The organism is Tropicimonas sp. TH_r6, assembly GCF_033101155.1.
In the GTDB taxonomy this organism is placed as follows: domain Bacteria; phylum Pseudomonadota; class Alphaproteobacteria; order Rhodobacterales; family Rhodobacteraceae; genus Tropicimonas.
The window spans coordinates 57,023-112,317 of the sequence record NZ_JAWMPX010000017.1 but is presented as its reverse complement, the minus strand read 5'-3'; the positions used below and the strand labels follow the sequence as shown (position 1 = coordinate 112,317).

General features: G+C 62.2%; 57 protein-coding genes, 1 tRNA gene and 1 pseudogene (2 of these 59 running past the window's edge). 29 read left to right on the top strand and 30 right to left on the bottom strand.

The features are described from left to right. The 6 genes from R3X27_RS16445 to R3X27_RS16420 all read right to left on the bottom strand — a co-directional run. A protein-coding gene (locus tag R3X27_RS16445; protein WP_317709967.1) for a c-type cytochrome crosses the window boundary here: on the bottom strand, positions 1–135 show its start. The gene continues 360 nt to the left of window position 1, outside the view; 135 of the gene's 495 nt are visible here — the first part of the coding sequence; its start codon is at positions 133–135; its stop codon lies beyond the left edge, outside the window. Beyond that, positions 95–1,318 carry a surface lipoprotein assembly modifier gene (locus R3X27_RS16440; RefSeq protein ID WP_317709966.1) on the bottom strand — a complete coding sequence of 408 codons (1,224 nt, stop codon included), beginning with the start codon at positions 1,316–1,318 and terminating at the stop codon, positions 95–97. Before R3X27_RS16440 ends, R3X27_RS16445 begins: the two co-directional genes overlap by 41 nt. Positions 1,319–1,497: 179 nt before the next feature. Further along, the gene (locus tag R3X27_RS16435) at positions 1,498–2,097 is read right to left on the bottom strand and encodes a cytochrome c3 family protein (RefSeq protein WP_317709965.1); all 600 of its coding nucleotides are present in this window, start codon (positions 2,095–2,097) and stop codon (positions 1,498–1,500) included. Between the two features lie 391 nt (positions 2,098–2,488). Continuing rightward, on the bottom strand, positions 2,489–3,097 hold the full coding sequence (locus R3X27_RS16430; RefSeq protein ID WP_317709964.1) for an HdeD family acid-resistance protein: 609 nt from the start codon (positions 3,095–3,097) through the stop codon (positions 2,489–2,491). A 39-nt stretch (positions 3,098–3,136) separates the two neighbouring features. Continuing rightward, entirely contained in the window at positions 3,137–3,547 is a 411-nt protein-coding gene (locus tag R3X27_RS16425) for a cytochrome c (RefSeq protein WP_317709963.1), read from the bottom strand. Positions 3,548–3,758: 211 nt separating this feature from the next. Beyond that, complete coding sequence (locus R3X27_RS16420) at positions 3,759–4,397, bottom strand: SGNH/GDSL hydrolase family protein (RefSeq protein ID WP_317709962.1); 639 nt, start codon at positions 4,395–4,397, stop codon at positions 3,759–3,761. Positions 4,398–4,498: 101 nt separating this feature from the next. Between R3X27_RS16420 and R3X27_RS16415 the strand changes: the two genes are divergently transcribed. After that, entirely contained in the window at positions 4,499–5,227 is a 729-nt protein-coding gene (locus R3X27_RS16415; RefSeq protein ID WP_317709961.1) for an STAS/SEC14 domain-containing protein, read from the top strand. A 104-nt stretch (positions 5,228–5,331) separates the two neighbouring features. On the opposite strand, the gene R3X27_RS16410 is transcribed toward R3X27_RS16415, so the two are convergent. Beyond that, positions 5,332–5,553, bottom strand: a complete 222-nt coding sequence (locus R3X27_RS16410; RefSeq protein WP_317709960.1) for a DUF1127 domain-containing protein — start codon at positions 5,551–5,553, stop codon at positions 5,332–5,334. Between the two features lie 228 nt (positions 5,554–5,781). Here R3X27_RS16410 and R3X27_RS25670 point away from each other — a divergent pair, with 228 nt between their 5' ends. From R3X27_RS25670 to tspO, 3 genes are read left to right on the top strand one after another with little or no spacing between them, the layout of a single operon-like run. Then, complete coding sequence (locus R3X27_RS25670) at positions 5,782–6,849, top strand: flavin monoamine oxidase family protein (RefSeq protein ID WP_411572506.1); 1,068 nt, start codon at positions 5,782–5,784, stop codon at positions 6,847–6,849. A gap of 35 nt (positions 6,850–6,884) precedes the next feature. Further along, positions 6,885–7,532: a CIA30 family protein gene (locus R3X27_RS16400; protein WP_317709958.1), complete on the top strand. Its 648-nt coding sequence runs from the start codon at positions 6,885–6,887 to the stop codon at positions 7,530–7,532. Positions 7,533–7,556: 24 nt separating this feature from the next. Next, the gene (gene tspO, locus R3X27_RS16395; RefSeq protein WP_317709957.1) at positions 7,557–8,054 is read left to right on the top strand and encodes a tryptophan-rich sensory protein TspO; all 498 of its coding nucleotides are present in this window, start codon (positions 7,557–7,559) and stop codon (positions 8,052–8,054) included. Positions 8,055–8,092: 38 nt separating this feature from the next. On the opposite strand, the gene R3X27_RS16390 is transcribed toward tspO, so the two are convergent. Further along, complete coding sequence (locus R3X27_RS16390; protein ID WP_317709956.1) at positions 8,093–8,767, bottom strand: hypothetical protein; 675 nt, start codon at positions 8,765–8,767, stop codon at positions 8,093–8,095. 202 nt (positions 8,768–8,969) lie between these two features. Between R3X27_RS16390 and R3X27_RS16385 the strand changes: the two genes are divergently transcribed. From R3X27_RS16385 to focA, 6 genes are all read left to right on the top strand, one after another. Further along, positions 8,970–9,212, top strand: a complete 243-nt coding sequence (locus R3X27_RS16385) for a hypothetical protein (RefSeq protein WP_317709955.1) — start codon at positions 8,970–8,972, stop codon at positions 9,210–9,212. A 131-nt stretch (positions 9,213–9,343) separates the two neighbouring features. After that, a complete protein-coding gene (locus R3X27_RS16380; protein WP_317709954.1) occupies positions 9,344–9,511 on the top strand; it encodes a hypothetical protein in 168 nt (55 codons plus the stop codon). A 174-nt stretch (positions 9,512–9,685) separates the two neighbouring features. After that, positions 9,686–9,759: transfer RNA gene (locus tag R3X27_RS16375), tRNA-Gly, on the top strand. Positions 9,760–10,444: 685 nt separating this feature from the next. After that, positions 10,445–12,700 (top strand): formate C-acetyltransferase, encoded by a 2,256-nt coding sequence (gene pflB / locus R3X27_RS16370; protein ID WP_411572505.1) that lies wholly within the window; start codon positions 10,445–10,447, stop codon positions 12,698–12,700. A gap of 57 nt (positions 12,701–12,757) precedes the next feature. Next, positions 12,758–13,537: a pyruvate formate-lyase-activating protein gene (gene pflA / locus R3X27_RS16365; protein ID WP_317709952.1), complete on the top strand. Its 780-nt coding sequence runs from the start codon at positions 12,758–12,760 to the stop codon at positions 13,535–13,537. A 56-nt stretch (positions 13,538–13,593) separates the two neighbouring features. After that, positions 13,594–14,454 carry a formate transporter FocA gene (focA, locus tag R3X27_RS16360; RefSeq protein WP_317709951.1) on the top strand — a complete coding sequence of 287 codons (861 nt, stop codon included), beginning with the start codon at positions 13,594–13,596 and terminating at the stop codon, positions 14,452–14,454. A 79-nt stretch (positions 14,455–14,533) separates the two neighbouring features. Here focA and R3X27_RS16355 read toward each other — a convergent pair whose 3' ends face one another. Then, positions 14,534–14,695 (bottom strand): hypothetical protein, encoded by a 162-nt coding sequence (locus R3X27_RS16355; protein WP_317709950.1) that lies wholly within the window; start codon positions 14,693–14,695, stop codon positions 14,534–14,536. 150 nt (positions 14,696–14,845) lie between these two features. Here R3X27_RS16355 and R3X27_RS16350 point away from each other — a divergent pair, with 150 nt between their 5' ends. Further along, positions 14,846–16,411 (top strand): 2-isopropylmalate synthase, encoded by a 1,566-nt coding sequence (locus R3X27_RS16350; RefSeq protein WP_317709949.1) that lies wholly within the window; start codon positions 14,846–14,848, stop codon positions 16,409–16,411. A gap of 71 nt (positions 16,412–16,482) precedes the next feature. Here R3X27_RS16350 and R3X27_RS16345 read toward each other — a convergent pair whose 3' ends face one another. Further along, the gene (locus tag R3X27_RS16345) at positions 16,483–17,925 is read right to left on the bottom strand and encodes a mechanosensitive ion channel family protein (RefSeq protein ID WP_317709948.1); all 1,443 of its coding nucleotides are present in this window, start codon (positions 17,923–17,925) and stop codon (positions 16,483–16,485) included. A gap of 242 nt (positions 17,926–18,167) precedes the next feature. Here R3X27_RS16345 and R3X27_RS16340 point away from each other — a divergent pair, with 242 nt between their 5' ends. The 7 genes from R3X27_RS16340 to R3X27_RS16310 all read left to right on the top strand — a co-directional run bounded on the left by R3X27_RS16340 (position 18,168) and on the right by R3X27_RS16310 (position 25,906). Then, positions 18,168–19,205 (top strand): rod shape-determining protein, encoded by a 1,038-nt coding sequence (locus R3X27_RS16340; protein ID WP_317709947.1) that lies wholly within the window; start codon positions 18,168–18,170, stop codon positions 19,203–19,205. Between the two features lie 43 nt (positions 19,206–19,248). After that, the gene (gene mreC, locus R3X27_RS16335; protein ID WP_317709946.1) at positions 19,249–20,181 is read left to right on the top strand and encodes a rod shape-determining protein MreC; all 933 of its coding nucleotides are present in this window, start codon (positions 19,249–19,251) and stop codon (positions 20,179–20,181) included. Then, positions 20,174–20,713, top strand: coding sequence for a rod shape-determining protein MreD (locus tag R3X27_RS16330; RefSeq protein WP_317709945.1), 540 nt, complete (start codon positions 20,174–20,176; stop codon positions 20,711–20,713). Before mreC ends, R3X27_RS16330 begins: the two co-directional genes overlap by 8 nt. Beyond that, positions 20,710–22,629 carry a penicillin-binding protein 2 gene (gene mrdA / locus R3X27_RS16325; protein WP_317709944.1) on the top strand — a complete coding sequence of 640 codons (1,920 nt, stop codon included), beginning with the start codon at positions 20,710–20,712 and terminating at the stop codon, positions 22,627–22,629. The genes R3X27_RS16330 and mrdA overlap by 4 nt, the downstream gene beginning before the upstream one ends. A 12-nt stretch (positions 22,630–22,641) precedes the next feature. Next, the gene (gene rodA / locus R3X27_RS16320) at positions 22,642–23,790 is read left to right on the top strand and encodes a rod shape-determining protein RodA (protein ID WP_317709943.1); all 1,149 of its coding nucleotides are present in this window, start codon (positions 22,642–22,644) and stop codon (positions 23,788–23,790) included. Continuing rightward, positions 23,787–24,722, top strand: coding sequence for a glyoxylate/hydroxypyruvate reductase A (locus R3X27_RS16315; RefSeq protein ID WP_317709942.1), 936 nt, complete (start codon positions 23,787–23,789; stop codon positions 24,720–24,722). The genes rodA and R3X27_RS16315 overlap by 4 nt, the downstream gene beginning before the upstream one ends. A gap of 86 nt (positions 24,723–24,808) precedes the next feature. Then, on the top strand, positions 24,809–25,906 hold the full coding sequence (locus tag R3X27_RS16310; protein WP_317709941.1) for a class I SAM-dependent methyltransferase: 1,098 nt from the start codon (positions 24,809–24,811) through the stop codon (positions 25,904–25,906). 30 nt (positions 25,907–25,936) lie between these two features. Here the strand turns inward: R3X27_RS16310 and R3X27_RS16305 are convergent, their stop codons facing one another. After that, complete coding sequence (locus tag R3X27_RS16305; RefSeq protein WP_317709940.1) at positions 25,937–29,089, bottom strand: PAS domain-containing protein; 3,153 nt, start codon at positions 29,087–29,089, stop codon at positions 25,937–25,939. Between the two features lie 254 nt (positions 29,090–29,343). Here R3X27_RS16305 and R3X27_RS16300 point away from each other — a divergent pair, with 254 nt between their 5' ends. Next, positions 29,344–29,736, top strand: a complete 393-nt coding sequence (locus R3X27_RS16300; protein WP_317709939.1) for a response regulator — start codon at positions 29,344–29,346, stop codon at positions 29,734–29,736. A 15-nt stretch (positions 29,737–29,751) separates the two neighbouring features. On the opposite strand, the gene R3X27_RS16295 is transcribed toward R3X27_RS16300, so the two are convergent. Then, a complete protein-coding gene (locus R3X27_RS16295; RefSeq protein WP_317709938.1) occupies positions 29,752–30,657 on the bottom strand; it encodes a GntR family transcriptional regulator in 906 nt (301 codons plus the stop codon). 70 nt (positions 30,658–30,727) lie between these two features. Further along, positions 30,728–31,732 carry a LacI family DNA-binding transcriptional regulator gene (locus tag R3X27_RS16290; protein WP_317709937.1) on the bottom strand — a complete coding sequence of 335 codons (1,005 nt, stop codon included), beginning with the start codon at positions 31,730–31,732 and terminating at the stop codon, positions 30,728–30,730. Between the two features lie 198 nt (positions 31,733–31,930). Here R3X27_RS16290 and R3X27_RS16285 point away from each other — a divergent pair, with 198 nt between their 5' ends. The 5 genes from R3X27_RS16285 to R3X27_RS16265 all read left to right on the top strand — a co-directional run bounded on the left by R3X27_RS16285 (position 31,931) and on the right by R3X27_RS16265 (position 36,869). After that, positions 31,931–33,181, top strand: a complete 1,251-nt coding sequence (locus R3X27_RS16285; RefSeq protein ID WP_317709936.1) for an ABC transporter substrate-binding protein — start codon at positions 31,931–31,933, stop codon at positions 33,179–33,181. Between the two features lie 103 nt (positions 33,182–33,284). Beyond that, complete coding sequence (locus R3X27_RS16280) at positions 33,285–34,163, top strand: sugar ABC transporter permease (RefSeq protein WP_317709935.1); 879 nt, start codon at positions 33,285–33,287, stop codon at positions 34,161–34,163. Beyond that, positions 34,160–35,041 carry a carbohydrate ABC transporter permease gene (locus R3X27_RS16275; RefSeq protein ID WP_317709934.1) on the top strand — a complete coding sequence of 294 codons (882 nt, stop codon included), beginning with the start codon at positions 34,160–34,162 and terminating at the stop codon, positions 35,039–35,041. Before R3X27_RS16280 ends, R3X27_RS16275 begins: the two co-directional genes overlap by 4 nt. A gap of 4 nt (positions 35,042–35,045) precedes the next feature. Then, entirely contained in the window at positions 35,046–36,158 is a 1,113-nt protein-coding gene (locus R3X27_RS16270) for a sn-glycerol-3-phosphate ABC transporter ATP-binding protein UgpC (protein WP_317709933.1), read from the top strand. Positions 36,159–36,182: 24 nt separating this feature from the next. Then, on the top strand, positions 36,183–36,869 hold the full coding sequence (locus R3X27_RS16265; protein ID WP_317709932.1) for a D-lyxose/D-mannose family sugar isomerase: 687 nt from the start codon (positions 36,183–36,185) through the stop codon (positions 36,867–36,869). Between the two features lie 163 nt (positions 36,870–37,032). Here R3X27_RS16265 and R3X27_RS16260 read toward each other — a convergent pair whose 3' ends face one another. From R3X27_RS16260 to R3X27_RS16240, 5 genes are all read right to left on the bottom strand, one after another. Then, positions 37,033–38,031 carry a GGDEF domain-containing protein gene (locus R3X27_RS16260; protein ID WP_317709931.1) on the bottom strand — a complete coding sequence of 333 codons (999 nt, stop codon included), beginning with the start codon at positions 38,029–38,031 and terminating at the stop codon, positions 37,033–37,035. A gap of 77 nt (positions 38,032–38,108) precedes the next feature. Continuing rightward, positions 38,109–38,717, bottom strand: coding sequence for a heme NO-binding domain-containing protein (locus tag R3X27_RS16255; protein ID WP_317709930.1), 609 nt, complete (start codon positions 38,715–38,717; stop codon positions 38,109–38,111). A gap of 77 nt (positions 38,718–38,794) precedes the next feature. Beyond that, entirely contained in the window at positions 38,795–40,375 is a 1,581-nt protein-coding gene (locus tag R3X27_RS16250; RefSeq protein WP_317709929.1) for a trimethylamine methyltransferase family protein, read from the bottom strand. Between the two features lie 97 nt (positions 40,376–40,472). Then, on the bottom strand, positions 40,473–41,168 hold the full coding sequence (locus tag R3X27_RS16245; protein WP_317709928.1) for an HAD family hydrolase: 696 nt from the start codon (positions 41,166–41,168) through the stop codon (positions 40,473–40,475). Positions 41,169–41,183: 15 nt separating this feature from the next. Next, the gene (locus R3X27_RS16240) at positions 41,184–41,462 is read right to left on the bottom strand and encodes a DUF3572 domain-containing protein (protein WP_317709927.1); all 279 of its coding nucleotides are present in this window, start codon (positions 41,460–41,462) and stop codon (positions 41,184–41,186) included. 100 nt (positions 41,463–41,562) lie between these two features. Here R3X27_RS16240 and R3X27_RS16235 point away from each other — a divergent pair, with 100 nt between their 5' ends. After that, entirely contained in the window at positions 41,563–42,975 is a 1,413-nt protein-coding gene (locus R3X27_RS16235; protein ID WP_317709926.1) for a diguanylate cyclase, read from the top strand. Between the two features lie 35 nt (positions 42,976–43,010). Here the strand turns inward: R3X27_RS16235 and R3X27_RS16230 are convergent, their stop codons facing one another. From R3X27_RS16230 to R3X27_RS16215, 4 genes are all read right to left on the bottom strand, one after another. After that, on the bottom strand, positions 43,011–43,580 hold the full coding sequence (locus tag R3X27_RS16230; RefSeq protein WP_317709925.1) for a periplasmic heavy metal sensor: 570 nt from the start codon (positions 43,578–43,580) through the stop codon (positions 43,011–43,013). A gap of 12 nt (positions 43,581–43,592) precedes the next feature. Then, the gene (locus R3X27_RS16225; protein WP_317709924.1) at positions 43,593–43,997 is read right to left on the bottom strand and encodes a dihydroorotate dehydrogenase; all 405 of its coding nucleotides are present in this window, start codon (positions 43,995–43,997) and stop codon (positions 43,593–43,595) included. After that, complete coding sequence (locus R3X27_RS16220) at positions 43,987–44,586, bottom strand: RNA polymerase sigma factor (RefSeq protein ID WP_317709923.1); 600 nt, start codon at positions 44,584–44,586, stop codon at positions 43,987–43,989. The genes R3X27_RS16225 and R3X27_RS16220 overlap by 11 nt, the downstream gene beginning before the upstream one ends. Positions 44,587–44,688: 102 nt before the next feature. Beyond that, the gene (locus R3X27_RS16215; protein WP_317709922.1) at positions 44,689–45,291 is read right to left on the bottom strand and encodes an EF-hand domain-containing protein; all 603 of its coding nucleotides are present in this window, start codon (positions 45,289–45,291) and stop codon (positions 44,689–44,691) included. A gap of 405 nt (positions 45,292–45,696) precedes the next feature. Here R3X27_RS16215 and R3X27_RS16210 point away from each other — a divergent pair, with 405 nt between their 5' ends. Next, positions 45,697–46,113, top strand: a complete 417-nt coding sequence (locus R3X27_RS16210; protein WP_317709921.1) for a DUF983 domain-containing protein — start codon at positions 45,697–45,699, stop codon at positions 46,111–46,113. Then, a complete protein-coding gene (locus R3X27_RS16205) occupies positions 46,113–46,796 on the top strand; it encodes an NUDIX domain-containing protein (protein ID WP_317709920.1) in 684 nt (227 codons plus the stop codon). Before R3X27_RS16210 ends, R3X27_RS16205 begins: the two co-directional genes overlap by 1 nt. 3 nt (positions 46,797–46,799) lie before the next feature. Here the strand turns inward: R3X27_RS16205 and R3X27_RS16200 are convergent, their stop codons facing one another. From R3X27_RS16200 to R3X27_RS16190, 3 genes are read right to left on the bottom strand one after another with little or no spacing between them, the layout of a single operon-like run. Continuing rightward, on the bottom strand, positions 46,800–47,723 hold the full coding sequence (locus R3X27_RS16200) for a DMT family transporter (RefSeq protein ID WP_317709919.1): 924 nt from the start codon (positions 47,721–47,723) through the stop codon (positions 46,800–46,802). Continuing rightward, complete coding sequence (locus R3X27_RS16195) at positions 47,720–48,058, bottom strand: hypothetical protein (RefSeq protein ID WP_317709918.1); 339 nt, start codon at positions 48,056–48,058, stop codon at positions 47,720–47,722. The genes R3X27_RS16200 and R3X27_RS16195 overlap by 4 nt, the downstream gene beginning before the upstream one ends. A 15-nt stretch (positions 48,059–48,073) precedes the next feature. After that, positions 48,074–49,117, bottom strand: a complete 1,044-nt coding sequence (locus R3X27_RS16190; protein ID WP_317709917.1) for an aldo/keto reductase — start codon at positions 49,115–49,117, stop codon at positions 48,074–48,076. Between the two features lie 175 nt (positions 49,118–49,292). Between R3X27_RS16190 and fahA the strand changes: the two genes are divergently transcribed. Both fahA and R3X27_RS16180 read left to right on the top strand, forming a co-directional pair. Continuing rightward, on the top strand, positions 49,293–50,540 hold the full coding sequence (gene fahA, locus R3X27_RS16185) for a fumarylacetoacetase (RefSeq protein WP_317709916.1): 1,248 nt from the start codon (positions 49,293–49,295) through the stop codon (positions 50,538–50,540). A gap of 95 nt (positions 50,541–50,635) precedes the next feature. Continuing rightward, positions 50,636–51,004 (top strand): DUF1636 domain-containing protein, encoded by a 369-nt coding sequence (locus R3X27_RS16180; protein ID WP_317709915.1) that lies wholly within the window; start codon positions 50,636–50,638, stop codon positions 51,002–51,004. A 3-nt stretch (positions 51,005–51,007) separates the two neighbouring features. Here R3X27_RS16180 and R3X27_RS16175 read toward each other — a convergent pair whose 3' ends face one another. The 5 genes and pseudogenes from R3X27_RS16175 to cobN form a co-directional block, all read right to left on the bottom strand. Further along, on the bottom strand, positions 51,008–52,456 hold the full coding sequence (locus R3X27_RS16175) for a cobyric acid synthase (RefSeq protein WP_317709914.1): 1,449 nt from the start codon (positions 52,454–52,456) through the stop codon (positions 51,008–51,010). 3 nt (positions 52,457–52,459) lie between these two features. Next, the gene (locus R3X27_RS16170; protein WP_317709913.1) at positions 52,460–52,720 is read right to left on the bottom strand and encodes a YrhK family protein; all 261 of its coding nucleotides are present in this window, start codon (positions 52,718–52,720) and stop codon (positions 52,460–52,462) included. Beyond that, a complete protein-coding gene (gene cobO / locus R3X27_RS16165; RefSeq protein ID WP_317709912.1) occupies positions 52,720–53,328 on the bottom strand; it encodes a cob(I)yrinic acid a,c-diamide adenosyltransferase in 609 nt (202 codons plus the stop codon). The genes R3X27_RS16170 and cobO overlap by 1 nt, the downstream gene beginning before the upstream one ends. Next, positions 53,325–53,960 (bottom strand): nucleotidyltransferase family protein, encoded by a 636-nt coding sequence (locus tag R3X27_RS16160; RefSeq protein WP_317709911.1) that lies wholly within the window; start codon positions 53,958–53,960, stop codon positions 53,325–53,327. The genes cobO and R3X27_RS16160 overlap by 4 nt, the downstream gene beginning before the upstream one ends. Further along, positions 53,957–55,295: pseudogene (cobN, locus tag R3X27_RS16155) on the bottom strand (cobaltochelatase subunit CobN); it runs 2,394 nt beyond the window's last position. The gene R3X27_RS16160 and the pseudogene cobN overlap by 4 nt, the downstream one beginning before the upstream one ends.

Here is a 55,295-nt window from a genome sequence, read left to right as displayed (position 1 = left end):
CGCGGCTGCGATGGCCGCAGCCATGGTGCGTCCCGCCCAACAGGTTGTCTTGTGCGAGGTTCGCATGCAGGAGGGAACGGAGGCGTCTCCAATTTCAGAAGCGTTTTTCGAGAATTGCACCACAATACGTTTCATTTCTGTTCTCCCTTTCTATATTCGAGGTTGTTTTGGTGTAATGACAACTCACACGGAGGAAGGCCGCGTCGATATCCAGGTCGTTGAAGAGGACTGAAGCGCCCACATCCCAGACATTGTCCATTCGGACGATTCCGCTGTCCTGATCCTCCGCGTCATAATTTCGGATTCCGAACTCGGTCGACAGCTGCCCCATGATGCCTTGAGAAAGCGGCCAATCCATCATGGCAAAGGCTGACGGAGCGAAATACCGCTCGCTTGCCTGTCGGGGATTGTTCCTGTCGGTCAGCGCCACACCGAAGCCGTATCTGCCGTCTGTCCCCCGACTTCGCGAGTAGGCAAAGGAACCGCCGAAATCGGGGGTCCGGAACTCTGACTCATCCTCATAGAGACGTCGTCTCAGCCGGATGCAGGTTGACAGTGTTTCACTCTCAGACAGACGGTGGTGATAGTTGAGCCCCAGCCCCTGCGCGACGTGATCGTGGTGGTCTTCCGCCCCCGATCCGTCATAGGCGGCCCGATGCAGCACGGCTGAGACGCGCAGATTGCCAGAGTCGGCCCGATGCTGGAACGCCGCGCGAAGGCTCGCGCTCGTGCGGCCGAGATCTTCTTCAGGAAACCGGTCCCGATTCAGCGCGAAACCCAGAATGACGCGATCCTGCTCGCCCATATCGAAGCTGTAATCGCCGCGGAGCCCGACATGGGCCCGTGTCCCGGCTGAGTCGCCGGTGTCTTCGTCATTCGTGTGCCGCCAGAATCGGGTCCCGCACAGCCCTGCGGAGTGGCTGGTCGAACCGTGGAACAGCGCGGATGTCCTGTGGCTGTCGATATTCGAACTTGCCAGAACGCCAGCGGTGATCCTGAAAGACCACGGATCTTTTGGAGAGGTGGGGGAACCGGTTTCCCCGTCTTCCCTGTGACGTTCGAAATAGTCCTGCAGATCGACCGTCCCCAAACGCAAGGCTCTGCGTTGTTGTTGTTGTTGCTGTTGTTGGATTTGCTGCTGCTCCTGGGTCCTTTTCTGGTCCTGCGTCTGCGCTTGTTGTGTTTCGGCTTTCTGGTTTTGCCGTCCCATGGGCGTGGCAACGGCGAGCGTCGTCTGGGGCGCATCTCCGCCATGACAGGCCATACATTGCTGGTCCGTCAGTCCGGAGATCAGAGGATGGGCGGCCGGAAGGGTCATGTCCGCCGCGTGGCAAGCCGTACAATTCCCACCCATTGCCGGCATGGCCTCGGTCGCATTCGATGCCAGCAAACTTGCGAGTGCAGCGCAAATGGCAAGAATCGGAAGCTTAGGCGGAGGGGTGTTCAAACGCCCGGTGGGGCCAGACCCCGGCTCCGCTTCGGCATGTCCGCGACGGCCTACTCTTGGAAGAACGCGAAGTCGTGGCAGGTCGAACAGACATCGATCGGTTCCGAATGCTGGAAATGGCATAGAGAGCACTCCTCGAACATTTCGTCATGGGGAGAAATATGCGGATTTACGGGAAAGGAATCGCGCGTACGGGCGGCAAGTGCCTCTTGCGGTCCGTGGCACTGTGTACAGATCTGAATGGAGGTATCGATCATGGGAACGCCGTCGCCGTGGCATTGCTGGCAGCCGAGCCCGGCCAGAGCGTGGATATGATCGAGCGGCAAAATGCCTTTGATCGAAGATGCGGTCCGTCCTTCGGCATGGCATGTTCGACAATGAGCCAAATGCACATCGCCGGTCGGGGCGTGAGCGTCCGGCAGAACCCTTCGATCGAGATGGCAAACGGAACAAGGCGCAAGTACCGAGCTCTGAGTTCCGTCGTGGCCCGAAATCCGACCGCGCCCGAGACGAAGTTGCTTCTGTGCCCGTTCCTGATCACCTTCGGCGACGCCGTCAGGTGCACCCGCGAGAAGTAAAAGAAAGACCGTCAGCGATACACCTATCGCTCTCCAGCGGATCCGGATGTTCCCCGAGCCTTCCAAAACCAAGCACCCCGGCTGCCGGTTTGGGCAATTTACTTTGTGTGATCCACTCAATGAGGGGAAGAAAGACCGTGGTCTCGCCAGTCGATCCTGACAGGGTTGGATCGACTGATCGGAAGACCAGGTTCAGCCTCTCTTCTCGTTCACATCACGGATTCGGCAAATAAACCGTCCGGTCAGCAACCTTCAGACTCCCCTTGTCATAACTCCGACCATACATCGGATTACAGACCAAACAAGTTTGGATGTGCTTGCTGCTCAATCATTCACCAACTGTGTCCCAATGGACGAAACTGCCTTGAAGTTTCGCCCTTTGGGAGGCCGCAGCCCAGTCCGCAAGACCCGGCATGCTTCGTCTGGAAACTGATCCGGGCGGTGGTACTCCGCCGCGCCGCAGCTATCGGTTGACCTCACGCATCTGCAGCCGTTCATTTGCCCGCTTGAACCGCGTTGCCAGCCAGAACATCACAATGGCGATGGCAAGCGCGGCAAAAGCAATGGCCCAGCCGAGAGCGACGAGCCCCGATCCCGGCCAGAAGACAAGCACCAGTCCGATGAGCGAGGCCAGGATCGCGACACCGAGAGCCGTTGAACGTTCAGGGTCCCATTTGGGCATTTGTTGCCATGTGATCAGAGACCCGACGCCGATGATCAACGCCCAGGCGCCAAGAAGGACAAAGGTGATCCGCGCGGCGCCTTCGGGCCAGATCAGAAGCACCAGGCCAATCAGGATCGCGCCAATTCCGACGCCACCCGCGGCGCCTTTCCGTCCCAGGCCGAAGAGCGTCAACCCACCATCCAGAAGCAACAGCAATCCAACCAGTTGCAGCAGCAGAGAGATACTGCCGGTGGGCCAGAACAGCGCGGCAATCCCGACGGTTCCTGCCAGAATGCCGCGCAGGACAAACGTCCACCACAAGCCGGCGAGCCTGTCGCTCAGTGCTTCGCGGGTACGGGTCTGGCCCTCATCGACAATCTCTGCGTCAAACTGTTCCGGCGGTCTCATGGGGGGGGCTCCTCAAGGCAGATTATCGGCGCAACGTGTTCATTGCGCCTGCAAGGTCTCCAGATAGTCGACCAGATCGGCGAGCGTCTGACTCATCATGATCGGTTGCCCGCTCGGCATTCGCATCGTCACGTTCCTGCCGGCATCAAAAAACGCGCCGAAGAGCGGCATGTCTCCGCCATGCGCGAGGATCTGTGTCCGACCGTCGATCTTCATGGCAACGGTCGCGGTCGGAAAAACGCCCTCGTTTTGCGCGGCAAGGCCGGTCAGGTCCGGTGTTTCGACGGCAAGGATTTCCGCCATTGGTCCGGCGCCCTTTGCCTCGAAGCCATGACATTGCACGCAATAGGACATGTAGATGTCCCGTCCGGCGTCCGGATCCGTACCCTGTGCCGAGACGGCGCTTGCGCCAGCAGTCAACGAGACGATCAAGAGCGCTCGAATGTCCATTTGGACCACCTCCGATGATGGAATGGTAGCAATCTTGGCCTATGTCCGCACCACTTGCTTTGCGCGGCTGAAAACAAATCGTTGCACGATTCAGGACGGGTCGATTTGGGTCATCAGAAATCGTCCAGGCGCAACTCCTCAAGGTTCATGTGTCGCCAGGACTCCTGCTGCCCAATCCTGCAAGACGATGATCTCGTCGCCCTCGCTCAGGTCAAAAGGCCCTGACAGCATTGGCAACCGCTCTGCCGAGCAGGACATGCCCATCCGGGGCATAGTGGACGCCATCCACCGGACTGACTTCCAGGACGCGCCCGGCGTCGAGGAAACCGATTCCCCTGGCCCTAGCCAGGTTTTCATATAGCGGAGGAAGCGCGCCCGACACGGCTTCGCCGCCGTAGAATTCTCCGGCGAACGGTCCGCTTTCCTGCACGGGTGGAGGGCAAATGAGCAGAACCTTGAAGCCGTTGTGGCGGGTCTGCATGTCATCGCCAAGCGCAATATCCAGAAGACCTGCGATCCCGGCTGTCACTTTTTCAGCGGTCGCACCAAAGCGCGTCTTCACGTCATTCGTTCCAAGCATGAGCGTCATAACATCGATGGGGCCGTGGCTCTGCAAGGCGATCCTCAGCCCCGGTCGGCCGTCCATGAACGCCCCCATGATCGGATCTTCGAACTGGGCCGTTCGCCCGGGCAGCCCTTCCTCCACGAGGTTCCAGTCTTCTCCGAGGGCTGCGCTGGTCAGCTGTGGCCAACGGATCGACATGTCGTAGCGGGCATAGGTTCCCGGAGTCGTGATGGGCGGGGTGCCATGCGTGTTGCTATCACCGAAGCAAAGAAGGGTTTGTGACATGATCGTTCCGTTTCGCTTGTTTCTGCGGCACGTTGGGACTCAATGAAGGTGGGCGCAAGCCGTGACAGGCGCGACCAAAAAGGCAAAGGGAGTTCTCGACCATGATTACGATTGAAACGGGAATGAATGGCGCACTGATCGAAGCGACCATGTCCGGCAAGATTGTCAGCGCCGACTATAAAGGCGCGTTGGAGCCGGCAATTGAAGCCGCGCTGTCCGAGCATGACAGTATTCGCATGCTGGTTGTCGCCGGCGAGGACTTCGAGGGCTACGATCTTGGCGCCGCCTGGGCCGACACGAAACTCGGCCTGTCTCATTGGCGGGGATTTGATCGCATCGCCGTCGTCACCGACATTGGCTGGATGCGGACATCGGTTCGACTGGCCTCCCCGGTGCTTCCATGCCCCGTACAGGTGTTCCCGCTCGCAGAGGTTCAGCAGGCCCGCCTTTGGCTGCGGGAGTCCCTGGGCGCCATTCATATTGTCGACCTTGGTGGGCCGTGCGTGGAGGTGCGTTTGCTTGGCGACATTGATCCGGACGCCTACAGGCAGGCTGAGGGAGATCTCGATGCGCGGATCCGCGAGCGTGATGGCTTCCGTCTGTTGCTCGATCTGACCGAGTTCACCGGATGGCAAGGCATCTCCGCCCTCGCCGCGCATTTCAGCCTCGTTCGGGAACATGCGTCGCTGCCGGATCGCGTCGCCGTTATTGGCAACAAGGCCTGGCAACACATGGCGCAACGCTTCATGGGACAGTTTCTGAAAGCAGAGAGCCGTTTCTTTGACGAGGCCGACGCTGCGCAGGCGAAGGAATGGCTTACCTCACCCTGATCGGGGCGACCCAGCCGTAAAAAAGGCGGCGACACCAGGGAGGGGGTGTCGCCGCCTGTTCCGGAGACCCTGGGAGGAGGGTGGGTCTCGGAGGGAAGTGTTTGTCAATGCACGCGGAGAGCCGCCTCATGTGCCACATCACGGATGCTCAAACCGCTGAGGTTGATATCGGCCAGTTCGCGCTCGGACATCATCGACAGTTCGTCATAGGTTTGGCGGTAGGCGCGTGCGCGCTCGACCCGAAGCTTGAAGCTTTCGATCAGGTTGCTGAACCAGCTTGTGTTGACGGTGATCTCGACGCGGGGGGTGGCGGAAGCATAGGCCATTTTCAGTATCCTCAGTTTGTCCGGAGCCCTCTCCGGATCAGCGGTTCAAAGCGCTTCGGGTCGTGATGTTAGCGCTCTCGTTGGTCATTAATTTAGGGTCAAAACGGTTTTGAACAACTGGGAGAAACTTCAGACCCGATATGCATTTCCTGCAGGGTGCTTTGCCGGTAGCCTGCGAAAGGCGTCCGGTTCCCGGCGTTGACCTTACCTGAAAGCGGGATAGAGCAAGTGACGGAATGTGTTGTCGTCGGGGCTGGTATCGCGGGGCTGACCGCCGCCTTGTGTCTGCAACGCGCCGGAAAGCAGGTCTTGATCCTCGAAGGATCGCGGCGGACCGGTGGACGGGTTCGCTCGGTTTCGGAGCCGGGCTCCGAGAGCGTCCGTTTCGACACCGGGCCAACATGGGTCTGGCCGAGATGGCAACCACATGTTCAGCGATGGATGAATGACCTCTCTGTCCGGTCGTTCCCGCAATTTGAACTTGGCGAGGCCGTGCTGGATGGATTCGGATCTCAAGTGATCACGCAGCCGCTTCCCTCTCAGGACGGGATAACCCGATTGGTTGGTGGGCCGGGCTCGATCGCCGAAGCGCTCGAGGAAAGACTTGATCCCGGCACGGTCAGGCTTGGCGCCGAGGTCACCGCGATCGATGTCGATGGAGCGTCCTTGCGCCTTCTCATGCGCGACGGAACAACCACCACCTGTTCGGCGACAATTCTTGCGGCACCATTGCGGATCGTCGGAGAGCGGATCGGGATCGGCGCGCTTGATCCAGACATGTCCGGGATAATGCGACGGATACCGACATGGATGGGGCAGCAGGCGAAAGCGGTGATCCTCTACGACCAGCCGTTCTGGCGGGATCAGGGGCTGTCCGGACGGGTGGCCAGCCGGGTCGGTCCGCTTGTCGAGATTCATGATCATTCGCCGGAAGGTGCCGAGATGGGGGCCTTGTTCGGGTTCGTCGGGTGGCCTGCCGAGGATCGACGACGAGATGCCGAGGGATTGCGCGCAGCCATACTGGAGCAACTGGTGCGCTGTTTTGGTCTGGATGCTGCACAGCCACGAGACCTGATCTTGCAGGATTGGGCGAGAGAACCACTCATTTGCAGCGAGATCGATAGGGCGACGCCACCCGAGCATCCGGTTGTTGGCCCAGACGTGCTCCGAGACTGCCATCTCGACAATCGCTTGTGGTTCGCGGGTTCCGAGACGTCCAATATCAGCCCGGGACTGATTGAAGGTGCCCTCGTCGCGGGGGAAACAACGGCACGACGCGTCCTGAGCACCCTTTAGGACGTGGTGAGGCGTCCGAATATGGAGTGTCTGACGTGAGCGTCTTGTGGATCCGCCAGGTCCGCGTGAAGGCCAATGTGCCATTTTTTTCGACCGGGCTATGTTATCCTTTGGAATGGAGAAGAAGGTCTTGGTCTATGATCAGAAGCACGGTTCTGGCGGCGATTCTGGTGGTCTCCGCGACTGCAGGATTGGGTGACAGCGCAATGACCCCAAAGATGAAACCGGCCACCAAACTCACATGGAGCTATGTTGCGGACACTGTCATGGGGGGCGTCTCCAAGGGGCAATCCGATCTCGGCAGCGAAAATGGCCGGGACTTCATTCGCTTGACGGGAGAGGTCAGCACTGAAAATCGAGGTGGGTTCATTCAAGTCCGGACCATGATCGAGTCCCTCGGACAGGAGGATCAGGGGCTGGTCCTGAAGGTGCGCGGCAATGGCGAGCGCTATTTCATTCACCTTCGAACCCGCGCCACCCGCTTTCCGTGGCAGTATTACCAGGCAGTGTTCGAGACAGAGCCGGTCTGGCGCGAGGTTTCGTTGCCCTGGTCGGCCTTCAAACCATCGGGGAAATTGCTCCCGAAACGTGTGTCGCCTGAGACAGTCCGTTCGATTGGCCTCGTTGCCTTCGGCAGGGATCATAGTGCGGATGTTTCACTGGCCGAAATTGGCGTTTATTGAGCCGTCCCGATGCCCAGGCATTGGATGCCGCTGACTGAAGAGTGGGAATTCATGACGTTCATTCTGTTTCTTGTCTTTCTGGCAACATGCGTCGCGGCAGGATCGACGGGGGCGCTTTTCGCACCGGGCACCTGGTATCGCGATCTGAGGAAACCGGCGTGGACGCCGCCGGGTTGGGTGTTCTCTGTCGCCTGGACCTCTCTTTACCTCTTGATGTCCTGGGCGGCCGCGCGCGTTGCCGTCGTCGAAGGAAGCGGGCTCGCATTGGCGCTATGGGCGCTCCAGATTGCGCTCAACACCCTTTGGACGCCCGTCTTCTTTGGCCTGCACCAAATGCGCACCGGATTGGTTGTTATCAGTCTGCTTTGGGTTTCGGCGGCAGCAGCGATGCTGGCATTCTTTCAGGTCGACACTTTGGCCGGTGCGTTGCTGATTCCATATGTCGGCTGGGTATCAATCGCCCTTTGCCTCAACGTCTCGATCCTGCGGTTGAACCCGGAGCAGGGTGCCGATCCGAATTGATCGCTGCCTTTTGATGCTCGATTGGCGCTTGTGGGCGATCAGACCGGCGGTCTCTTCGCGGAACCAACGGTAGATCTCGACCGTTTGACGACCCATCCGACGCCACTCAATGCCGTCAGAATCGCAAGAGCAATGCCGCCGTAGAGCACGTAGAATTCCGCTCGCGCCGGCCATTCCATGTTGTTGAGGAATGGATAGGGCAGGCCAGATGTCACGCTTCCAACAGGTGTGTCGTTCAAAGGCTGGACGAACATCTCTGCCCAGAGCACGTAAATCGGCACCATGAGAAGCAGAACCGCCGCCCCACGCCAGATCCGTCGAAAGACCTGTCCGATGAACACCGCATCGATCAATTGCAAGGCGGGTCCAAGCCCGTGCAGGTAGTATTCCTGATGCCAGATGATCGGTCCGTTTCCATTCACCAGATCAGGGTTGATCAGAAACAGCTTCCAATAGAGGTAGACGACCATGATGTTGAACACGGATGCCGTCATCGCCGGAACTTCATAGGGATGATCCGATTTCCCCAGGCTGATCGACAGCATCCTCCAGGCGGAATATGCAGAAAGCACCAAAGCCCAGATCGTGAGAAATCTCAAAGGGCCGCCGGGGTTTGACCAGTCACCGGTCCCGAACTGGTACGCGACATAGCCAATCGCGAGCAGGAACGTGATCCACCGGTAAGTGATGACTGGTACGGAAACGCGGGACATGGCTTCTCCGATTGAACTCCCCATCCCGAAACATGTGGACCGGGACCAGAGCGTTATGGCGCAATCCGAGCTTTGCACTCAAGGGAGAGTTTCGTCCCGCGATTGCGTGACTCAAACTGGCGGGCTGTCCGACCCACATGCGAAGAGTTCCTGCTGCCACATAGATCGATGTCGATCAGATGTGAGAAAACACGAGATGCAGATGAAGTTGGAAATCTCCTGGCACGACGGGCATAGCCGCCCGCATTATGACGAACTGATCGAGCGCGAAATCGCCTCCTTCCCGGATCTGAAGCGTCCGGCAGACCTGATGATGCATTTCATCGATATCGGCTGCGGTCTGTGGATTCATCTTTATGGCGGGATGGACGCGCACAGGATCCACGTTGAGTTTACCGGCATTGGCCCTGCGCATTCAGAGACGACAGACGACCTCGCGGCGTGAATGGCGGGTGGGGTGTCGCAGTGACAATCCACAGTCAGTCGCTTCGTGATGGTCGTCGAAGGTCGGCGTGACAATGGAATGTGGGTCGCCCTTTGCGCGAACGGGGTCTTGGCTGAAGTCTTCTGACGTCAATGCTGTTTCGTGGTGCGCCCGCCGGGCTGCACAGCTTCGACAGCACCCACGACACGTCCCAGTCTGCCAACACGCATCGCACACGCGCCGAAGCGGGATCGAGCAACATCGGCGCCGCTCGCTGGTGGGACAGCTTCTCTCCTGCCAGCGTCACGGACGACGGCTGACCGAAGGTCGTCTTTTCCGCCATCGGTCTCGCGGCGACCGTTGGTGTCTGGCCATCTGTCCTGAGCTTGGAGCTATGTTCTGGCAGAAAAGGTTTCTTCTCGGTGTTCCTGAAACGACGCCGGAGATCTGACTTGACGCCGGAAAACCCATGAAATATTGACCGGGAACACTGCGCGGGCGTTGTGTAGTGGTAAGACCTTAGCCTTCCAAGCTAATGACGCGGGTTCGATTCCCGCCGCCCGCTCCAGATTTCCACTTCCGACAGTATGCCTGCTCGCCGAGCGCCAATGACGCCTTGGCGTATTGAATCTGGATGGAATGACCGGACTCGAGCCCTGCCTTTCAGGTCGGTTATGTGGACGCGCGCGCAACCACCCGAACCAGACAACAGCGCAGGGAAGCATTGACACGGCAATTCGCGGGAAGCTGATACTCCGACGACGGGCCCTGCTGAACAATCCTGACATCTCGTTGCTGCAAGCGTGGCGCCCAGCTGCATGGAATCACTCTCGCGCGCGCCACGAAAAATGACGCGGTGCGGCGTTAGCGCCCCCGGTGTGTGCGGGTCAGGATATTTCGTCCTTAGGGGGGCATGGTAACGCAATCTGTCCTTGCGTAACTATTGCATATATTTGGGTCTCTTTTAGACCGAAAATTTCGCGAAAGATTCTATGCAGGCAGTGCATTGCCGCCTCAACTCTTCTGGCATCATATTGAAAACAATATATAAAAAAAATCGACCGCAGATGGACGGCAATTGAAAGGGAAATACACCTGCCCCTATCTTTAGAACGAAGCGGTAAAGTACCGTAGGGTAAGAACACGGATCAGCTCGCGCGGCACTGGCGGTGGAGGCGGTCCGAAGGTTCAGGATCAAGGTTTGAATGCAAGCCGCGGGCAGGGCCCGTGCAGAATTTCGTCAGGAGACGACAATGAATGCCATGAACAAAGACAATCTCGCTGATCCCTGGGAAGGCTTCTCCGAAGGCGGTTGGCGCGAAGCGGTCAATGTCCGCGACTTCATTCAGGAAAACTATACACCCTATGAGGGGGATGACAGCTTCCTCGCTGGCCCCACCGAACGCACCACTGCGCTCTGGAATGAACTGGGCGTACTCCTGAAGAAAGAGCGTGCCGCCGGTGTTCTCGACGTCTCCGCGGATCGCCCCTCCTCCATCACCGCCCATGATGCCGGCTACATAAACAAGGAAGCCGAAATCATCGTTGGCCTGCAGACGGATGCGCCGCTCAAGCGCGCCATTATGCCGAATGGCGGTCTGCGCATGGTCGAGAACGGCCTCAAGGCCTATGGGTTCGAGCCTGACGAGACCGTCCACGAAGTCTGGACCAAGTATCGCAAGTCCCACAATCAGGGCGTGTTCGACGTCTACTCCCCGGACATCATCGCCTGCCGCAAGTCCGGCGTGATCACCGGCCTTCCGGACGCCTATGGCCGTGGCCGCATCATCGGCGACTATCGCCGCGTCGCCCTCTACGGCATCGACTTTCTCAAGGAAGACAAGCTGCGTGAGCACCGCGAACTCGACGACGCCGTGTTCAACGAAGACACGATCCGCGACCGCGAAGAGTTGTCCGAGCAGTATCGCGCCCTCGAAGAACTGCGCGAGATGGGCCTGAAATACGGTATTGACATGTCGAAACCGGCCGGCACCGCCCGCGAAGCGATCCAGTTCACCTATCTCGCCTATCTTGCTGCGGTGAAGGAACAGAACGGCGCGGCGATGTCCATCGGCCGGATCTCCTCCTTCCTCGACGTCTATATCGAGCGCGACTTCGCCCGTGGCAAGCTGACCGAGGAAGCCGCACAGGAGATGATCGACGACATGGTCATCAAGCTCCGGATCGTCCGCTTCCTGCGCACGCCGGATTACGATGAGCTGTTCTCGGGCGACCCGACCTGGGTCACCGAAGCCATTGGCGGCATGTCCAAGGACGGTCGAACGCTGGTCACCAAGACCTCGCTGCGCGTGTTGCACACGCTTTACAACCTCGGCCCCGCGCCGGAGCCGAACCTGACTGTGCTCTGGTCTTCCAAGCTGCCGCGCGGCTTCAAGGATTTCTGCGCCAAGGTCTCGAAGGACACCTCCGCGATCCAGTACGAGAACGATGACCTGATGCGCACCAAGTGGGGCGACGATTACGGCATCGCCTGCTGCGTCTCGGCCATGGCCATCGGCAAGCAGATGCAGTTCTTCGGCGCCCGTGCCAACCTCGCCAAGGCGCTGCTCTACGCGATCAATGGCGGTGTGGACGAGAAGTCCGGCCAGCTGGTTGCCCACGGCCTGGAGCCGATCAAGGGCGATGTGCTGGACTATGACGAGGTTGTCGCCAAGTTCGAGATAGCCATGGACTGGCTCGCCAAGACCTATGTCAAGGCGCTGAACTGCATCCACTACATGCATGATCGCTACGCCTATGAGCGCATCGAGATGGCGCTGCATGACCGCGAGATCCTGCGCACCATGGCCTGCGGCATCGCCGGCCTCTCCATCGCCGCGGACAGTCTCTCGGCCATCAAGCACTCGACCGTGAAGGTCATCCGCAACGAGGCCGGCCTCGCCGTCGATTACGAGATCGCGGACGACTACCCGATGTTCGGCAACAATGACGACAAGGTGGATGACATCGCCGTCTGGCTCACCGAAGCCTTCATGAAGAAGGTCGAAGGCCAGCCGCATTTCTACCGCAACTCGATGCCGACCCAATCGGTGCTGACGATCACCTCCAACGTGGTCTACGGCAAGAAGACCGGCGCGACCCCCGACGGCCGCGAGGCCGGCGAAGCCTTCGCCCCGGGCGCCAACCCGATGAACGGTCGCGACAAGAACGGCTTTGTCGCTGCCGGTGCGTCGGTCGCCAAGCTGCCCTACGAGTTCGCCAAGGACGGCATCTCCTGGACCGCTTCGGCCACCCCGGACTCGATGGGCCACACCGAGAAGGAGCAGGTGCGCAACCTTGCCAACTGCCTGGACGGCTACACCAATGCCGGCGGCTTCCATGTGAACGTCAACATGCTCAGCCGTGATACGCTGATCCATGCGATGGACCACCCGGAAGAATACCCGCAGCTCACAGTGCGCGTCTCCGGCTACGCGGTGAACTTCGTCAAGCTGACCCGCGAACAACAACTCGACGTGATCGGCCGGACCTTCCACAACGCGATGTAACCCAGACGGTGAGGGGCGCTCTCCGGCGCCCCTTCCAACCCTGCCGGAGAAGACATCATGACCGCCCTGGTCCCAGACGACGCCTTTGACGCCATCCATGATGCAGATTGCCACGGCTTTCTGCATTCCGTTGAATCGGGGGCGGCGGTGGACGGGCCGGGCATGCGCTTTGTCTTCTTCATGGCAGGCTGTCAGTTTCGCTGCCTCTATTGCCACAACCCCGACACCTGGAAGCTCCATAACGGTACAAGGGTCGAGGTGAAGGACATGCTCCGGCAGGTCCGCAAATATTCCTCTTTCCTGAAATTCGCCGGCGGCGTGACCTTCTCTGGCGGCGAGCCGCTGATGCAGGCCGAGTTCGTCGGCGCCACGGCGGCGGCGATCAAGAAACGCTGGGGCCTGCATATCGCGCTGGACACGCAGGGTTTCCTGCATGGCAAGGTCACGGATGCCTGGTTCGACCCGATCGACCTCGTGATGCTGGACATCAAGCATATCGACCCGGACCGCTATCTCGCCCTCACCGCCCAGCCGCTCCAACCCACGCTCGATTTCGCCGACCGGCTCGTCCGCCTCGGCAAGCCGATGCGCATCCGCTACGTGTTGGTGCCCGGCTGGTCGGATGCGCCCGACGACGTGGCGAAGATGGCCGACAAGGTTGCCAGCTATGGCGATATTGTCGAGCTGGTCGAGGTCCTGCCTTTCCACCAGATGGGCACCTCGAAATGGGACAAGCTGGGGCTCGACTACAAGCTTCGCGACACACCCACGCCCAGCAACGAAGACACCGAGGCCGCGCGGGAAATCTTCCGCGCCCGGGGCCTCGAAACCACCTGACACGCGGGCCAAAGAGGCGCCAAAGCCCGGCCGCATCAAAGGGAAAACTCACGGACATGCAGCAACACTCTTTCGACGCGCTTCTGCCGCCGGAGATGGCCAAGAAAGCCGAGGATCTCGGGGTGGCAAAGGCCACCAAACGCCCGCGCAACGCCTTCGCGCTGGCGGTTTCGGCCGGCTTCTTCATCGGCATCGCCTTCATCTTCTACACCGTGGTCACGACCGGAAACCCGAATATGGGCTGGGGCGCGAGCAAGATGCTTGGCGGTCTCGCCTTCTCGCTCGGCCTGATGCTGGTCGTGGTCTGCGGTGGCGAGCTCTTCACCTCGACCGTGCTGACCGTGGTCGCCAAGGCGAGCGGCAAGATCAGCTGGGCGCAGCTCTCCAAGAACTGGGGGCTGGTTTATGTGGGCAATTTCGTCGGCTGCATCTGCCTCGTTGCGATCATGCAGGTGGCGAAGCATTACGAATTCGCCGATGGCCAGCTCGGCTTGAACTACATGAAGATCGCGCAGCACAAGCTGCACCATGATTTCGCCCAGGCCGTGGCACTTGGCCTGATGTGCAACGTGATGGTCTGTCTCGGAGTCTGGATGACCTTTTCGGCCCATAGCGTGACTGACAAGCTGCTCGCCGTGACCATGCCGGTCGCGATGTTCGTTGCCGCCGGTTTCGAGCACTGCGTCGCCAACATGTTCCAGATCCCGATGGCGATCATGACCAAGACATTTGCCGGCCCCGAGTTCTGGGAGGCCACGGGCACGACGGCGGCCGCCTTCGCGGACCTGACCTGGTCCAACTTCTTCCTTGCCAATCTCCTCCCGGTGACCATTGGCAATATCATCGGCGGCGGACTCTTCGTCGGCCTGCTCTATTGGTTCATCTATCTGCGCCCGAGCGAGGAGCAACGGTCCTGATATGTGCGAGGCCGCCTAACACAGCGGCTTCGCCTTGATTCCGTGCAAAACGCGTTTCGCTCCAACCTCCCCTGGCGGTTCAAAACAGACCAATGCGGATGTCGCGTTTCTCGCGCGACATGTTGGCGTCGCGATGCCGAAAACCGCGATGCAGCAGCTTCCCTGAGCCAATTTCCCAGATTTCAACCTTTTCTTTCCGTTCTTCCTGCGTATAGTCGCCCACATGACGACTGACCGGCATATCCTTTCCGCACCCGCCTCCGCGCGGGCGCTGCCGCTTGCCGGTCTTCTCCTTCTCCTTAGCCGCCTCTGAGCGTGCCGGTTCGGCGCGTCCGCTCAGAGGAACAGGCTACCGCGCCCCAGGATTGAAGGACTTCCAAGGAACAAGCACATGACCAAACCCCAAGACCGCGTTGTCATCTTTGACACGACCCTGCGCGACGGCGAGCAAAGCCCCGGCGCCACCATGACCCATGATGAGAAGCTGGAGATCGCCGAGATGCTCGACGCGATGGGCGTCGACATCATCGAGGCCGGCTTCCCGATTGCCTCGGAGGGCGACTTCGAAGCCGTGCGCGACATCGCCGAGGCGTCGAAACACTCGGTGATCTGCGGTCTGGCCCGCGCCAATTTCAAGGATATAGACCGCTGCTGGGAGGCCGTGCGCCATTCCGAGCGCCCGCGCATCCACACCTTCATCGGCACCTCGGAGCTGCACCGCGCCATTCCGAACCTGACCATGGACGAGATGGCCGACAAGATCCACGAGACGGTCACCCATGCGCGCAACCTGTGCGACAATATCCAGTGGTCGCCGATGGACGCCACGCGGACCGAGCATGACTATCTCTGCCGTGTGGTCGAGATCGCCATCAAGGCGGGCGCGACCACGATCAACATCCCCGATACGGTCGGCTACACCGCTCCGCGCGAGAGTGCGGACCTGATCCGGATGCTGCTGGAACGCGTCCCCGGCGCCGATACGATCACCTTCGCCACCCATTGCCATAACGACCTCGGCATGGCGACCGCCAACGCGCTGGCCGCTGTCGAGGCCGGTGCCCGTCAGATTGAATGCACGATCAACGGGCTGGGCGAGCGGGCGGGCAACACCGCGCTGGAAGAGGTGGTCATGGCGCTGAAGGTGCGCAATGACATCATGCCCTTCACGACCGGGATCGACAGCACCAAGATCATGAACATCTCCCGCCGCGTGGCCGATGTCTCGGGCTTCCAGGTGCAGTTCAACAAGGCGGTGGTCGGCAAGAACGCCTTTGCGCATGAGAGCGGCATCCACCAGGACGGCATGCTCAAGAATCCGCAGAATTTCGAGATCATGCGTCCCGAAGATGTGGGGCTCTCGGCCACCAACCTGGTCATGGGCAAGCATTCGGGGCGCGCCGCGCTGCGCGCCAAGCTGCATGACCTGGGCTATGATCTGGGCGACAACCAGTTGAAGGACGTGTTCGTCCGCTTCAAGGAACTCGCCGACCGCAAGAAGGAAGTCTATGACGACGACCTGATCGCGCTGATGCGCGATTCCGGCACCGAGGCGGACGAGAAGCTGCAGGTGAAATTCCTGCGGGTTATCTGCGGCACGCAAGCGCCGCAATCGGCTGACCTGGTGCTGACGGTGGATGGCATCGACCACATGGTCTCCGCCGCTGGCGATGGCCCCGTCGATGCGACATTCAACGCCGTGAAGCAGATCTTCCCTCATAATGCGCATCTGAAGCTCTACCAGGTCCATGCCGTGACCCGCGGCACCGATGCGCAGGCCACCGTGACCGTGCGTCTGGAAGAGGAGGGGCGGATCGTCTCTGGCCAATCGGCGGATACCGACACGGTCGTGGCGTCGGCCAAGGCTTATGTCGCGGCGCTGAACCGGCTGATCGTGCGGCGACAGAAGACCGGCACCGATGAGAAAGAGATCGACTATCGCGACGCGGTCCATTGATCGCTCGCTATGCTTGGTCCAGACCCGGTCCGCATCTGCCGATGCGGGCCGGGTTTTCTTTTGACGCGAAGTTAGTCGCGATCTCCGTCGCCGCCGTTCTCCACGCTGTCACCGCTGGCGATATCGGGTGACGCCGTCGTACCGGTCTCGCTGGGCACTGCCTGCGTCGGGATCGGCAGCGCTTGGGCGACCTTGATATGCATGTCCGCCTGCGGGAAGGGAATCGAGATGCCATGGGCGTCGAAGGCTTCCTTGACCGAGCGATTCAGGTCCCAGAGCACCGCCCAGTAATCCTCGCTGAGGGTCCAGGGGCGGACGATGAAATTGACCGAACTGTCGGCCAGTGCCCCGACCCGAATCACCGGGGCGGGATCGCTCAGCACCTTCTCATGCGCCGCCACGACCTCCTCGAGCACCCGCTGCGCCTCTTCGATCGAATCGTCGTAGCCAATGCCGAAGACCAGGTCCACGCGCCGGATCTCGGAGGCGGTGGTGTTGGTGATGACATCGCCCCAAACCTTGGAGTTGGGGATGATGATGACCTGGTTGTCCGGCGTCTTGACCTTGGTCGAGACCACGGAGACAGCGGACACCGTGCCCGAAGTGCCGCCGGCGGTGATGTAATCGCCCTCGTCGAAGGGGCGGTTGAACATGATCATCAGGCCGGCCGCGAGATTGCCCAGCGTGTCCTGCATGGCGAAGGCGATGATGAAGGAAGCACCGCCGACCACCGCGAAGAGTGGCGTTATATCCACGCCGAGCGCCGACAGGACGACCATCAGGCCGATGGCGATGGTGAGCCAGTAGACAACGAGGGTCAGGAAGGCCTGAAGGAGTTTCGACAGGTCCGGGACACGGGCGAAGAGGCGGCGCGCATAGCCACGGACGATGCGTGCGACCACGATCAGCACGAAGAAGGCGAAGATGATAACGATCACATTCTTGGCGATGCCGAGGCCACCATCCGTGGAAATCGTCCAGTTCATTGCCATCTGCAGCAGTGTTCGGAAATCGGCCTGTTGCTTTTCGTCGACCGAGATCGCGTTCATATAGGCATGGAAGGTGGCGGCCACGGCCTCATCACCACCCTTTTTCGTGAAATTGTCGACGACGGCACTGAAACGTGCAAAGCCTTCGCCGCGCGCTTCGGTCAAGGCGACGATCTCGTTGGTCTCTTCCTCTGTCGGCGAGCTGCCATCGGCGCGGGCCTCGATTGTCTTGTCCACGCCCGCTTGGGTCTGGTCTTGAACGATGCCCTGCCAGATCTCCGCCAGCGTGGTCAATTCGTCGAGGGTCAGCGGCAGCAAGCGGAGCTTGAAGTCCTCCAGCGGCACGGTCACATCGGTGAGCTCTGCTGGCAGTTCGGGAGCGGGTTGCTCTGTGGTTGCTGCTTCCTCGGGGGCGGCCGTCTGTTCGGCGGGGGCAGCGCTGTCCTGCGCAACAGCGAGAACTGGCGCTACGACGAGCGCAAGCGACAGCAAAAAGCTGGACAGGAGGTCTCGAAGGCAAATCATGGTCTAGGTCCGGTATGATTTCAAAACAGGGTCGCTGGAGAAGACATTACTGTCTCGCTCTGGCCGGCACAAAGAAGTAATCCTGCGCCAAAGGCCAATCCAGCCGACCGGCGAAGGAACGCCTATGGCGCGGCCATTGACCCTTTCACATGCGCGATTGCACGACTATAAGTCCGGCGTCCCGCGACGGTGGAGTCGCCGGGGCTCGTTATCCTATTGGCAATACAAGAGCAGGACAAAGTATGGCGCTGTTTGGTGGGTTGTTCTCTTCAGACATGGCAATCGACCTCGGGACGGCGAACACGCTTGTCTACGTGAAGGGCAAGGGAATCATCCTGAACGAACCTTCCGTCGTGGCCTATCACAACAAGAATGGTCGCAAGGAAGTTCTTGCTGTCGGTGAGGACGCCAAGATGATGTTGGGCCGGACGCCCGGTTCCATCGAGGCCATCCGGCCGATGCGCGAGGGTGTGATCGCCGATTTCGACACTGCGGAAGAGATGATCAAGCATTTCATCCGCAAAGTTCACAGGCGCACGACCTTCACCAAGCCGAAGATCATCGTCTGTGTGCCGCATGGCGCCACGCCCGTCGAGAAGCGCGCCATCCGGCAGTCGGTTCTGTCGGCGGGTGCCCGCCGCGCTGGCCTGATCGCCGAGCCCATTGCCGCAGCCATCGGCGCCGGGATGCCAATCACCGACCCGACCGGGTCCATGGTCGTCGATATCGGTGGTGGCACGACCGAGGTCGCCGTGCTCAGCCTCGGCGATATTGTCTATGCCCGGTCTGTTCGCATCGGTGGCGACCGGATGGATGACGCCATCGTCTCCTATCTGCGCCGCCAGCAGAATATCCTCATCGGCGACAGCACGGCCGAACGCATCAAGACCTCGATCGGCACTGCCCGCATGCCCGATGACGGGCGCGGCGCCTCGATGCAAATTCGTGGCCGCGACCTGCTCAACGGTGTCCCCAAGGAGACCGAGATCAATCAGGCACAGGTGGCCGAGGCCCTTTCCGAGCCCGTTCAGGCGATCTGCGAGGCGGTCATGACCGCACTTGAGACCACGCCGCCGGATCTCGCAGCCGATATTGTCGACCGGGGCGTCATGCTTACGGGCGGCGGTGCGCTGTTGGGCGAGTTGGACCTTGCGCTGCGTGAGCAGACCGGGCTTGCCATCTCGGTCGCCGATGAGAGCCTAAACTGCGTGGCCCTCGGCACCGGCAAGGCGCTGGAGTATGAAAAGCAGCTCCGGCATGCGATAGATTACGACAGCTAACTCCCGGCCCCATCGGCCGGCCGTCTGACGGGAGCGCGGCCGCTTGGCACAGAACCGCAACCATTCGGATATCGATTATGTCCGCCCCGTTCGCCGGATTTTCGTCGGTGGGCTGGTGCTGTTCTGCCTCGCGATCTTCCTGATCTGGCGGATTGATTCCCCGCGGGTTGAACGTTTCCGAGCCAATCTCGTTGACACGGTTGTACCCAGCTTTGAGTGGGCCTCGGTTCCGCTGGCGCATTTCGCCGGCATGCTCGAGGATTTCCAATCCTACCAGCGGATCTACCAGCAGAACCAGGACCTGCGCCGCGAGTTGCAACAGATGAAGGCGTGGAAAGAAGCGGCTGTGCAGCTCGAGCAGCAGAACGCCAAGCTTCTGGCGCTCAATAGTGTCCGGCTTGACCCCAAGCTGACCTCCGTCTCCGGCGTGGTTGTGGCCGATTCCGGCTCACCCTTCCGCCAATCGGTTCTGCTCAATGTCGGGGAGCATGACGGGGTCAAGGATGGCTGGGCGACGATGGACGGGCTGGGGCTGGTCGGGAGAATCGCCGGCGTGGGCAAGACCACCTCCCGCGTGCTCCTCCTGACCGATGCAGCCAGCCGCATGCCGGTAACGATCCTGCCCTCCGGTCAACGCGCGATTCTCGCGGGTGACAACACCGCCGCGCCGGCCCTCGACTTCATCGAGGACCTGGATGCGATCAAGCCGGGTGACCGTGTGGTCAGTTCCGGGGATGGCGGCGTCTTTCCTTCCGGCATGCTTGTCGGGCAACTTGCGCTCGGGCCGGACGGACGCTTCCGCGTCTGGCTGGCTGCCGATTACGAGCGGCTGGAATTCCTCCGCGTGCTGCGCAGCCATAAAGGCGAGGTGATCACCGATCCAGGTGGGCTGGTTGTGCCGCCACAACCGACGCCCGAACCGGTCCCCGACGAAACAGCCGAAGCCAGCGAGGCGCCGGAGCCGGGAAATGATTGATCCGATCACGGCCCGCACCTGGGGCTACCGGCTGCTCTTTTCTGCTCTGATCCTGCTTCTTGCCTTCTTCCAGATGCTTCCGCTGGGCGGGCAGGCCGGCGGGTTGCCGGGCGCGGATCTTACCGTCGCGCTGACATTCGCCTGGGTCCTGCGGCGCCCGTCCTACGTGCCCGTGCCGCTGCTCGCCGTGCTTTTTCTCTTTCTCGACCTGCTTCTGCAACGCCCGCCGGGGCTCGGGGCGGCGCTGATGATCGGTGCCACGGAGATGCTGCGCTCGCGTCGGGACATGTCACGCGCCATGCCTTTCCCCTTCGAATGGGCGCTGGTGAGTGCGGTGATGGCCGGGATGGTGGCGCTGGAACAGATCGCACTCGGCATCGTTGTGGTTGACAGGCCACCGCTGGGGCTTGCGTTGCTGCGATCACTTTTCACGGCGGCGGCCTATCCTTTCGTGGTCGTCCTGTCGCATTATGGCTTCGGAGTGCGCGCCGCCGCACCGAATGAAGCCGATGCATTGGGGAGACGCCTGTGAGACGTCCGCCGAAAGATACCGAGGAGAGCGCCCGCCGGATCACCCGGCGCGGGCTGCTGCTGGGCAGCTCGATGCTGGCCTTCATGGGCGTGCTCGGGGCGCGGATGCGCTACATGCAGGTCGACCAGGCCGAGGAGTTCCGGCTGCTGGCCGAGGAGAACCGGATCAATATCCGCCTGATTGCCCCGGCCCGCGGGCTGATCTTCGACCGCAACGGCCAGCCGATCGCCGAGAATGTCCAGAATTACCGCATTGTCATCGTCCGCGAAGATGCCGGCGATCTGGACGAGACCTTCGCCAAGCTGCGCGCGCTGGTGCCGCTCTCCGATGACGATGTCGAGCGCGCCCTGCGCGAGGTGCGGCGCCGCTCGCCCTTTGTGCCGGTCACCATCGCAGATCAGCTCTCCTGGGAGGATGTCTCGGAGGTCGCGGTCAATGCTCCGGCCCTTCCTGGCGTGACGCCGGAGGTCGGTCTGACGCGACATTACCCGCTGACGGGTGATTTCGCTCATGTTGTCGGCTATGTCGGCCCGGTCTCCGATTACGATCTCTCCAAGCTGGAAAACCCGGACCCACTGTTGCAGATCCCGAAATTCCAGATTGGCAAGGTCGGGCTGGAAGCCAAGCGCGAAGATCTTCTGCGTGGCTCGGCCGGTACCAAGCGGATCGAGGTCAATGCCGGCGGCCGCGTCATGCGCGAGCTGTCTCGGCTTGAGGGCCAGAAGGGCGCTGACATCCAGCTCACCGTCGACAATGGGCTGCAGAATTTCGTCAATGCACGGCTGGTCGGCGAGAGTGCGGCCGCCGTGGTGATGGACGTGACGACGGGCGATGTGCTTGCCATCGGCTCAGCGCCATCCTTCGATCCGAACCTCTTCGTGCGTGGCATTTCCGTGAAGGATTACCGTACGCTGACGGAGGACGATCACCGGCCGCTGGCCGACAAGTCGGTCCAGGGCACCTACCCGCCGGGCTCCACATTCAAGATGGTGACTGCGCTCGCAGCGCATGAAGCCGGGGTGGTGACAGCTGGCGAGACGATCTATTGCGGCGGCTACAAGCAACTCGGCACCCGACGCTTCCATTGCTGGAAGCGGGGCGGGCATGGATGGGTTGACCTTCATGACAGTTTGATGCGCTCCTGTGACGTCTATTATTACGAGTTGGCGGAGCGGGTCGGCATCGAGAGGATCTCGGCCATGGCCAAGAAACTCGGGATCGGGATCAAGCACGAGCTTCCGATGTCTGCCGTCGCTGGCGGGTTGGCCCCGACCAAGGCCTGGAAGGAAGCGCGCAAGCAGGAAAGCTGGATGGTGGGCGACAGTCTCAATGCGTCGATCGGGCAGGGCTATGTGTTGGCGTCGCCGCTACAGCTCTCGGTGATGGCGGCGCGGATTGCGACCGGGGAGGGGATCCGGCCACGGCTGGTCAAGTCCATCGATTCCGTCGAACAGCCGATCCTGAATGACGGCCCGCTCGGGATCTCGCCAACCACTCTGCGGCAGGTCCGCAAGGCGATGTATTCGGTGGTCAATTCCCGGCGCGGCACGGCCTATCGCTCACGGCTGCTGCCTGAGGAGATGGAGTTCGCCGGAAAGACCGGGACGAGCCAGGTCCGTTCCGTCGTGGTCAACAATGCGGATGTGCCCTGGGAGCAGCGCGACCACGCGCTCTTTGTCTGCTTCGCGCCGTACGACAAGCCCCGCATTGCGGTCTCGGTCGTGGTCGAGCATGGCGGCGGCGGGTCCAAGGCGGCGGCCCCGGTCGCCCGGGACATCGTGGCCCGCGCATTGCATGGTGAGCTGCCGCCCCTGGAGATCTACCCGACCGGCGAGCGCGACAAGGTTGCAAAGAAATTCGAGTCCATGCCGCTGCGCCGCGAAGACGGCGAGCCAAGCGGCCGTGATCGGGCCTAGAAAGCGCGCGCCATGTCATATCTCGAATATCGCGTCCAGACCGTCCCGACCGGCTTGTCCAAGGTGTTTCACCTCAATTGGGCGTTGATCCTGCTGTTAACGGCAGTCTCTGCCTTCGGCTTCCTGATGCTCTATTCCGTGGCCGGCGGCTCCATGACTCCATGGGCCGAGCCGCAGATGAAGCGCTTCGCCATGGGGATGGGGGTGATGTTTCTTGTCGCCATGGTGCCGGTCTATTTCTGGCGCAATATCGCGGCGCTGGCCTATCTGGTGTCGTTGCTGCTGCTCGTGGCGGTGGAATTCATCGGTGCAACCGGAATGGGGGCGCAGCGCTGGATCGATCTCGGTTTCATGCGGTTGCAACCTTCCGAGCTGACCAAGATCACGTTGGTGATGTTCCTCGCCGCCTATTACGACTGGCTCGATATCCGCAAGGTCAGCCATATCTTCTGGGTCATCCTGCCCGTTCTGATCATCTTGCTGCCGACCTTCCTCGTGCTGGGCCAGCCTGATCTCGGCACGGCGATCCTGCTGGTCGCCGGGGGCGGCATCGTGATGTTCGCAGCCGGCGTGCATTGGGCCTATTTCGGCGCGGTGATCGGCGGGGGCGTCGGCCTCGTTGCCGCTGTGCTGCAATCGCGCGGGACCCCGTGGCAGCTCCTGAAGGACTACCAGTATCGGCGGATCGACACTTTCCTCGATCCGGAATCCGACCCGCTCGGCGCCGGATATCACATCACACAGTCCAAGATCGCCCTTGGCTCCGGGGGCTGGACCGGGCGCGGCTTCATGCAGGGTACGCAGTCGCGGTTGAATTTCCTTCCCGAAAAACACACCGACTTCATCTTCACCACGCTGGCGGAGGAATTCGGCTTCATCGGCGCGGCCTCATTACTGACGCTCTACGGGCTCATCATCCTGTTCTGCCTCGCCTCGGCCTTTTCCAACAAGGACCGCTTCGCGTCGTTGCTGACCATCGGCATCGCCGCGACCTTCTTCCTCTTCTTCGCGGTCAACATGTCCATGGTGATGGGGCTGGCGCCGGTCGTGGGCGTGCCGCTGCCGTTGGTGAGCTATGGCGGCTCGGCCATGCTGGTGCTGCTGGCCGCTTTCGGTCTTGTCCAATCCGCTCATGTCCACCGTCCAAGGGGAACCGTATGAGTCTCAATATCCTCTTTGCCGCAAAGTCCGAGCGCTGGACCGAATATGAGCCGCACCTGCGGCACTGGATGGCCGAGGCCGGGCTGGAGGGGCGGCTGGCGCCGGATCTCGGGCCCGCTGAGGAAATCGACTATATTATCTATGCGCCCAATTCCGGCCTTCTGGATTTCACACCTTATACGCGGCTCAAGGCTGTGCTGAGCCTCTGGGCCGGGGTTGAGGACATCGTCGACAACGAGACGCTGCGGGTTCCGCTGACGCGAATGGTCGATAACGGGCTGACCGAAGGCATGGTGGAATGGGTGCTGGGGCAGGTGCTGCGGCATCATCTCGGGCTGGACCATATGCGTGCGCAACAGTCCGGGGCGTGGGTGCCCAGGGTTCCGCCGCTGGCCCGCAATCGGCCGGTGACGGTGTTGGGGCTTGGAGCGCTTGGGGCTGCATGCGCGCAGGCGTTGGCGGCGCTGAATTTCCCGGTGACCGGCTGGAGCCGCTCGCCGAAAACGGTTGAGGGGGTGACTTGCCTGTCCGGACCCGAAGGGTTGGAGCAGGCGCTGGCGCGCGCCAGCATTCTTGTGCTGCTGCTGCCTCTGACCCCGGGCACCGACACCCTGCTCAACGCCGCCCATCTCGACCAGGTGCCAAGGGGGGCGGTGCTGATCAACCCCGGCCGTGGTCAGCTTGTCGATGACGAGGCCTTGCTTGATGCATTGGAGAGCGGTCATATCGCCCATGCAACGCTCGACGTTTTCCGCACCGAGCCGCTGCCGCCGGAGCACCCCTTCTGGGCCCATCCCGCCGTCACAGTCAGCCCGCATGTCGCCTCCGAAACCCGGGCCGAGACGGCCTCGTGGGTGATCATCGAGAATATCCGGCGCGATGTGGCGGGGCTGCCTCTGAACCATGTGGTGGACCGGCAGCGCGGCTATTGACCGGCTCGGGTCTTTACGCATTGGCAGGCAACGCCTAGTCTGGCCTCCATATTTTCACGTTTATTCTTGAAAACAAGGAGTTGCGCATGCAGGGTGAAGCCTCGACGTTGCAGGACATGAAGGGCGAGGTTCAGGGCATCGTGGGGGCGATCTCCGTCCAGGCCAACCTGATTGCGGAAGAGTTGCTGCACCCCCGAAAGATTGACAAGGCGCGTGTCTTTGCGGCGCAAAATGCCATCACGCATCACGTCAACCTTCTGCGTCCCTGTCTGCAGGAGTTCGACAAGGCCTTGCATGCCTTTGCCCAACCGATCGAGGCAGCGGGTGGGACACGCCGTATCGCGCCTCCGGACTGGCTTGCGTTCAGCGCCAAACTCGGTCTGATTCGAAACGCGGCGAATGAATGGAGCAGCATCCGTCAACTCATTTCCGAACAGCTGCCGCCGCGAAGGCTTCCGCTGGAGCCTGTCTCCCGGCGAGTTCCGCCCAATGTGACAGCCGCGGCGGAGGCGGGTGACCGCGCCTTTGACCGACTGCGCCGGATGGTGAACCCGCATGCCCAGACGGAGAGCGCCAAGCAGCAGGGTTCCTTTCCCGATATCGCGCTGCCGCAATCCGATTTTCTCGCCCTTGCGCTCGCGGCCTGGCGTCTTCTGAAGGCGCAAGGACGGGCCGAGAAATCCCGATTTATCGATGTCGGTTGCGGCAGCGGAGTGAAAGTGGTTTCCGCGCTGGAATTTTTCACTCAGGCCTTCGGGCTGGAGATTGATCCGGCTTATGCGGGCGCGGCCCGGGGCCTGTTCGAGACTGTCAGCGAAGGTATGGCGGAGCTTATCGAGGGCAATGCGCTCGACTTCGCCTCCTACGACCACTTCGACGTGATCTATTTTTACCGGCCGATCTCGAATGACGAGAAACTCCAGCAATTGGAGGAAAAAATAGCGAGTACCGCTCGTCCGGGAACAATCCTGATTGCGCCCTATCGTCAGTTTTCGTCCCGTGCCGAGGCCCTCGGATGTGCCCCGATCACCCCGCGCATCTATCTTGCGCAAACCGGTCCACGCAAGGCGGCGTCGCTGCGCCGGGACGCGGAGTTCGTCGGCATCAATACCGCCCCGACCCCTCGCGCCCTTCGGTCTATCTGGGATCCGATCGTGTCCGCCTCTCGCCGACGCGGGTTCTGATCCGGAACGGCACAGGCGTCATCGAGGATGTCAGGCCGTCCTCCCATGATTGCGCAGGGCTGTCTGGAGCGCCTCGACCAGCTGGGCCTTTCGGAAGGGTTTCCGAAGCAGGATCGCTTCCATGTCTTCCGGATTGGACAGTTCGGCGGCCTTGTCCACGAAACCGGACATGAAGACCACGGCGAGATCCGGGCGCGCCTCGCGCAGACAGCGTACAATGCCAGGGCCGAGCATGCGGCCGGGCAGCATGACATCGCTGAGGACCGCCACGATCTCGGGATGGGCGTCGAACTGCGTGAAGGCCGTGTTGGCATCTTGCGCCGAGACGATTCTGTAGCCGGCCCCGCGCAGCATTGTGTCTGCCATTTGGCGCACATCCGGCTCATCCTCGATCAACAGGATTGTCTCGCCCCCGGCGGGGCCGGTGGACGCCGCCAATGGCTCCGCGAGGTGCTTGTGCGCTGCATGCGTCCGAGGCAGGTAGAGGACGACATTGGTGCCACTTTCGGGATTGGTCTGGATTTCCACGGTGCCGCCTGATTGCCGTGCGAAGCCATAGACCATGGAGAGGCCGAGGCCAGAGCCCTTGCCATGGCCTTTCGTGGTGAAGAAAGGTTCGAAGGCGCGGCGGCGAACATCGTCTTCCATGCCGCCACCTTCGTCTTGAACCGAGACGCGGACATAGTCACCCGGAGCCAGGCCGATCTGTTCCCCCTGCGCCAGATCGGTGCTGAAATTGGAACAGGTGATGGTCAACCGGCCACCGTCCGGCATCGCGTCTCGGGCGTTCAAGGCCAGGTTCAGGATGGCGTTTTCCGCCTGGCCCGGATCGACGAGCACGACCCAGAGGTCCGGGGGAAGTTGCAGATCCAAGGTGATCTGGTCGCCGAGGGTCCGGTTCGACAAGGCGTGCACATTGCGCGCCAGTTCCGCGATGTCGACGGGTTCGGGCGAGAGCCTCTGCCCACGGGCGAATGTCAGCAATCGATGCGCGAGATCCGCGCCCCGTTCCGAAGCACCGACAATCGAATTCAGCATAGGTGCCGCGTCGGGGAAATCCTCCAGCAGCAATTCGGCATTGCCCTGGATGATCGCCAGCAAATTGTTGAAATCATGCGCCAGGCCACCAGTCAGTTGGCCGATCGCTTCCATCTTGCGCGCTTGTTGCAACTGGGCCTCGAGCCGGGCCTGTTCGGTGATGTCCTGAACCGTGCCCCGCAACGATTGCACCACGCCCGCATTGTCGCGCATCACCTCGCCTCTTTCGCGCAAGGTCACTTCCTGCCCCGACGGGGTGAAGGCGCGGTGGACACAGTCATATTCCGCCCCGGTCTCCCAGCACTTCTGAGCGGCGCTCTGAACACGTGCCTGGTCTTCGGGATGGACAAGCCGGTAGAAACTCGTAATGCGGCCATCGAACTCCTGCGGATCGAGGTCGACCATTTCAAACACTTCCGGGGAGAGTTTCAGGTTGCCGTTCCTGTCGGCGCTCCACCGCCCAAGGCGCGCGATCCGCACTGCTTCCGCGTGTTTCGCCTCGCTCTGACGCAAGGCCGCGACTGCGCTCTCCTGCTCCGTGATGTCCTGCATGACGGAAATGAAGCCACCACCCGAGGTCGACCGTTCATAGGCTGTCAGCCAATGACCATCGGATTTGCGATAGGTCCAGCGGAGTTCGCCTGTCCGATCCTGCTGAAGCCGGCTGGCGACATAGTCCTCGGTTGTATCAAACCCGACTTGCAGCACACTGTCCTGTGCACTTTCCCGGACGAGTGCCTCAAAGCTGTCGCCGACGGTGATCGGCAGGCTCCCTTCTGCGACGAGTTCGGGAAAGCGTCGGTTCCACAGGACAATGCGCTCCTCCGCATCGAAAAAAGCGAAGCCGACTGGAAGAGCCTCGATACCGTCCCGCAGCAACCGCTCGGTATCCGCCAGCAGTTCCTGTTGCTGGTGTGCCTCCGTCACATCGACATGGGTTCCGACCATCCGGATCGCCTTGCCACCCTGTCGAAAGATAAAGGCCCTCGACAGGATGTGGCGCCAATGGCCGTCCTTGTGCTGCATTCGAAATTGGCTTTCCAGCGCTTGAGACTCACCCGTCGCATGGTCCCTGGGCCGGTCCAGCGTGGCATCGCGGTCCTCCGGGTGGAGGAGTGCTGCGAAGGTGTCATGGGTATGTGGCATCTCGTCAGGCTGATAGCCCAGCATTTCGAACCAACGCGGAGAGAACAAGGTCCTACCAGTGGTCAGATCCCAATCCCACAAACCTTCGCTTGCGCCTTCCATCGCATAGGCGAGACGTTCCTCGCTTCGTCGAAGTTTCTCCAGGCGGGCGCTGGCCATATAGGCGAGCGACCCCATTGCCAGGGAAACCGTGAGACCGGAAACAATTACGATGAGCGAAAGCGACATGGCGCCCCTGCCAATGCGCTCGGAGCTCGGCGCGACGGTGATATTCCAGTGTCGATCGCCGATTGGCATTGTCAGCGAAACCGCGCTTCTCGTCGGTATCTCATCCGCGTTCCGATACAGGAGGGCGCCGTCGCGGTCCCTGACTTCCGCAACGAAATCCGCTCCCAGAATGCCGTCCAGGGCAGAGTCCAGAATGGGATGAAAGCGGAAGACGCCGTTCACGAAGCCTGCCGGGCCGGTATCCCGTGTGATGGGGAAATAGGTCACGAATCCGAGGCCACCCTGTGCGAGTTCAAGCGGCGCGCTGACGACGAGAGCCCCTTTTTCTCGGGCCTCTTCCAGCAGGCGGTCCGGACCGGGGACTTCCGCGAGGACGAGCCCTTGTGCGGCCTCGTTACCGGCAAGCGGTGTGACAATCCGGATCGTGCCGCTGTTATCGACCCAGTTGATCGCCTGGAAATCCTCGAAGACGTCATGCAGTTGGGCGAGCTCACTTTCGATTCGCTCCTGCGAGAATCGACCCGCCCTCGACAGATGGATGGCCGCATGTTCGATCCCCCCAAGCTGGAGGTGGAACCGCGTGTCGAGCCTGGAAATGATCGAGGCGGTGAGAACCTCTGTCTCTTTCGCCGTGTTTCGCAGGCGGAGGTCCTCGACGATCCAGAGAATCCAAAGGGTCGCAATCAAGACCAGCAGCCCGACCCCGACGCCGACAGGAATCGGGCTGGCAACAGCGCGGCGCCGGAAGAACCCTTGTGGCAAATCGACCATTCTTTTCGTCTCCGTCCGCAGCCTTCGCGAAACCATATCCGGTGTTCTATAGCCCTTGTTCTCCTACCATTTGGTGATCAAGGCAGCTTGGCAACCGACATTCCTCGGGTTCAGCAACGGCAAAAGCCGCTCGCAGCGGTCCGGCGGTCTCGAAGCGGGGCTTGTTGCGCCCCGCAGGACACGCCAAGATGAGCTCCGCGCGACCGCGCTCCGGATCGGTGTCGTCCGACCGGGAAAGGACAGGTGGCAGGTGTATGGATAACGGGCAGGACGGAAAGACCTTGTTCATCGTCGATGATGAACCCGGTTTCCGGAGCTATATCGCCATGGCAGCCGGTCGCGAGGGCTGGACTGTCGTGGAGTTTCCGGATGCGCGCGAGATGATCGGATCGCTGAAGGCGCTCTCCACCCCCGATCTGATTTTTGTCGATCTTCACATGCCGGGCAAGGACGGGACCGAGTTGCTGATGGAATCCGAAATGCGCGAGCAGGTTCCGAATGTGCCGATCTACGTTATCACCGGTGGGATGGCGGCCAACGCGACGGCTGCGAAGCTGATCGGAAAGGGACTGGGACTGAACGTTGTCGAAACGGTCTTCAAGCCGTTGAAAGTGCAGAAGATCAAGGAAATTCTCGCGCGGCATTGAGATGCGTGACACGGGCTAGTCGGGGGCGTTGTCCCACTGGATCGAGAGCAGCAATGTTCGCCGGGCCGAGGCCAGATGCTCCCGGAAGCGAGCCTGCGCCAGATCGGTGTCTCCTGCGCGAATAGCCGAAATGATCGCCAGATGTTCGCGGCAAGCATCGCGATTTCGGTCCATCTCTCCGGCCTTGTTCCAACGATAGTGGAAATGGAAGATCATCGAGACGACCTGAAAAAAGTCGTCGATGAAGCGATTCCCGAGCAGGTCCAGCGGGATATGGTGAAACCTCTCGTCGAGCCGCGGAAAATCGAGATAGGCGGATTCGATGTCGTCGAGGATTCGCTGGAACTCTGGTGCCATCGCGACGAACTCCGTCCGGGCGGGGCTCGCCGGCGGTTCCGCCAGCAGGGCCTCGAAGGCGCGAAGCTCGAACATCTCGCGGACATTGAACAGTTCGACGGCGAAATCGCGGGTGAAACCGCGCAGAATCCAGTGACGATTGGGCTGTTTCTCGATCAGGCCAAAGCGGGAAAAGCGGATCAGGAATTCGCGTACTGCGGAGGGCGAGGCACCAAATTCGCGCGCCAATTCGCTCTCGCGCAGCACGGTTCCAGGCGCGAGATCGCCGCCCACGACATGTTCCATGAAGCGCTGCTCGACCTTCTCCGCCGGGGTCCGGGTCTCTTCCTCGCAGAAGTATTCCGCGCGCTCGGGGCGGCGCAGCACCTTCTTGTGCCGGCCCTCCCATTCGATCAATCCTTGGGATTGCAGCCGTTCCAGGATAGCGCGGACGGTGGTCCGCGAGATCCCCCAGCGTTCGGCGAATCCTGTTTCGCTCGGAAGATTCGCGCCGGGCCCGGCCTGTTCCAGGTGGGCGAGGGCGCGATTGTAGCTTTCCTTGAAGACGGCGTTCGAGCGGGGCAAGGGTCGTTTCCTGACTGGCCTTGTCTGGACCTAGTCTATTGCGTGGGCCTTGTCGAATGGCCGCTGTGTGTCAGTCAGCAAAACGCAGGTCGATCGGCTGCAGGTCCTGGCTGAGACCGGCTTCCGGATTGGCCAGCATGGCAACGATCCTCCGGGCCATGATCCGTCCCGCGGCCTCGACATCCTCGTGGATCGTGTCCGTTTCAGGATCGATCTGCGACAGGATTCCGGAGATCGACTTCGCCACCGCGTGAAAATCCCACCCAACCTTGTAGCCATGATGTCCATAACCGTTGCGGATGGCGAGGTAGGAGGCCTCACCGGGGCAGATGAACCCATCAGGCCGGTCGGGCGTCCCGGCGATGTGGCTGGCCCAGTCATGGATGGCGTCTATGGGGGAATCGAGTGTGATGCTTGTCGGGATATGATAGTCCACGCCGCTTTCGCGCACCGCGCGCATCAGGCCGTAGCGCAGATGTTGGCGAAAGGTCAGGCTCTCGGGCGGCAGCACCGCGCAGATCCGTCGGCACCCCTTGCCGATCAGGCGCATCGCGGCGGCGTAGGCGAAGGCCTCATTGTCGAAATCGACCCAGGCATGTGGCTCGGTGAACTCGGTCCGCCCGTGACACACAAACGGAAAGCCGCGTTCCTGCAGGAAGCGCACCCGCTCGTCGAACGGGGCGGTCCGGGTGAAGATCACGCCATCCGCCTGCCGGTTGGTGACGATATGTTGGATGGGAGTCAGTGAATCGACATCCGTGAAATGCGGCGTGACCACGAGATTGTAGCCTGACCCTTCCAGAGCCGTGGTCAGGCCGACCAGCAACGCATTACCAAAACCGAGGATCTCGAAATGTGGATCCAGCATCAGGTTGACGACCATGGTCTTGCCGGTGCGCAACCGACGCGCGGCGCGGTCCGGCACATACCCGACCGAGGCCGCAACTTTCGCGACACGCGCTCGCGTGGCCTCCGCGATCTTGGGGTCATTGGCCAGCGCGCGAGAGACGGTTGCAACGGCTAGGCCCGAAATCTCGGCGACGGTCTTGAGGGTCGGTCGGCTACTCGTTTTCATCGGCGTATCCTGGCGGGACGTCAGCGCCAGAGGCCTTTCAATCGTTTTATATTCGTTTGGTGGCTTCATCTGACGGGGGAGCCTATAGCAACAAAATAAAAATGAAACCGTGTTCGCGCCAACAGTGTTGACATTTTGCGATGCTTAAAACGTTATAAAAGGCGCAAATAAACCTGCACGTTTCATTGGGAGGAAAACATGGAACGCAAGCTTGCCCTGAAAGCTACCGCATCGGCCCTGGTCCTGGGGCTTGCCGCCTCGGCGGCATCCGCGGCCGAGGTCGAGGTGCTTCATTGGTGGACTGCTGGCGGTGAGGCCGCGGCGCTGAACGTTCTCAAGGAGGATCTCGAATCCAAGGGCGTTACCTGGAAAGACATGCCCGTGGCTGGCGGCTCCGGCGTGGAAGCCATGACCGTGTTGCGCGCCCGCGTGACCTCCGGCAACCCGCCGACCGCCGTGCAGATGCTCGGCTTCGACATCAAGGACTGGGCGGCTGAAGGCTTCCTGGGCGATCTCTCCGACGTGGCCGAGGCCGAAGGTTGGGATGCCGTGGTGCCGCCGGCGCTGCAGGAATTCTCCAAGTGGGATGGTCAGTGGATCGCCGCCCCGGTGAACGTGCACTCCACCAACTGGATGTGGATCAACAAGGACGCGCTCGACGCCGCTGGTGGCAAGGCACCCGAATCCTGGGAAGAGCTGGTCGCGGTTCTCGACGCGATGAAGGCCAATGGCATCGTCCCGCTGGCCCATGGTGGGCAAGCCTGGCAGGACGGCACGGTCTTCGATTCGGTCGTGCTCGGCCTTGGCGACGACTTCTACAAGGCGGCCATCATCGACCAGGATCCCGAAGCACTCGGCGGCGAGAAGATGGTCGAGGCCTTCAAGCGCATGGAAGTGCTGCGCGGCTATTTCGATGAGAACTTCTCGGGCCGCGACTGGAACCTCGCTTCCGCGATGGTCATCAATGGCGAAGCCGGCATGCAAGCCATGGGCGACTGGGCCAAGGGCGAGTTCGTGAAGGCCAATCAGGTGCCGGGCGAAGATTTCGTCTGCATCCGCTTCCCAGGCACGCAGGGTTCTGTCCTGTTCAACTCCGACCAGTTCGCCATGTTCGACGTGGCTGACGAGCAGCAGGAAGCCCAGAAGATGATGGCCTCCGCCGTCATGAACCCGGACTTCCAGGTTGCCTTCAACCTGGTGAAGGGCTCTGTGCCGGCGCGCACCGACATCGCCGATACCGAGTTTGACGCTTGCGGCAAGAAAGGCATGGCCGATCTCGCCGAAGCCGCTGCCAATGGCACGCTGCAAGGCTCGATGGCCCATGGCCACGGCGCCAGCTCGAACATCAAGTCCGCGATCTTCGACGTCGTCACCGCGCATCTGAACGGTGAATTCGGCGCCGAGGAAGCCGCCGAGGAACTCGCCAACGCCGTCGAGGCCGCGCAGTAACCTCCCTCGTGGGCGCGCGTGTCCTTCCCCTTCGCGCGCGCCCCAACCCGTCTGGCAGGCCCTTATCGGCCTGCCAGACGCCCTTTAGAGCCGGATTGTCTCAATGAGAGATCGACTACAGGAATGGGTTCCCCGGATCGTGCTGGCGCCAAGCTTCGTCGCCATTCTGATCTTCGTCTACGGTTTCATCCTCTATACCGGGTGGCTATCGATGACGAACTCCCGGATGTTGCCCAATAACGACTTCATCGGCCTGGCCAATTACACCAAGCTCTTCGGGTTGAAACACTGGTCTATCGCGCTGACAAACCTGGCGATTTTCGGCACGCTCTATATCGTTATTTGTTCCTGTCTCGGCCTTTTCCTCGCCATTTTGCTCGACCAGCAGATCCGCTCCGAAGGCTTCATCCGCACGGTCTATCTCTACCCGATGGCGATCTCCTTCATCGTCACCGGCGTTGCCTGGAAGTGGTTCCTCGATCCTGGCATCGGGCTGGAAAACACCATGCACCAATGGGGCTGGGAGAGTTTCGAGTTCAACTGGATCAAGGATCGCGAAATGGCGATCTACACCATCGTCATCGCAGCCGTCTGGCAAAGCTCGGGCTACGTGATGGCGATGTTCCTTGCCGGCCTTCGCGGCGTCGACAATGAAATTATCAAGGCCGCGCAGGTGGACGGCGCCTCCGGTGTCCTGATCTACCGCCGTATCATCATCCCGATGATGCGCCCGGTCTTCCTCTCCGCCTTTGTCGTGCTCACGCACCTCGCCATCAAGTCCTACGACCTCGTCGTGGCGATGACCGGCGGCGGCCCGGGCCGGGCCACGGAAGTGCCCGCGACCTTCATGTATTCCTACACTTTCACGCGCAACCAGATGGGCGTCGGCGCCTCTTCCGCGATCATCATGCTGATCATGGTCTTCTCGATCGTCGTTCCCTATCTCTACAGCGAAATTCGGCACGGGGAGAAAAACAAATGAGCGCCCCCAGCCAGGACAATGCCATCAACGCCGGCAGCCTGACCCGCATCCTGATCTACACCCTGCTGATTTTCTTCGTGATCTACTACCTGCTCCCGCTTTGGGTCATGGTCTCCAACTCCCTGAAAACGCTGGACGAGATCCGCGGTGGCGACATGCTCGCCCCCCCGAAGGACATCACCTTCGAGCCCTGGCGCCAAGCCTGGTCTCAAACCCAGATCGGTGTCGAAGCCACCGGCCTCAAGCCCTATTTCTTCAACTCGATCATCATGGTCGTACCCGCCGTGTTCCTGTCGACCTTCCTCGGCGCGCTCAATGGCTACGTGATGACGAAATGGGAGTTCCCGGGCGTGAACCTGATCTTCGGGCTGATGCTGCTGGCGTGCTTCATCCCCTTCCAGATCGTTCTCATCCCGATGGCGCGCATCCTCGGCATGTTGGGGCTCGCGGGTACGCTGGGCGGGCTGATCATGGTGCACACGGTCTACGGGCTCGGCTTCACCACGCTCTTCTTCCGCAACTACTACGCCGCCTTCCCGACCGAATTGGTTCGCGCGGCCCAGATCGACGGCGCAAGTTTCTTCCAGGTCTTCTGGCGGATCCTGATCCCCTCCTCGGGGCCGATCATCGTCGTCACCATCATCTGGCAGTTCACCAATGTCTGGAACGACTTCCTCTTCGGGGCATCCTTCTCCAGCTATGATTCAACGCCCATCACGGTGGCGCTGAACAACCTGGTGAACTCCTCCACGGGCGTGAAGGAATATAACGTGCACTTTGCCGGTGCCATTCTGACCGCCCTGCCCACCCTCATCGTCTACATCGTCTCCGGACGCTACTTCGTGCGTGGCCTGATGGCCGGCGCCGTGAAGGGATAAGCCCATGGCCTCTCTGACAATCGACAAACTTATCAAGAGCTTCGGCGCCGTCGACGTGCTCAAGGGGATCGACCTCGATATCGAGGATGGCGGTTTTCTCGTGCTCGTCGGCCCCTCCGGCTGCGGCAAGTCCACATTGCTGAACTGTATCGCCGGGTTGGAGAAAACCACCTCCGGCGAGATCCGGATCGGGGATCGAAACGTGGAAGGGCTGCACCCCTCCAAGCGCGACATCGCCATGGTGTTCCAGAGCTACGCGCTCTACCCGAACATGACCGTGCGCGGGAACATCTCCTTCGGCATGGAAATCCGGGGCGTCGACAAGGTCGAACAGGAAAAAGCGATCCAGGAAGTGGCCGACATCCTGCAGATCGGCGACCTGCTCGACCGCAAGCCCTCGCAACTCTCCGGTGGTCAGCGCCAGCGCGTCGCCATGGGCCGTGCGCTGGTCCGGCATCCGCAGGTGTTCCTCTTCGACGAGCCGCTCTCCAATCTCGACGCCAAGCTGCGTGTCGATATGCGCACCGAGATCAAGCGGTTGCACAGCCGCATGGGCACGACCATCGTCTATGTCACCCATGACCAGATCGAGGCACTGACGCTGGCGACCAAGATCGCGGTGCTGGAAGCGGGGTATCTGCAGCAGGCCGGTACGCCGGACGAGATCTATAACGATCCGTCGAATATGTTCGTCGCCGATTTCATGGGCTCGCCTTCGATGAACCTCATCGACGGTATGCTGCTCGAACGCGACGGCGCGCTGGAGATCGAGATCGAGAGCCATGGCGGCGCGAAGATCACCCTGCCTGCGCCGGACACAACCGAAATGCGTAGCTTCGTTGGCAAGCCTGTCGTCTTCGGTATCCGTCCCGAGGCGATGACAGACCCGGATGGCGCGGATCGCACCTCGCCCCAGATCGAGACGCGCGACTGCTTTATCGAGGTCAGCCAACCGGCGGGCTCCGATACCTTCGCGCTCACGCCGCTGGGCGGAAAGGAATGCATCGCGCGGCTCCGCGCAGATGCCCGTATCGAGTTGGGTGCTTTCGCGCCGATCTCCTTCAACATGACCAAGGCCGTGTTCTTCGACCCGACCACGACCAACCGTATCCGCTGACGCGATAGACAAAGAGAAACCCCGATGAAACGCTCTAAAATCAACGAGATCATGGCCTCAGCGGATGAGATGATCCGCCATTTCGGCTTCGTCCTGCCACCCTTCGCCTATTGGACGCCGGACGAGTTCAAGGCCAAAGCCGCGATGGCGCGTCGTGTCATCGATGCTCGCATGGGCTGGGACATCACCGATTACGGTGAGGGCGACTTCGACAAGTTGGGCCTGTTCCTCTTTACCCTGCGCAATGGTGAACTCAGCGATCTCCAGCGCGGCGGCGGTATGTGTTATGCCGAGAAGTTGCTGATTTCCCGTCAGGACCAGATCAGCCCCTGCCACACACATGTGATCAAGGCCGAGGACATCATCAACCGCGGCGGCGCCACGATGGCAATTGAGCTTTATGGGTCTGACGCGGACGGAAATTTCGACGAGACCGCCGGTGGCACCGTGATGTGCGACGGCATTCCGCGGAGTTTCAACCCTGGTGAGGTTCTGCTTTTTCAGCCGGGTGAAAGCGTCACGCTGATGCCCGGAGACTGGCACGCCTTCTGGGGCGAAGGCGGCGATGTGCTGATTGGTGAGGTTTCGACCGTAAATGACGACCTGACTGACAATATCTTCCGGGCACCCATTGGACGTTTTTCCAGGATCGAAGAGGATGTCGATCCCACGCATCTGCTGGTGAGCGATTACGACGACTGGTTGAAATAGTCCGGGCGGCCTTCCTGGACTGGCGCCGGGAAGACTGACGGGCCAGCTGCATCGTTTTGCCTGAGCCGTTGGCTCCGAATGTCGTTATCTCTCGATTTCGGGTTCCACGCGCTCCTTCACAGCGGGAAGCGAGGAGCTGACTGTTTCCGGTGGCGAATTTGACCTAGGAGCGACTGGGAGCCACATCTTCCGGGGAGGCGTCGGCAATAGGTGCGACCGTCGCGCGGCCACGCCCGGCGCGTTTGGAGGCATAGAGAGCGAGATCAGCGATCTCAAGCATTTCTTCCGGCGTTGCAACTCCGACTCGTAGGCTCGTCGTGATCCCGATGCTGCCGGAAATCGCCAGATATGCGTCATTATAGGGAATGGGTTCTTCAAGGCGGCGAATGATCCGATTGGCAATCTCAAGCAGGACGTTAACTTCGGACAGCTGTTTGAAGACCAGCACAAATTCGTCCCCCCCGACACGCGCGACAATGTCGGTATCTCGGGTCTCATGCACCAGAATCTCGGCCACGACCTGGAGAACCTCGTCCCCGGCTGCGTGGCCATGCATATCATTGACCTGTTTGAAATAGTCGAGGTCGAGATGCAGCAATCCGAACGGGATCCGCTCCCGTGTCAGCCTGGACATGACATGATCCATGGCGCGGCGATTCTTCAGGCCGGTCAGTGTGTCCGTGAAGGCCTGTTCCTCGGCGGCGATCTTGGCGCCTTGCAGCCGTTGGTTCAGCTTCTTCGATTCATGCAGTGCGGCCGATTTCGCTTCGACGAGGTAGAGCATCTCGATTGCAAGATCGGTCCCGGCGAAATCGCCAGCGGTCAGATCGTAGGCTTGAACCGCATCGACAATGGCGAAGCCGAAAGAGAGATTCACCAGCGCGCCGTTGCCGTCTTCGAGCGGAACTGCGACGGCCTTGAAATGGCCGTGTGATTCTTGTCTGAAGGCGAGCGACAGCCTTCCGCCTTCCGCCTTCAGCAATTCCTCGACCCGGGATGAACCTCTCGGTCTGCGAAGCTCGAAGAGTTCGAAAAAGTTAACGCCTTCCAGGCAGATGTCGGGGCGCAACCTGCGGAGCGTGCGCGCAGCTTTCACGATCCTGCCATCGGCCGATAGCACCAGATGCATTGGCATCAGGCGTTCGAGGGCGGCATCGGTCAAGTCTAGGCCTCTTCTCGACGAAGATCGGTTGTCTAAAGGCCCGGCGGGCTCTGGACTTGGAAAACGTTCTGGTCCGCTCATTCCAACGCCTCCGGCCCGGAAGCATCGGGGCGGGCCAGAGAAAAGCTCCGACCTTCGGAGAACGCGCTGTCCAGAAGGCTGATGCGGATCGACATATGGCCGAAATCCGAAAGCGCCTGGTCGAGAAAGACCAGCGCGCCGAAATCGTCCGCCATCGCCCGCAGGATTCCAACCAGTACAAAGGCATATTCCGCCTGCGCCCCGCTGACCTGGAGCTCGTACTGTCCTTCCCCGATATCGATCAGCTCGAGATTCGGCAGACTGAGATCGGGCATCGCCAACCTTGCGCGATCCGGGAGGTCATCGAGGGAGTGCAGGAATTCGAAGAAGGTCTCGCCACCGAAGCGAAGCAGCCGGCGGATCGATTCTGTATTCGGGTGGCTGACGAGATAGGTGCCGACATCCTCGAGCAGCATGTCCACGGGCTTGTCCAGTCGCCGAGTGCTGGCGTCCAACAACTCCATGGTCAGTGAATCATCATAGATCAGCATCGACTCGAACCCGTTCTCGGATATCCCGATACGGCTGGCGATCTCCAGCCAGAGGCTTTCGCCGTAAGTGTCCCGCAGGAAGCACTGAATAGACCTGTTGACGAGACCATGCATGTTCAAACCTTCTTCGCGATTCCAGACGCTAAGGCGAGGGGCTTAAAAAAAGGGAAATATCGGCGATCTCGCGAAGATCAGAAATCCGTCGGGGCGCCGCCCTCGGCCTTTCGGCGCTCGACAAAGGCTGAAAGCTCGTCGGAGATCCCTGCATCCATTGGTGGCGCTTCGAACTCGGCCACGATGCGTTTCCAAAGCGCATGCGCTCGCTCGGCGGTCCAGAGGCCGCCATCGAGATGCCAGGCTTCGTAGTTCCGCCAATCCGACAGGAAGGGGTGGTAGAAGGCGGTCGTGTAACGTTCCTGCGTGTGGGGGGTGCCGAAGAAATGGCCTTCAGGGCCAACCCCGGCAATGGCCTCGATGGCGACATCCTCCGGTCCGGTCGCGGTGATCTGTGGCTGAAAGTAGCGTTGGATCTGCTGAATGATCTCGCAATCCATGACGAATTTCGCTGGGCTCGCGATCAGTCCGCCCTCGAGCCAGCCGGCCGCATGGTAGACGATATTCGCGCCAGCTTGCACGGCAGACCAAAGCGCGTTGGAGGTCTCCCACATTGCCTGTCCATCCGGCACGTTTGAGGCACAGGAGCCGCTGGCGCGCATCGGCAAGCCGTAGAACCGCGCCATCTGGCCGGTCATCTGTGTCGCACGCATGTATTCGGGCGTACCGAAGGCCGGGGCGCCGGACTTCATGTCCACATTCGAGGTAAAGGTGCCGATCACGCAGGGGCAGCCCGGTCGCACCCACTGGAAGAGCGCGATGGCAGAGAGCGCCTCGGCGATGCTCTGCGCGACGGCGCCCGCCATAGTGACGGGCGCCATGGCACCGGCGAGCGTGAAGGGCGTGACATAGACCGCTTGTCCGCGCCGGATCAGCCGCAGGCAGCCATCGATCATCGGCACGTCATGCTTGAGCGGCGAGGTGGAGTTGATGTTGGTGTACATCCGAGGTGTGGCCTCGAATTCCGCGTGACTGAGGCCCCCAGCGATGCGCACCATCTCCATCACATCTTCGACCCGTTCGGGGCCGAGCGAATAGGCATGCACGACCTTGTCGGTCAATCGCAGCTTGTCATGCAGCACGTCGAGATGACGGACCGAGGCATGTATATCCACCGGTTCGACCGGGTAACCGCCGGCAAAATGGATGCAGTTGAAATACTGCGACAGCTTGATCAGGTCCGCGCAATGCTTGCGCGTGCCCGGCACCTTGCCATGTTCCAGATCCCAGTAATTCGGAGGCGAGGACACATTTCCGAAGAGAATGGTGCGGCCGCCAACGGTGATCTGTCGGTCTGGGTTGCGCGGGGTGATAGTGAAACTTGACGGCGCCTTGGCGACCATCTCCATGACCCAGTCGCGCCCCATGCGGACATTGCTTCCCTCGACCTTGCAACCGGCGGCGCGAAACAGCGCCAGAGCTTCCGCGTTCAGGAACTCGATGCCGATCTCTTCCAGAATTCGCATCGCACCATCATGGATTGCCATCACGCCCTCTTCGGGCAGCGGTTCGGTGGGGCGGTCCGTGTTTTCCGGCGGGCGCCAGGGCATCTGGTCGATCACGGAGGTCGCCTGACGGCGTGCATTGCCGGCTCTGCCGCCGCTGCGCCTGCGACCCCGTCCCGGTGTGGCGTCGCCATTCACGCTGTTCTCGCCCATTCCGCCTCTCCTCTGGTACGTCCAGAATGACCCGGGGTGGAAGCGGGGCGAGCGCCGGAATGCGACCGTCCATGTCGCGAATGACGCGACTGCGCTGTCAGGGGAGGTCGAGCCAGGCGGGCAGGTGACCGATATCGGGCAGGACGGCCGCTGCGTGCGGGGCGAGTTCCGGCGAACCGGCCGGACCTGTCAGCACAGCGATCGGGACCATGCCCGCCGCCTGACCCGCGTAGAGGTCATGGGTACTGTCCCCGATCATCGCGACCTCATGCGGCAAGAGGCCGGTTGCCGCGCAGAAGGCCAGGCATTGACCGGGCGCCGGCTTGGCGCCGTGGCCGCTATCCGCACCGACGATGAAATCGAAGCAGTGCGTTACGTCCAGCGCATCGAGTTGGGCCCGGGCGGCGCTTTCGGCATCATTCGTTGCGACACCGAGAACGAAACCCGCCGACCGGAAACGGTCCATCAGCGGAGCAAGCGGTGTGGCAACGGCAGGCGGGATGGTCAGGGTGCTTTCGATCAGTTTGGCGTAGAGCCCTTCATAGCTCAGATGTGGCAGCCCCGGCAGAAGCGCTTCGACCGCGTCATCGGTCGTGCCGGCGATAAGGATACTGTCCGGGTGGAAACGCCGCGCTGGGCGGTCGAGCCGGATTCGGGCCGCCAGGTCTTCGGCCCGGGCCTCCACACCATCGGCCAGTTCAGTCATCAGATCGGCCGCCCAGCCTCCCCAGGTCGCCTGGAAATCGAAAAGCGTACCGTCCTTGTCGAACAACAATCCGCGAATCTCGGCCATGATATTAAGAATCCTTCACGTCCAGTTAGGCATGTTTCCGCCGGGAAGCGCCTGTCGGGCCGCCATCGGCTCCTCGTATTTCAGACCTTCCGACTCGCAGAAAGCCATGATCCAGGAATCGTCCATCAGCAGGAAATCGAGCACGGAAGCGAGGAAATCGGCGTCTTTTGCGCCGTTTTTCGCGTCTTCAAGCGTCGCGCCCGTCGCGCCGAGGAAAATCGGACGAAGCTCTTCGTTGCCCAGAAGCCAGGCAAGGCCCAAAAGAGCCGTCGTTTCGGCGGATTCTCTCTGCATGTACAAACCATGAAGATCTGGGAAAGGTTTCCTTAACCAATCTCAACAAAGATCAGTCAGGACAAGAGCTGGAGGGAGCTCATGAACGGAGTGCGGCGCAATGCCCGGTAGAATACTGGTCGTCGACGACGTGGCCACCAACAGGATCATCCTGAAGGTTAAGCTGGCAAGTGCAGCCTACGAGGTGCTGCAGGCCGGTGGCGGTGTCGAGGCGCTTAAAATGGCCCAGAGGGACAGGCCGGACCTGATCCTTCTAGATATCGCCATGCCGGACCTGGACGGTCTGGAAGTCTGCCGCCGCCTCAAGGCCGATCGGCGGACGGCGGAGATTCCCGTGATCATGGTAACGGCGCTGGACGATGCGGCCTCCAAGATCGCCGCGCTCGAAGCGGGCGCGGAAGACTTCCTGTCCAAGCCGCTGGACGATCTGGGCTTGCTGGCGCGGGTCCGTTCGCTCCTTCGGGCGCGAGGTGTCGCCGCCGAACTGACCTTGCGGGAAGGCACGCGCCAAGCGCTCGGTTTCGCGGAGCCGGCGAGTTCCTTTGCCCCGGCCGGACGAATTTGCCTCGTGGCAGCGGACGAGTCGACGGCAATGAACTGGCGTCGTGGCCTGACAGGCAAGGTGCGCGACAAGATTGTGGTGCAATCCGCGGCAGAGGCGTTGAAGGAAACCGGTGGAACGGGCCTGCCCGATCTCTATGTCATTGCCGCCGACCTGTCGCGCGGCAGCGAAGGGCTGATGCTGCTCTCCGAGCTGCGGTCGCGGCAAGCCACGCGCCATGCCGGCATCATCATCGCGGTGGATCGCGAAACACCGGCACCGGCGACGATGGCGCTGGATATGGGCGCCTCCGATATCGTTACGCTGCCGCTCGATTTTGACGAACTTGCGCTGCGCTTGCGCGCGCAACTCGCCCGCAAGCGGCAGGGAGACCGGCTGCGGTCGCGCGTGCGCGACGGGTTGCAGATGGCGGTGACGGATCCGCTGACCAATCTCTACAATCGCCGCTATGCGATGTCGCATCTGACGCGTGTTCGCGAGCGCGCCATTGCAAATGCACGCACCTTCGCTGTGATGCTGATCGATCTCGACCATTTCAAGCAGGTCAATGACACCCATGGTCATGCCGCCGGGGATGAAGTGCTGAAATCGGTCGCGGCGACACTTGGCAACAATCTGCGCAGTGTCGATCTCGTTGCGCGGATCGGTGGCGAGGAATTCCTGGCCATCCTGCCGGATATCCTGCCGGATGCGGCCGCGAAGGCGGCTGAGCGCCTGCGGGACGCGGTCTGCAATGCTCCGATCCGACTGCCACTGACGGGTGGCCAGACCGAGCCGACGGTTCTGATCCAGACGGTTTCGGTCGGACTCGTGACGGGCGGTGGTGGGCCAGCCGGGACTGATGTCAGCCTTTCGGAATTGCTCGATCGGGCGGACAAGGCGCTCTACAAGGCGAAGGAACGCGGTCGGAACCAGGTGACAATCGTCGCCGCAAGACAAGCCGCCGCCTGACGCTCCAAGCGCTGTCGGGTCTCTGTTGCGTCAACCTAGTTGCGCGGCGCCTCGGACGGTTTGCCGTTCGACGGATCGCGGTTGGGCCGGGCTCCATCTCGTCCTTTGTTCCCTTGCAGGTTCCGGGAGCGGCTCTTCAGCCGTTCCGCGAATTTTCCGCGCTCGTCGACGGACATTGCTTCCAATTGCCGGATCATGACGTCCAGCCCAACCTCCCGGCTTCGGGCCGCCAGGTCAGACTGCCGCGCCATCGCAGCGCGCAAGGCATTGGCGTCGAACGGGTCGGCGCGGATCGCGTCGAGCGCATCGATATAAGCGTCGCGCCACTCCTGACGCCCTTCGCGCAGCTTCGGCTTGAGGTCCCCGGTGACGCTTTCCATCTGTTTGCGTTGCTGGGGGTCCATCGCCATCAGGTATGGTCCCAACCCGAGATCGCGGACGACCATGCGGGGATGGTCCTCGCCGCGGGAGAAGTTCAGGATCGCTCCACCGACAATGCCGAGAATCACCAGATTCAGCGCCAGTGACACGAAGAGCAGGGCCCTGAGCCCAAGCCGACGGCGCGGTTTGGGCTGGTCTTCGGGCGTGGGCACATGTTCGCTCATCTCTTGCCGTTCCTATCCATCCGCCAGGAGGTCGTCAAAACCTGCCAGCGTGTCGTCGATATTCATCTCGTAGCCGTAATTGCTGTCCAACACCGTCAAGGTCAGCTCGTCGAAGGCTGCCGGTGGGTTGTAGCCGATCCAGACACCGGCGACGGTGGCAGTGGCGAGGCCTGCAACTGCCGGCCAGCCACCGATCGCCTCGAGCAGGCTCGTCAGCAGGCCGCGTGATCGGGTTGCGGGGGCGGGCTTGACCGGTTCGGCCGTACTGGCCGTTACCAAACTGTCCTGCGTGTCGTAGGCGTCGTCGAGAATCCGCGCCAGCAGGTCCGGCGAGGCTTCTTCCGCGGTCTCCGCCCGCAGGGTCTCCAGCAGCGTTTCCAATTCGCGGTCGGTGTTCTTGTCGAATTCAGCCGTCATCGCTCAACCCCAGTTCTGCGCGTTGCCCTTTCAGCCGGGCGGCCAGCGCTCTCTTGCCCCGGGCGGTCAGACTCTCGACCGCCTCGACGCCAATTTCCATCACAACGGCAATCTCGGGGTTGGACAACCCCTCCAGGTGGCGCAGCACCACCGCTGTCCGCTGCCGCTCCGGCAAGTCCGCCAGTGCGGATTTCAACGCCGCGAGCCTGTCTGCTTCCTGCAGTCGGGTCTCGACGCCGGGCTGCTCATCCGCGGGCTCCACGCCCTCGCCGAAGGCGTCGTCCAGGCCCACCCCGCGTCGCCGCCGCAGCCGGTCGGTGCACAGGTTCGACGCCACACGGTAAAGCCAGGTCGAGACCTGCGCCTCGCCGCTGCGCCAGTCGGGGGCAATCTTCCAGAGCCGCAGCATCGCTTCCTGGGCGACATCCTCGGCCTCGGAGCGGTCCCCGAGCATCCGTGCTGCGAGCGACAGGACCCTTGGGGTCAGGCGCAGCGTCAGCATGCGCGCCGCCGCCCGGTTGCCGCTCGCATAGAGCGCCAGGAGGGCGTCGTCTGTCAGCTCGGAGTCGGCGTCGAGTGGCATGGTCATGATTTCCGTGGCCTAGCCCTGTTTTCTCTCCGGACGCAATGGTCCTTTGGGAAAAAGCTCCGCGCGACGCGTCGCCGCGCGGAGCCGGTTTCACATCTGCGCTCAGTTGCGCCAGAAGGGGACGCCCCCGCGATCACCACGGTCGCCGCGACCGCTCTTGCCGCCACGGTCATTCTTGCCGCCGAAACGGCCTTCGCGCATGCCGTCCTTGGCCAGTTCCTGCATCTTGGCGAATTCCTCTTCGCTCAGAACGCCATCACCATCGACATCGAAGCGCTTGATCATGCGCTCGCCGCGCTCGGTGTCATTGCCACGTTTGCCGGCACGTTCGCCGATGGCCGCCTTCATCTCTTCCTCGGAGACAAGACCGTCCTTGTCGGTGTCGAGCCGCGCGATCATGGCGTCTTGCCGCCGGGCCTGACGGTCGAGCTTGGCGGCCTCGGCTGCGGCGGTCATTTCCTCGGCACTCAGCTTGCCGTCGCCGTCGGTGTCGGCGTCCTGGAACCGCTTGGTCGCAGCGGTCTCGGCGAAAGCTTTCAGCTCTTCGGTGGTCACCTTGCCGTCGCCATCGGCGTCAAGCTCGGCAAAACTCGGCGGGTCCATCATCGGACCCATCCGGGCGCCGTCAAACCCGCGTGCCTGGGCAGAGGTGGTTACCAGCAGGCCGGTGACGATTGCGGTGGTCAGCAGAGTAATACGGGTCATGGTACGTTTCCTGTTCAGTGAGTGGTCTGGGCGACTGTTCTCGCCGTTATGCTACTCCTACGGGCCGGGCCGGAGCTTCCGTCGCTCTCAGGGGCACTTTTTTGCGGTTGGACGAGTCCCGCGGGCTGTCCCGCCTAGAAGGCGGGCGTTGGGGATGAGCGCGCATGGGGACGGAATGACGCCAAAAGGGCGAGGCCGGTCTAGTGTCGCGCGCCAGTCGTTCCGCTTCCTGGCAAGCGAACCAAACGGCAGAAATCTCGGCTTTTCGACCCGGCTGTCCTGTGTCCCGCCCCTGATCTCGGGCAGTTCTCTCGCGACATCCCGCCGCAAGGCCAACAGCCCCCCTGCAAAAGCCGCGAAAAACTGCCATCCTCCGCGGCGCGAACAGGTATTGGAGGCTGTGCCATGAATGGCGCTACGGATCCGGAAGAGCGTCCGGTGAAACCGGCTATGGCACGCGGCTGGCGACGGCGGTGCCCCAGATGCGGGCGTGGACCGCTGCTTGCAGGCTACCTGAAGGTCGCCGATCATTGCCCTGTCTGCGAACAGGAGTTCCATCATCAGCGTGCCGATGACGGCCCGGCCTATCTGACAATCCTTATTGTCGGTCATCTCATGGCGCCGCTGATCCATGTCTTCTATGCCCGGCTTCAACTGGACCCGCTTGTTATGGCGACCGTGCTGTCAGTCCTCTGTGTTGCGCTGTCGCTCTATCTCCTGCCGCGCATCAAGGGCGCCTTCATCGCGCTGCAATGGGCGCGGCGCATGCATGGCTTCGGTGACGAAACCGGCGACGCCGGGAAACTCGCACAGGAGCCCTGATGGCCCAGCCGGAAATCGACAAGACTGCCATTCGCGATGCCTCCACCGTGATCCTCTGGCGTCGAGGCGCGTCGGGGCCGGAAGTGCTGATGGGGCAACGCGGCTCTTCGGCGGCTTTCATGCCGGACAAGTTCGTCTTCCCCGGCGGGGCCATCGACGCGGGCGACGGCGATGTCGGCCTTGGCGGCCAGCCGGATGCGACCTGCCTGCGTCGTCTCGCACTGGAGACCGACCCCGTCCGGGTGCCCGCGCTGCTGGCCGGTGCGATTCGCGAGGTCTGGGAAGAGACCGGGCTTATCCTTGGCCAGCGTGCCGCCTGGCAGCCGCCCAACCCGGATTGGGAGAGTTTCGCGGAAGCCGGCTTCGCACCTTCCGCGCAGGGCCTTTCCTACGTGTTCCGCGCGATCACCCCGCCGGGGCGTCCACGCCGTTTCGATGCCCGTTTCTTCCTCGTCCCGGCAACGGCGGTGCAGGGAAATGCGGAAGATTTCACCCATGCCTGTGATGAGCTGCGGCACCTGCAATGGATTCCGCTCGTCGATGTCCGCGATTTCGACCTGCCCTTCATCACCACTGTCGTTCTGGCCGAGCTGGCCCCGCTGATCGCGCGGGGCGGCATCCCGGAGACGGTCCCCTTCGTGCGCAATGACGACGTGATCATGGGGATCACCCGGCTCGCCTGAGCCTCAGACCAGCAACACCAGCGCCACGACGCTTGCCGCCAGCAACGCGATGCCAAGGCCTTCGCGGCGCGAGAGCCGTTCGCCGAAAAACAGCGCCCCGCCGAGGATGGAGAAGAGCAGCTCCACCTGTCCGACCGCATAGACATAGGCGGCGTTCTGCTGCGCGAAGGCGAGGAACCAGAAGAAGCTGCCGGCAAGGCTTGTCAGCCCGAGGCCGATGCCAATCCGCCAGGCGGAGATCACCCGGCCGATCTCGGCCCGGTCGCGCCAGAGAAACCATGCCAGCATGAGCAGCGCCTGCGAGGACGTCACCAGCGCGAGCGCCACAGCGGCGCGCAGGGTCAGCGGGCCGTCGCCAAGCGCCAGCATAGCGCCACGATAGCCAACGCCCGCCAGTGCGAAGAAGACCCCGCTGGTCAGACCGAGCGCGGCCGAGGGCGTGAAGAGGCGGCGGGGCAGGGGTTGTCCCGCCATCTCCGGGCGCGGCTCTTCCCGCGACAGTACCAATAGCGCCACCGCGCCGACCAGAAGCGCGGCGAGCCCGGCGGGGGACACGCCCTCGCCCAGCAGCAGCCAGCCGATCAGAGCGGTCATCAGCACTTCGGATTTCTTCAGCGTGATCCCCACGGCGAAATTGCGCCGCGCAAAGAGCGCCACGACGCAAATCGTCGCCAGGATCTGGGTGACCCCGCCCATCATTGCATAGGCCCAGAAGGTGGCGGTGAGCGGCGGCACCGACATTCCCGTCACCCGCAGCCACAGCAACAGCCCGGCCGCGAGCAGGGGCGCCGACCACAGGAACCGCGCCCATGTTGCCCCGGCCGCGGAAAGCCCGGCCATCTTCAGCCGTTTCTGCAGCGCGAAACGGGTGGTCTGAAAGGCGACGGCGCCCAGGGTCGCCAGGACCCAGGGCTCGACGGCGGTCACTGCAGGCAGACCGTTGCCGGCATGCCGCCCGACATCAGCACTTCATGACACCCCACGAGCGGAATGACCGGCGCGCAGCTGCGCGAGCGTGCCAGGCATTCGCCCTCGCAGTCGGAACGCTGGCTGCAGCCTTCGCCAGCGTCTTTCGGGGTCACGAAACAGATCTTCGTCGGTCGCGACTCGCTGTCGACAAAGGTTCCGCCCCGCGCCTCGCAAATGGCGCGCTGTTCTTCGAAGAACGCCGCCGAACCCGGCGGGGCGGTCGGCTCGGGCACGCGGTCGAGCGGGTTACAGGCGGCCAGGACGAGCAGGCTGGCCAGGAGGACAATTCGCATCACCGGATCTCCGCTTCAGAACGGCATTGGATTGGCGCGGTTCGCTGCGTCGATCTCGGACAGGATCTCTTCCGACAGCTGCAGCTCCGCGCCCGCGAGAATGTGCTCCAGCTGGTCCGCATGGGTTGCGCCGAAGATCACAGATCCCATGAATGGCCGCGCTTTGCAGAAGGCCAGCGACATCGCAGCGAGGTCCAGCCCGTACCGCTCCGCGATTCCAGCATAGGCCTCGATCGCCGCGTCGGACCTCGGATTGACCCGGCCATTCAGGGTGTTGTTGATCGAGAGCCGGCTCCCCTCGGGCACCGCCCCGCCGCGATACTTGCCCGTCAGCATTCCCGCCGCCAGCGGCGAATAGGCCAGCAATCCGATCTGTTCGCGACAGCAGAGCTCGCCGAGATCGGTGTCGAAGAGCCGGCAGAGCATGGAATACTCGTTCTGGATCGAGACCATGCGCGGCGTGCCGGTCTCGCGCGCCAGTCGCAGCCATTCCGCCGTGCCCCAAGCGCTCTCGTTGGACAGTCCGAACTCGCGCACCTTGCCGTCGCGCCGAAGCGTCTCCAGTGCTTCCAGCACCTCGACCATGTTGGCCGCGATCTCCTCCGGCGTGTCCTCGCTGGGGCGATAGCTCCAATACTGGCGGAAATGATAGGAGCCGCGATTGGGCCAGTGGAGCTGGTAGAGATCGATCACGTCGGTCTGCAACCGCCGCAAGGAGGCCTCCACCGCCTCGACGATGGTTTCGCCATCGATCCCGCGCCCGTCGCGGACAAAACCGCCATTGGATCCGGTGATCTTGGTGGCAATCACGGCCTCGTTGCGCCGCCCGGAGGCAGCGATCCAGCGGCCGACAATCTCTTCCGTCTTGCCGACATTCTCTGCCGTGACCGGGTTGACCGGATACATCTCGGCGGTGTCGATCAGATTGATACCGGCGGCCAGCGCCATATCGATCTGGGTATGGGCCTCGGCCTCCGGCGTCTGGGTGCCGAAGGTCATGGTGCCGAGGGCCAGCGGGCTGACGTCCAGCTTGGATGTTCCGAGTTTCTGTCTCTGCATGATCGCCCCTGAATTCCTGTTGGGCCAAGGGATAATGATGCCGGCTGGAAGGGCAAGCAAAACCCGCGTTTGGAGCGCTTGCCCCCCGCCCGGAAATATCGTTTCAATGGCAACGAGTTTTTTCTGCCCGATTCCCGAGCAGGCGGCGGGCGCCGACGCGATATGGAGGATTCCGATGACCCTTTTGAAGAGCTGGATCGAGACTGCGAATGATCCCGAAAGCCCGTTTCCGCTGAACAACCTTCCCTTTGGGGTTTTTTCGCACAAGGGCAGCGCGCCGTGTTGTTGCACGGCGATTGGCGACAAGGTCCTCGATCTTGGCGGCATGCAGCGCGCCGGGCTGCTCAAGCCGCTCGGCCTGACCGAGCCTGCGCTCAACGAATTCATGGAAAAGGGGCCGCAGGCATGGTCCGGTTTGCGGGCAACATTGTTCGGCTTTCTCGGTGCGGGCAGCGAGGCGGCCGGCATGGTCGCGCCGCATCTCTACCCGATGGATGAGGTCGAGATGCATATGCCCTTCCGCGTCGCCGAATTCACCGATTTCTATGCTGGCCGGAACCACGCCTTCAATGTCGGCACCATGTTCCGCGGCCCGGAAAACGCTCTGCCGCCGAACTGGTTGCACATTCCGATCGGCTATAACGGCCGGGCTTCGACGGTCGTCGTTTCGGGTACGGACATCACCCGCCCGGTCGGCCAGACCAAGGCGCCCGATGCGGATGCACCCAGCTTCGGGCCCAGCAAGCGGCTCGATATCGAGTTGGAGATGGGCGCGGTGATCGGTCAGCCCTCGACGATGGGCCGGCCCATCACCGTGGCCGAGGCCGACGCGATGATCTTTGGCTATGTGCTGCTCAACGACTGGTCCGCTCGCGATCTCCAGGCCTGGGAATACCAACCGCTCGGCCCGTTCCAAGCCAAGGCCTTTGCAACCTCGATCAGTCCGTGGGTGGTGTCCCGCGCGGCGCTTGAGCCGTTCCGCCGACCCACGCCCCCGCGCGAAAAGGAGCTTCTGCCTTATCTCACCGAATCCGGGCCGATGCTCTACGATATCGACCTCTCGGTGAGCCTGTTGCCCAAGGGCCGCCGGACGCCGACCACGATCTGTCGGACAAATTACACCGAGATGTACTACTCCGCGGCCCAGCAACTGACGCATCACGCCTCGTCCGGCTGTGCGATGCGGGTTGGTGACCTTCTCGGGTCGGGGACGATTTCCGGCCCGGAGAAGGACAGCTACGGCTCGCTTCTGGAACTGACCTGGGGCGGCAAGGAGCCGCTTGAGATGGTCGATGGCGAGGAGCGGCGCTTCATCGAGGATGGAGACACCCTGACCTTGCACGGACATGCGCAAGGTAACGGCTATCGGATCGGCTTCGGTGATTGCACGGGAACGATCCGTCCGGCGCCAAGCTTCCCGTAGCGTTAGGGGCAGGTCGGTCCGAACCAGAAACCGCTTGCCCCGGGGCTGGCGAGTGTCCTACCCCGGTCCGACGCATTTCACCGACCGGAGCCGGCATGACCACCATCACCATCTGCACCACCTGCCGCAACGAGGCGACCCGCGAACACAAGGAAGGCGCGCCCACCGGCGAGGCCTTTCTCGAACGGGTGCGCACAGAGATCGGCGACAAGCCTCTCCACCTGCGCGGCACCGCCTGCCTGATGGGCTGCAATCACGGTTGCAACAGCGCGATCTCCGCCAATGGCAAGCTGACCTACGTGCTCGGCCGTTTCGACGGTACACAGGAAGATGCGGCTGCCCTTGTCGACTATGCCAGCAAGTTCGGTGAGAGCGAGAGCGGGGCGGTTCCGTTCCGCCAATGGCCGCAAGGCGTGAAGGGACATTTCGTTGCCCGCGTGCCGCCGCTCGATCCCGAAGGGTAAGGCTCAGACCCGGCGCGCCATCGCCAGCAGCGCGTCGAGATCCATATGTGTCTCGAGATGTTCCGCCAGCCGGTCGAGCACGGCCTCGACATTGCTGCCATAGGTGACCGTGGACTCCACGCCGAGCGACGTGAGATAAGCCGCGCGGAAGCCGTCATTCGAGAACAGCCCGTGCAGGTAGCTCCCCGTGACCCGGCCATCCGGCGAGATGGCGCCTTCGGGCTGTCCGTCCAGCTTGGCAAAGGGGCGCGCGCGATCCGGGCCATCGCTGCGGCCGATATGGATCTCGTAGCCCTCAAACGCCTCGCCGCTGGCCACATGCCGCGCCGCAACCCGCGTCAGCCGTTTCTCCGGCACCATTTCTGTCTCGACATCGAGCAGGCCAAGACCCTCGGTCACGCCGGGCGCGCCTTCCAGCCCGTCCCGGTCGATGATCCGTTTGCCCAGCATCTGGTAGCCACCGCAGAGCCCCAAAACGTGCCCGCCGCGCCGCAGATGGGACGCGATGTCCAGGTCCCAGCCCTGTGCGCGCAGGAAGGCGAGATCGCCGCGCGTTGATTTGGTCCCCGGGATGATGACGAGGTCCACGTCGCCCGGTAGCGCCTCGCCCGCCCGAACCATGCTCAGCCGCACCTCCGGCTCCATGTTCAGCGGATCGAGATCGTCGAAATTGGCGATCCGGGAGAGCACAAGGCAGGCGACATGCAGTTTGCCGGAACTGTCCGACCCCTTGAGGTCCAGCGCATCCTCCGCCGGCAATTGGCCGGCCTCGGCGAACCACGGGACCACGCCCAATCCTTTCCAGCCGGTACGCTCTTCGATGAGCCGATAGCCATCGTCGAAGAGCCGGGGGTCACCACGGAACTTGTTGACGGCAAAGCCGCCAATCATCGCCGCATCTTCCGGGTCGAGCACAGCCTGCGAGCCGACGAGCTGCGCGATCACACCGCCCCGGTCGATATCGCCAATCAGGACCACCGGCACCCCCGCCGCCCGCGCGAAGCCCATATTGGCGATGTCGCCGGCGCGCAGGTTGACCTCCGCCGGGCTGCCCGCGCCCTCGACCAGCACCAGATCGGCCGCGTCGCCGAGCCGCTGGAAGCTTTCCAGTGTCGGCGCCATCAGCCCCGGCTTCATCTTCGCATAATCCCGTGCCGCAACCGTCGCCACGCGCTTGCCCTGCACCACGACCTGCGCGCCGGTTTCCGTCTCCGGTTTGAGCAGGATCGGGTTCATGTCCGTCAAAGGCTCGATGCCGCAGGCCAGCGCCTGCAATGCCTGTGCCCGGCCGATCTCGCCGCCATCCGCCGTGACGGCGGCATTGTTGGACATGTTCTGCGGCTTGAAGGGCCGCACCGCCAGCCCGCGCCGGACAAAGGCCCGCGCCAGCCCGGCCACGAGCAGCGACTTGCCGACATTGGACCCGGCCCCCTGGATCATCAGCGCGCGCATCGCTCAGCTCTCTCCTTCGGGCAGCGGCAGCCGCGCGATGTGGAACTCGCGCAGGAACCGCACCAGCGGCTTGGCGGCGAAGCAGAGCGATCCCACCAGAAAAAGCCAGGTGCCCGGGATCATCCAGGCTTCGGAGAAGAACATCACGCTGCCGACAACGAAACAGAGCGCCGCGACGAGGTCGATTACCGTGTAGAGCTTTTCATAAAAGCCGTAGAGGCGGATATGGGCGTCGCTGGCGCTGTGGAGCCGGGGATCGAACATCAGAACTCGACGCCCGCCTGCGCCTTCACGCCCGAGCGGAACGGGTGCTTGAGCAGCTCCATCTCGGTGGCCAGATCGGCCGCCTCGATCAGCGCTTCGCTGGCATTGCGTCCGGTCAGAACGACATGGGTCATCGGCGGCTTCTCGGCCTTGAGGAAGGCAATCACCTCATCCACATCGATATAGTCATAGCGCAGCGCGATATTGATCTCGTCGAGCAGCACCATCCGGTTGCCCGGGTCGCGGATCAGCTCTTTGGCCTTTTCCCAGGCCGCCTGAGCCATCTCGATATCGCGGGACTTGTCCTGCGTCTCCCAGGTGAAGCCTTCGCCCATCGTGTGGAACTCGCAAAGGTCACCGAAATGCCCTTGGATCAGGTTGCGTTCGCCGGTCTCCATGCCGCCCTTGATGAACTGCACAACCGCGCAGGGCATCTCATGGGCGATGCAGCGGAAGATCATCCCGAAGGCGGCCGAGCTCTTGCCCTTGCCCTTGCCGGTATGGACGATCACCAGTCCCTTTTCCTCGGTCTTGCCGGCCATGATCTTGTCGCGGGCGGCTTTCTTCTTGGCCATCTTGGCGTTGTGGCGTTCGACATCGTCGGTCATGAAATACTCTCCTGTTGAAACGCGGTCTCTTCGGGCCATCGGACAAAGTCCAGCTCCGGCCAGAGTGCTCTCTGGCGGGCGGCCTTTGCCTCATGGGTCTTGCGGTTGGGCAGGGCGAGGTTCGGCACCAGCCGGAAGGCAAAGATATCGTCGAGCCCGTAAGGCGCATAGAGGGTCAGGCGGTCGTCCGCCTCCAGCCGCAGCCCGACCGCATGGGTCTTGCAGGCAAAGCGGTCGATCCCCTCGGCAGAGTTGCCAAGCGCGGGATAGGCATGACCGAAATGCCGCTCATACCACAGATGCACCCGCGCCTGGTTGCGCGTCTCGACCGGCGGATCGCCCGGAACGGCTTGCGCCACGCGGTGGATGACCCGGTCCTCGGCTTCATAGCTGGTGTCTGGGTCGAAATAGAACAGGTCGATATCCTTGACGCCATACATGTCCGGCCGGCCGGTGAGCTGGTTCCAGGCGGTGTTGTAGATCGCCCCGGAGACGATCCACCAATCGGGCAGATCGAGGTCCCGAACGGCGCGCAGCACCTGCATGAGGCGCGGCGAGGCGTGGGTGATTTCCTCCAGCGCGTGGGTCTGCGCTTCCGGCGCGGCCCCCGCATGGCGCAGATGTGCGCTCATCGCGCAAGCTCCGCCAGATGCGCCCGAGCCGAGTTGGAGCGCGGCACCCAGAGCCCGCGCTCGATGGCCTCCTCGAAGCGCTCGGCCATCTCCCGGAGCGCCGGCGCGTTGGCCTCCTCGATGAATTCCCGCGTTTCGTCATCGGCGAGATAGGCCTCGTAGACGAGGTCGAAATGGTGGTTGCGGACGGATTTTGTCGTGGCGGCGAAGGCGAAGAGATAGTCCACCGTCGCGGCCATCTCGAAGGCGCCCTTGTAGCCGTGTCGCTTCACGCCCTCGATCCATTTCGGATTGACCGCGCGGGCGCGCACGACCCGGCCGATCTCCTCGTCCAACGTGCGGATCACCGGGCGTTCGGGGCGGGAATGGTCGTTGTGATAGATCTCCGGCGCTTCGCCGCGCAGGGTCTCGACCGTCGCCGCCATGCCACCTTCGAACTGGTAGTAATCGTCGCTGTCGAGGATGTCATGCTCGCGATTGTCCTGGTTCTGGACCACCGCCTCGACCTTGCCGAGCCGTGTGGCGAAATCCTCCTTGGCGTGCGCCCCGTCGGCACCCTCGCCATAGGCATAGCCGCCCCAGGTCAGAAAGGCGCCGGCCAGATCGCCCCTGTTCTCCCAAAGCTTCTCGTCGATCATTGCCTGCAGGCCCGCGCCGTAAGCCCCCGGCTTGGAGCCGAAGACACGGAAGCTCGCGCGGGCTTCCCCGATTTCCGTCGCCTCGGACCTGTAGCGTGCAGCGGCCGGGTTGTCGGCCTCCGCTTCGTCCAGCTCCATGACCGCCCGCGCGGCCGAAGCCACGAGGTCGATCTGCGCCGGGAAAGCGTCGCGGAAGAAGCCCGAGACCCGCAGGGTCACGTCCACCCGAGGTCGCCCGAGGGCGGTGGCGGGAATGATCTCGAACCCGGTCACCCGGCCCGACATCTCGTCCCATTTCGGCTTCACGCCCATCAGGGCCAGGGCTTGCGCGATGTCATCCCCGCCCGTGCGCATATTCGCGGTGCCCCAGGCCGTCAGCGCCATGGCGCGCGGCCAGTCACCATGCTCTTGCAGATGCCGGTCGATCAGCAGGGATGCGGATTTCCAGCCCAACGTCCAGGCGGCACGCGTCGGGATGGCCCTGCTGTCGACGGAGAAGAAATTGCGCCCGGTCGGCAGGACGTCCAGACGCCCGCGCGTCGGCGCTCCAGAGGGGCCAGGGGGCACATATCGCCCGTCCAGCGCGGCAAGGATGCCCTCCAGCTCGGACTTCCCGGTTCCGGAAACCACGCCGCGCAACCACGCCTGGATGCCGTCCAGCACCGCCGCCGAATGCGGCCCCGGCGCCTCGGAAATC

Excerpts from the sequence above, each read along its gene's own strand:
- R3X27_RS16440 (WP_317709966.1), bottom strand. The coding sequence starts at position 1,318 with ATGACCCTTCCGGCCGCCCATCCTCTGATCTCCGGACTGACGGACCAG.
- R3X27_RS16430 (WP_317709964.1), bottom strand. The coding sequence starts at position 3,097 with ATGAGACCGCCGGAACAGTTTGACGCAGAGATTGTCGATGAGGGCCAG.
- R3X27_RS16425 (WP_317709963.1), bottom strand. The coding sequence starts at position 3,547 with ATGGACATTCGAGCGCTCTTGATCGTCTCGTTGACTGCTGGCGCAAGC.
- R3X27_RS16420 (WP_317709962.1), bottom strand. The coding sequence starts at position 4,397 with ATGTCACAAACCCTTCTTTGCTTCGGTGATAGCAACACGCATGGCACC.
- R3X27_RS16415 (WP_317709961.1), top strand. The coding sequence starts at position 4,499 with ATGATTACGATTGAAACGGGAATGAATGGCGCACTGATCGAAGCGACC.
- R3X27_RS16410 (WP_317709960.1), bottom strand. The coding sequence starts at position 5,553 with ATGGCCTATGCTTCCGCCACCCCCCGCGTCGAGATCACCGTCAACACA.
- tspO (WP_317709957.1), top strand. The coding sequence starts at position 7,557 with ATGCCGCTGACTGAAGAGTGGGAATTCATGACGTTCATTCTGTTTCTT.
- R3X27_RS16390 (WP_317709956.1), bottom strand. The coding sequence starts at position 8,767 with ATGTCCCGCGTTTCCGTACCAGTCATCACTTACCGGTGGATCACGTTC.
- R3X27_RS16385 (WP_317709955.1), top strand. The coding sequence starts at position 8,970 with ATGAAGTTGGAAATCTCCTGGCACGACGGGCATAGCCGCCCGCATTAT.
- R3X27_RS16380 (WP_317709954.1), top strand. The coding sequence starts at position 9,344 with ATGCTGTTTCGTGGTGCGCCCGCCGGGCTGCACAGCTTCGACAGCACC.
- pflB (WP_411572505.1), top strand. The coding sequence starts at position 10,445 with ATGAATGCCATGAACAAAGACAATCTCGCTGATCCCTGGGAAGGCTTC.
- pflA (WP_317709952.1), top strand. The coding sequence starts at position 12,758 with ATGACCGCCCTGGTCCCAGACGACGCCTTTGACGCCATCCATGATGCA.
- focA (WP_317709951.1), top strand. The coding sequence starts at position 13,594 with ATGCAGCAACACTCTTTCGACGCGCTTCTGCCGCCGGAGATGGCCAAG.
- R3X27_RS16355 (WP_317709950.1), bottom strand. The coding sequence starts at position 14,695 with ATGCCGGTCAGTCGTCATGTGGGCGACTATACGCAGGAAGAACGGAAA.
- R3X27_RS16350 (WP_317709949.1), top strand. The coding sequence starts at position 14,846 with ATGACCAAACCCCAAGACCGCGTTGTCATCTTTGACACGACCCTGCGC.
- R3X27_RS16345 (WP_317709948.1), bottom strand. The coding sequence starts at position 17,925 with ATGATTTGCCTTCGAGACCTCCTGTCCAGCTTTTTGCTGTCGCTTGCG.
- R3X27_RS16340 (WP_317709947.1), top strand. The coding sequence starts at position 18,168 with ATGGCGCTGTTTGGTGGGTTGTTCTCTTCAGACATGGCAATCGACCTC.
- R3X27_RS16330 (WP_317709945.1), top strand. The coding sequence starts at position 20,174 with ATGATTGATCCGATCACGGCCCGCACCTGGGGCTACCGGCTGCTCTTT.
- rodA (WP_317709943.1), top strand. The coding sequence starts at position 22,642 with ATGTCATATCTCGAATATCGCGTCCAGACCGTCCCGACCGGCTTGTCC.
- R3X27_RS16315 (WP_317709942.1), top strand. The coding sequence starts at position 23,787 with ATGAGTCTCAATATCCTCTTTGCCGCAAAGTCCGAGCGCTGGACCGAA.
- R3X27_RS16310 (WP_317709941.1), top strand. The coding sequence starts at position 24,809 with ATGCAGGGTGAAGCCTCGACGTTGCAGGACATGAAGGGCGAGGTTCAG.
- R3X27_RS16305 (WP_317709940.1), bottom strand. The coding sequence starts at position 29,089 with ATGGTCGATTTGCCACAAGGGTTCTTCCGGCGCCGCGCTGTTGCCAGC.
- R3X27_RS16300 (WP_317709939.1), top strand. The coding sequence starts at position 29,344 with ATGGATAACGGGCAGGACGGAAAGACCTTGTTCATCGTCGATGATGAA.
- R3X27_RS16290 (WP_317709937.1), bottom strand. The coding sequence starts at position 31,732 with ATGAAAACGAGTAGCCGACCGACCCTCAAGACCGTCGCCGAGATTTCG.
- R3X27_RS16285 (WP_317709936.1), top strand. The coding sequence starts at position 31,931 with ATGGAACGCAAGCTTGCCCTGAAAGCTACCGCATCGGCCCTGGTCCTG.
- R3X27_RS16280 (WP_317709935.1), top strand. The coding sequence starts at position 33,285 with ATGAGAGATCGACTACAGGAATGGGTTCCCCGGATCGTGCTGGCGCCA.
- R3X27_RS16275 (WP_317709934.1), top strand. The coding sequence starts at position 34,160 with ATGAGCGCCCCCAGCCAGGACAATGCCATCAACGCCGGCAGCCTGACC.
- R3X27_RS16270 (WP_317709933.1), top strand. The coding sequence starts at position 35,046 with ATGGCCTCTCTGACAATCGACAAACTTATCAAGAGCTTCGGCGCCGTC.
- R3X27_RS16265 (WP_317709932.1), top strand. The coding sequence starts at position 36,183 with ATGAAACGCTCTAAAATCAACGAGATCATGGCCTCAGCGGATGAGATG.
- R3X27_RS16255 (WP_317709930.1), bottom strand. The coding sequence starts at position 38,717 with ATGCATGGTCTCGTCAACAGGTCTATTCAGTGCTTCCTGCGGGACACT.
- R3X27_RS16250 (WP_317709929.1), bottom strand. The coding sequence starts at position 40,375 with ATGGGCGAGAACAGCGTGAATGGCGACGCCACACCGGGACGGGGTCGC.
- R3X27_RS16245 (WP_317709928.1), bottom strand. The coding sequence starts at position 41,168 with ATGGCCGAGATTCGCGGATTGTTGTTCGACAAGGACGGTACGCTTTTC.
- R3X27_RS16240 (WP_317709927.1), bottom strand. The coding sequence starts at position 41,462 with ATGCAGAGAGAATCCGCCGAAACGACGGCTCTTTTGGGCCTTGCCTGG.
- R3X27_RS16235 (WP_317709926.1), top strand. The coding sequence starts at position 41,563 with ATGCCCGGTAGAATACTGGTCGTCGACGACGTGGCCACCAACAGGATC.
- R3X27_RS16230 (WP_317709925.1), bottom strand. The coding sequence starts at position 43,580 with ATGAGCGAACATGTGCCCACGCCCGAAGACCAGCCCAAACCGCGCCGT.
- R3X27_RS16225 (WP_317709924.1), bottom strand. The coding sequence starts at position 43,997 with ATGACGGCTGAATTCGACAAGAACACCGACCGCGAATTGGAAACGCTG.
- R3X27_RS16220 (WP_317709923.1), bottom strand. The coding sequence starts at position 44,586 with ATGACCATGCCACTCGACGCCGACTCCGAGCTGACAGACGACGCCCTC.
- R3X27_RS16215 (WP_317709922.1), bottom strand. The coding sequence starts at position 45,291 with ATGACCCGTATTACTCTGCTGACCACCGCAATCGTCACCGGCCTGCTG.
- R3X27_RS16210 (WP_317709921.1), top strand. The coding sequence starts at position 45,697 with ATGAATGGCGCTACGGATCCGGAAGAGCGTCCGGTGAAACCGGCTATG.
- R3X27_RS16205 (WP_317709920.1), top strand. The coding sequence starts at position 46,113 with ATGGCCCAGCCGGAAATCGACAAGACTGCCATTCGCGATGCCTCCACC.
- R3X27_RS16195 (WP_317709918.1), bottom strand. The coding sequence starts at position 48,058 with ATGCGAATTGTCCTCCTGGCCAGCCTGCTCGTCCTGGCCGCCTGTAAC.
- R3X27_RS16190 (WP_317709917.1), bottom strand. The coding sequence starts at position 49,117 with ATGCAGAGACAGAAACTCGGAACATCCAAGCTGGACGTCAGCCCGCTG.
- fahA (WP_317709916.1), top strand. The coding sequence starts at position 49,293 with ATGACCCTTTTGAAGAGCTGGATCGAGACTGCGAATGATCCCGAAAGC.
- R3X27_RS16180 (WP_317709915.1), top strand. The coding sequence starts at position 50,636 with ATGACCACCATCACCATCTGCACCACCTGCCGCAACGAGGCGACCCGC.
- R3X27_RS16175 (WP_317709914.1), bottom strand. The coding sequence starts at position 52,456 with ATGCGCGCGCTGATGATCCAGGGGGCCGGGTCCAATGTCGGCAAGTCG.
- R3X27_RS16170 (WP_317709913.1), bottom strand. The coding sequence starts at position 52,720 with ATGTTCGATCCCCGGCTCCACAGCGCCAGCGACGCCCATATCCGCCTC.
- cobO (WP_317709912.1), bottom strand. The coding sequence starts at position 53,328 with ATGACCGACGATGTCGAACGCCACAACGCCAAGATGGCCAAGAAGAAA.
- R3X27_RS16160 (WP_317709911.1), bottom strand. The coding sequence starts at position 53,960 with ATGAGCGCACATCTGCGCCATGCGGGGGCCGCGCCGGAAGCGCAGACC.